Genomic DNA, 55,412 nt, shown 5'->3' on the forward strand with positions numbered 1-55,412 from the left:
CTGGCAGTCATTGGGGTTGGCATCATGGTTCTCTGGGCGGTGCTGTTGTTACTGATGTCCAGTAACAAAAAAGAAATGAAAGCCCGTAAACAGACAAAGGCTAAGGGAAGAGGAAAGCGTGCTGTACGCAGGAAAGGAAGGTGATACCTGTGAAGAAAATAGTTCTATCACTATGCCTGATACTGTGTGGTGTCTCTATACTTTCCGGTTGTACAAAAGATGAAGTTCTCGATCAGTATAATAATATTGTGCAGTCTACTGGTTCCATAGCGCTTACCGGAAATTTGTCCTTACAAGGCACGAAAGAAAAAGGGATTGATGATTATACCGGATGCTATACAGCCGACTATGAGGATTTTTCAGATACAGAGTATTTGTTCGGAGGAACTTCCATAAAGCGTGAAGCGGGTAAGGATTTGTCTATTGACTGCACTCTGGAGGTTTCGGAGGGTACTGCAAAAGTATTTTGGCTTTCTGGAGCTGATGAAGCAGTTACTTTGATTGAAACAACCGGAACATACAGCGATACAATCACACTTCCTGAAGGTGGAAACTATATCGGCATTGAATGTGAAAATTTCACTGGAAGCATTGAATTGAATATTGAATAACATTCTATCGGATAAAAAGAAAAACAAGTCATTATGTATGTTAGATATACGAGGGGGGACATATGGGAAAAATCTTTGTATTGTCGGTAACAGACCATGAAGAATATATACTTAACAGAATTATGGAGATTATTGCAGCCGAGCCAGGATTTGACCATATTGTGTCATTCCACCCTTGTAATACTCTTGTTTTTCCGGGATTGGAGCTTCGCCTGAAGGAGAGAACGGTACACCGAAACGGCGAGTTAATTTCTATGACCCATCGGGAATTTGCGACATTGGTATACTTGGCAAACCACCCGTCCTGGGTATTTTCTGCCGGGCAGATTTATGAAGAAGTGTGGGGTGAGGATGGTGAAAACTGCGGAACAGCCGTTGCCAGCGTCATTGGTCAGATCCGCAGAAAACTGACACCGGATATGCCGAAAGCGGGTTATATCCGTACTGTTTTGGGGAGCGGATACAAATTTGAAGTTCCGCAGGGTATAGCAGAATAGAGGGCTTTTTTAATTCAACTGCACCATACCCATGTAACTACAAAAAGATTTTATACATAGTCAGCACCGCCGCAATCGTATCGTTTGCGGCGGCGTTTTATTGTACAACATAACATTGAAACTATTGTATGTATTCGCATTTTTGCCCTTGTGCTGAAAAGTAGGCTATCCTATAATTAAAAAGAAAAATATCTGATTAGGACATTTCTGCAACATTTAATGTTTAGAATATCAGTATGATTGGAAAATTGGGAAAAGGAAGTGAGGGTCTTGAAGAAGATTTTAATTGTAGAGGACGATCAGCTTTTGAATCGGACCTTGGCATATAATCTGACCTCTGATGGATATGAGGTCATTTCTGTTTTTAATTTTGACAGCGCGGTAAGAAAGCTACGGGAAAATGAATTTGATGTGGCACTGTTGGATATTAACCTCCCCGATGGCAGCGGACTGGATCTGTGTGAAGAAATCCGGAATCGCGGTCAGCATACCTATATCATCTTTATCACAGCCAATGATAAGGAGAGCGATATGCTCAAGGGATATGAAGTCGGCGGTGCGGATTATGTGACCAAACCATTTTCTGTGACGGTGCTTTGCAAAAAAGTAGCGGCGGTTTTTGCAAATCTGGAACTGCGGACACCCCGGCATGATCTGTTTGATGATGGCTTTCTGAAAATCGACTTTTCCGAACAAAGTGCGTCCCTTGCCGGAGAATCCCTGGACTTTACACCGAAGGAATACCGCACCCTGTTCCTGTTCGTAAAGAATCCCCGGATTATTCTGACCAAGCGGCAGATTTTAGAGAAGCTGTGGGACATTGATGGGGACTTTGTGGATGAGCATACGCTGACGACGATCATCAGCCGTATCCGCAAAAAAATCGAAACAGACGAGAGGAAATATATTAAGACAGCTTATGGAATGGGCTATCAGTGGATCGGCGGTGAGCCTCGATGAAGCTGCAAAATTTATCTGTCAGGGCATTTTTGAGAAAAATTGTGGCGGGGACTCTGCTCACTGCCGCTTTGCTGCTGTTGATTTTTTTCCTGTTGACGAAAGATGTGCGTGTTGTCATCTGCGGCATTATTTTGACAGCTGCATTTTACATTTGGGGCATGGTTTTTCTGCACTATTTTCAAAAGAAACTTTCTCTGTTCACCGATGGTTTGTGCCAGACATTGGATCACATGATGGACAGTACAGACCGGCCCCAGGTAGACTATGAAGCGGAAACACTGCTGTCTCGGATCAGCCATCGTCTGGAACGGCTCTATAATGTGATGCAGAAAACCAGACATACGGCAGAGGGAGAAAAGGAAGAACTGCAATCCCTGGTATCGGATATTTCCCACCAGACCAAAACCCCCATCGCAAATTTGAAGCTAATCAACGAAACGATGCTGACAAGGCCATTGACAGAAGAAAAGCGCAAGGAGTTTTTGCAGGCCACAGGCACACAGCTGGATAAACTGGATTTTCTCATTCAGGGAATGGTGAAAACTTCCCGTCTGGAAACGGGGGTCATTACGCTGGAGAAACAAGATGCTGTGATCGGGGATACGCTGGTGAGCGCCATCAATGGTGTTTTGGCTCCGATGGAACAAAAAGAGATCAGCCTGTCGGTGGACTGCCCATCTGATCTGACAATATCCCATGACAGCCGCTGGACTTCCGAAGCATTGTTTAACATTCTGGATAATGCGGTAAAGTACACCTCTGCCGGTGGCAGCATCCAGGTAAGGGTACGGGATTGGGAAATGTATTTGAGGATAGATGTGACGGATACAGGCAGAGGCATCCCGGAACATTCTCAGGGCACGATCTTCAAACGCTTCTATCGGGATGAAGCGGTGCATGATATAGATGGGGTCGGAATCGGCTTATACCTTGCCCGTGAGATCATTACCATGCAGGGCGGCTATATTACCGTCGAGTCTAAAGTTGGGGAAGGATCAACTTTTTCCGTGTTCCTGCCCATAAAATAATTCTGAGGCAGTCTGTTTTGGCAGGCTGCCTTTTTTGAAAAATTTTTAGAGGACAATGGATTTTAGGACAATTCTGCAACATTTGGGATTTATGCTGACAGCAACATCATGAAATTGGAGGTGGCCTTATGGAAATCACAAAGACATTACTCATCAATGCAGCTTGCTTGCTGATCCCGCCGGTCGTTGTTGTTCTGCTGCTCCGGCACTTCTTTCCAAGAAAAATCAGATGGTCGGCTGGTGTGGTGGCTCTGGTAGATCTGGTGATCTTCTGGACAGATATTTCTTATTATGAGAGCGTTTGGCTGACGCTGTTTTTTGTTGTAATTCAGTTAGCAATGGTTTTGCTTATATCTATCCGGCTTTATAAAAAAGACACACGAAAATGAATTGTCCTAAAATTGAAGCAATTCACCCTAAAACTGTTGAGCCTTTGGGATATTTCTGCAACATTTGGGGGTTAGGATAACAGCGAAAGGAGTGAATGGCTATGACGTTACCATTTGAAAATGATACCCGTATCATTGTAAAGAAGTTGGCAAAACGAAACTTAAAAGCAGATAAAAGTCGAAACATCCTCATTATCATTACGATTGCCTTAGCTACCTGCTTGATAATGACAACGACCTTGTATTTTTTTGCTTCTCAGCGAAAATCATTAAATGATGCGGCTGGGCGTTATCAAGCAATTATCAATGAAGTCGATAATGATACAATTACGAAATTAGTAAATGACGATAGGGTTCAAGTGGGGGTAAGTCATTTATTGGGTTTAGTATCTTATGGGGACTACAAATTAACCGTTCGTTCAATAGATGAAATACTAATGAAATTAGCAAAATATCCTGATTTAGAGGGAAAATTGCCCAAATCTACAAATGAAATTGCTATCACAAAGGCGTTTCTTGATAGAGCTGGATTGTCCAAATCCATAGGCGATACTATATCGTTAAATCTGGGAGATGGAGAAAAAGATTATACCTTATGTGGTATTTTGCCTGTCGAAAATTCAAATTATTCCGTATTCGTGTCGCAGTCCTATATTGAAAACAAGATCAGCGAACCGGCATACTCCGCTTATATCCGTTTGAATGAATCTGATGGTTGGTCTAAGGCTGCTATACAAGCTGAATTATCAACATTGTGCAGAGAATTGGAAATACAGCCGGAGCAAATGCAGTTTTCAACATATTATTTTTCTCTCATTGAACAGAGAAGCAGTCAATATATCACTGTAATAGCATTTATCAGTCTTATTATCGCTTTGGCGTGTACCCTTGTTATTTACAGTCTGTTCTATGTGTCCATAGCCAGAAAAACAAAAGAATATGGAAAACTGCGGACAATAGGGGCAACTGGAAAACAGATGAAAAGAATCGTTTTTAGAGAGGGATTTCATCTTTCCAGAATTGCTATTCCGATTGGAATATTAGCCGGTGCAATAGCGGGATATGTCCTTGTCCCGCAAGGCTGGAACACTTTAATGGTATTTGTAATTGCCGCTGTCACAGCTCTGTTTGTGTATCTATGCGTTATGATTGCTGTAATTAAGCCAGCCAAAATTGCTGCTCATGTTACGCCTATTGAAGCAGTCCGTTATATGGCGGGCAATAATGATGTAATGTCAAACAGTACAAAAGTGTTACATCGTTCTCTATCCGCGAAAAATTTAGCGTTCCTTAATTTTGCGAGGAACAGAAAGAAAACCGCTTTAACGATCCTGTCGTTAGGGGTATGTGGAATTTTGCTGATGGCAAGCTCTGCATATTTTAATTCCATTGATCCCTTAGCGATGGCGCGTAGGAGTTTTCCTTACGGAGAAATTCGCCTTGAATTAGGCGATTACGGGCCGCAGGCACATAACAGCGAACAATATTCAGAACTCCAAAAATCGAATCTGCTTACAGAAGATTTTAGAGAATCCATTTTGGACATAGATGGTGTGGAAGAAATAAAAGAATACCAAGGCACCGTTTTGAATGTTCGTATGCCAACGGGAGATATTGAACCGATTGTTTCAGACGCATATACGCCAAGCTCTCAAAAATTGCTTGAACAATATTTGATTGATGGTACAGCGGATTTGCAGGAACTACTTAATAATAATGGCATTATTATTGAAAATGGCCCACAGTGGAAAGAAACTTTTGGGTGGGATGCCGCGATTGGGGACGAACTTCTGATTGAAGTTGGCGGACAAACATTGGAAGTAAAAGTAATGGGAATTGTGGATGCGAATATCCCGTATGGCGGATATGATACGCTATTTATTCCTTTAGAAATGCTGTCAAAGATCGTTCCTATTGATAACCTCAATTATCAATTTATTGTAGATACAGATGACAGTAAATGGGCAGCCGCAAAAGATGAAATACAAAAGATAATTCCACCGACTTCCAGCCTCTATGTTAGTACCTTGAATGATTGGGTAGAGGCATACAACGAAAAACTATTGAACTATCGTATGCCAGTCTACATTTTTATTATGTTTATTGGGGTTTTTGGCATTATCAATCTGCTAAACACACTGATAACAAACATCTTGACACGGAAGCGAGAATTGGGTGTTTTGCAAGCAGTTGGTTTGAGCAGTAAACAGCTTTCAAAAATGTTATTGATAGAGGGCCTGTTCTATACATTAGGGGTGTTGCTTCTTTCCATATCATGCGGAACTCTTATCGGGTATCTTCTCTGCACCGTCTTTAGTGCAATGAGTATTTTTGGAAAAGTAAGCTATCATTTTCCGACAGTTGAAATGTTCAGTTATTTTATACTGATGCTTGCTGTCCAAATGCTTTTCTCGTGTTTCGCAATTCGGCAGATAAAAAAACAATCTCTGGTAGATCAAATACGGGAATTGTCATAAGAATTTTTGAAATGTCCGAGCATTGTAACATTTCGCGGACATTCATGATTTACAATTATGTCCTCACCCCAAATAGGAGGCAAAGACCATGAAAAAAACGATGGTGATTTCATTTATAGCTGCTGCGATGCTATTGATACCATGTACAGCTTGTCATGTAGCAGAGAGCCACAATGAAGTACTGGCACAAGAAAACAAAGAGAACACTGTTAACGGAGGATATACCATTACAGATATTACTGACCCCGTTGAAGTTCAAAGCTACATTGAGCAGCAAGGCGGTGAATATACTGCCGATATTATGGCTGTTCATCAGGTTACATTTACCGATTATACCGCAAACGACATTACAGATCCGGCAGAAATCAAAGCCTATCTGGAAAGTCAGGGGCAAGAATATAACGAGAATATTACCGCTATTCATCAGATTACTTTCATTGACGGGGAAGCGACACCAGAGGGTTCCCTTTGCGAAGTTGAAAAATGAATTGTCCTAAAATTGAAGCAATTCACCATGGATTTTTATAGCGTTTAGGACAATTCTGCAACATTTCTCCTTTACTCTATATGCAACAAATTAAGAAAGGCAGGTAACTGTTATGAAAATTTTGCAGACAACGGATTTGAAAAAATACTACGGCACAGAGCCGAACATTACCCGCGCCCTGGATGGCGTGAACTTCTCTGTGGAGGAGGGCGAATTTGTGGCGGTGGTCGGCACTTCCGGCTCCGGTAAGTCCACCCTGCTTCACATGATGGGCGGTCTGGACACACCCACCTCCGGCAGCGTGATGGTGCGGGATAAGGAGCTGGCGAAGATGAACGATGAGCAGCTTACTATCTTCCGCCGCCGCAATATCGGCTTTATTTTCCAGAACTACAATCTGGTGCCGATCCTAAATGTCCATGAGAACATCGTCCTGCCGGTGGAGCTGGATGGGGATACGGTGGATCAGAAATTCATGGCGGATGTGGTGTCCATGCTGGGACTGGAGGATAAGCTGAAGAATATGCCAAACAACCTCTCCGGTGGCCAGCAGCAGCGTGTGGCTATCGCCCGCGCTCTGGTGTCAAAGCCCGCTATCGTCCTTGCCGATGAACCCACCGGAAACCTGGACAGCAGGACCAGCGCCGATGTGCTGGGGCTTTTGCAGAGAACAAGCCGTGAATTTAACCAGACGCTGGTAATGATCACACATAATGATGCCATTGCCCAGCTTGCAGACCGTATCGTGCGGATTGAGGATGGCAAAATCGTTGGATAAAGGAGGTGGCAGACATGACATTGCCTTTTGAAAATGATACAGGGCCGGTCATTAAAAAATTGGCGTCACGAAGTATTCAGACAGATAAGCGGCGCAACCTGTTTGTGATCGTAACGATTGCTCTGGCGGCAGCTTTGATGGCAGCGATTTTTTGTGCAGGAGCGGGAAGTGACAGAAAACTGGAGGCGGACATTCGGGGACAGTATCAGGCGGTTGTGGTGAATTGTGACCGTGATACGATTGAAAGACTGAAAGACTGCCCGGAAGTGGAACGCTGGGGCCTTTCCCAGAATTACGGTTCTGCCCGCTATGGTGACAGCGTTCTGACTGTGGAGTATGCGGATGCCAACTGGATGGAATTGGGTAAGAAGCCTTCCTTTACTGGGACACTTCCGCAGGCTGCCAATGAAATTCTGGTAGAACGGGCATTTCTTGATTATTTTGAAATCCCGGCAGAAGTCGGGCAGAGCATAGAGGTGGATTTGGGAAACGGAAAGCAGACCTATACCGTCAGCGGTATCATGGATGTGGAGAATGACTCCCGTATGTTCCAGCTTTATGTATCTGAAGCATTTGTGGAGGAGATGGCGCAGGGAGAGCCGCTGTTTGAATTTCGGCTTCGTTATACTGGTGCTGATAGTATGGAGCTGGAGCAGCTCAAGGCGGATATTGCAGCATTCCTTTCTGCCAACGATGTCTCAGAGGATCAGATTTTTTACAGTTCCAACTATTTCGATATGCAGGGCTTTAAGTCCGGCGTGATGAAATATTACATTCCCGTGGCAATCCTTTTGCTGGTTGCCTGTGCCGTGGTCATTTACAGTATCTTTTTCATTTCCGTAAAGGGCAAAATGCGGGAATATGGACGCCTGAAAGTGATTGGCACAACACCAAAACAGATCCGGCGGATCGTGCGGCGGGAGGGATTGCTGTTATCTCTTTGCGGTATCCCGCTGGGGCTTTTGGTTGGAGGGGCCATCGGGTTTGCCATTTTCCCGGCACATTGGAGCTGGATGGGCAATCTGCCTTATCTGGCTGCGACCGCAGCAGCCTGCGCCCTGACGGTATTTCTGTCCATTCATGCGCCTGTCCGCATGGCGGCGAGGGTATCCCCAATCGAAGCGGTCCGCTCCAGTGGTTATGAAACGGCAACAGACCGGAAAGATCAGAAAAACCACCGCATTACGCCGTTCTCTATGGCACAGATGAACTTTAGGCGGAGCAGGAAAAAGACGGTCATCACTCTGGTATCTTTGGGATTGACGGGTGTGTTTTTGGTAACAGCCGCTACGGTACTTAACTCCATCAGTCCCGAAAAGATGGCGATAGAAGCCATGGGAGATCACTGTAACTATGAGGTCAGCTGGATGGATTCGGGAGGCGCGGAAGGATTGCCTGCCATCGCACGGGAAAATCCATTGACAGAAGAACTTCGTCAGGAGCTTCTTGCCATAGATGGTGTGGAATCTATCACCAGCCATGAAGTAACATCCGTAACGGTGAAACTCCCCCAGGAAAGTGTTGCATTAAAGTTCCCTGTGTTTGACAGAGAGCAGATGGAACAGTGGCTGCCGGAGGAAAATCTGGAACAGGGCAGCGCAGATTATGAGGAGCTTGCCGCGAACAACGGTGTGGTCGTGACTGATTCGGAAGATCATCTTTTAAGTATGTTTTATGGCTATACGCCTGCTGTCGGGGATGTGCTGACCTTTGAATCCATGGACGGTAAGACCATAGAAGTAACGGTCATGGGGATTGCGAAACCGTCAGTGACATCGGGCACCGGCGCATGGGGCCTGTTTACCCTTACAGAAGAACTGGCCGATCAGCTCTACCCGGACATTGAGAACAGAGAGGCTGTTTGGAATGTCCATACATCGGAGGACTCGGATGCGCTCAGGGCGTCTATTTTCAGCCTGCTGGAAAATCCGGTGCTGACGGTCTTTTCCAGAGCAGACCATGCGGCATCCCTGGAATCGCAGCTAAAGATGATGACCCGCGGTGTTTATCTGCTGCTGGCGTTCCTGTTTGTGTTCTCCATGGTAAATCTGGTCAACACCCTGATGACCAATCTGCTGGCAAGGCAGCAGGAGCTTGGGATTTTGCAGTCTGTGGGAATGACCGGAAAGCAGGTTTCCCGTATGCTGATTGCAGAATGCCTGTGGTACGCAGGGGTTACGGTATTTTTGTCGGTTGGCATTGGCGGGATACTGGGCTGGATCTTTGACTATGTGATCAGCAGTTTTAATATTTTCGGGGAACTGTCCTATCAATTCCCTTTGATGGAAACGGTTGTTTTTGTTCTGGCACTTTTGGTCGTGACCGGAATCTTCTCTGTGGTTGCTGTCCGTTACTCTAAACGGCTTTCCCTTGTAGAGCGGATCAAGACCATGGACTAACCAGAGGCGGCGGCTTCCGATGTGAAGCCGCCGCTTTGCTGACAGCAGAAATATAAGACTTAAAGGAGATGATCAAAATGACAGTACCATTTGAGAATGATACAGGAAATATTGTCAGGAAACTGGCAAGAAAAAGTTTGAAAAGTGAGAAGCGTCGGAATCTCATGGTGGTGATCGCCGTTGCGCTGGCATCCTGTCTGATTTGTTTTTCGATTGTGATGGCTTTGTCTACCCGGCAGATAGAGAAAAATCATGTGGAGGATACCTATGAGGCGGTCTATACCAGGATTACCGAAGAAGATGTGTCCACCCTGAAGGGGCTGGATGACTTCTCAAGGGTAGGAGAGTATTATATGCTGGCTGTGGAACCTGCGGAGCAGGGATACAATGCCTCCTATATTTATTGTGATGAGGAAACGATGTATATTGCCCGTGACCAGATGAAGTTGCTGGAAGGCCGACTGCCCCAAAAGGAGGATGAGGTGGTGGTGAGCCGTTATTTCCTTTCCAACTATGGTGCAGACGCCGGGATAGGTGAAAAGGTTATGCTAAGCAGCGAGAGCTTTCACGGAGAATACACGGTGACTGGCATTCTGGAAGGCTATAAGGAAAAAGAGGTAAATGGCACCTCCATCCTTCTTTCCAAAGAAGCCCTGAAGGGATGGAGCGGCTACGACCCCGCTGATTATCGTGCCTATGTGCATTTTAAGAATGAGCAGCAGATGGATGAAACAGAATTGACTGCCCGTAGCCGGGAGATTGCCAAGGAATATCAGCTGGAAATGCCGGTCATGAACCTCAGCTATATGAAATTCTATAAGCAGCCGGTGAATGTCAGTATGCTTGCGCTGGTTGCCGGAATCGCAGTCCTGGTCATCATCGGAGGGTATGTTGTGATACAAAGTATCTTCCGAATCTCGATCAATGACAAAATTCAAAGCTATGGACAGCTGCGGACCATCGGCACAACGCCAAAGCAGATCCGGAGTATTGTCAAAAAGGAAGGCCGTTTCTTAGGATGGGCTGGTATCGGAATCGGTATTTTGCTGGGATGTGCAGCCGGGTTTGCGCTGTTTTCCCGTGGGTTTCATTTGCCGTTTTATGCTGCTGCGGTTGTTTTGACTGCGCTGCTTGGCAGGTTTATGGTATCCATTGCGATCCGCAGACCGGTAAAGATTGCCGCTGGTATCTCCCCGATTGAAGCGGTCCGCTTTACCGGCAGTCAGAGCGGAAATGCCCACACCCATAAGAAGAATATGCGGTTAAATCCCCTCTCCATGGGAATTGCAAATTTCAGGCGTGACCGTAAAAAGACCATCAGCATCGTGGCTTCCCTAAGTCTGGGCGGGGTGATCCTTTTGGTGACAGCCTCTATTCTTCTGGTTCGTTCGCCGGAGCGGATCGCAAGGCAGTTTTTCCCGGATGGGGATTATAAAATCTATATGAACTCTGAAAAAACAGAATATGAGGTAATGTCGGAGGGAAATCCTTTGAATGAAGCGCTTCGGCAGGAGGTGCTGGCTGTGGACGGCGTGACAGATGTGATCGAGAATCGTCAGGCGGTTCATGTGCGGTTTGAGAATGAGGAGAGTTCTTCCGGCGGAATGTGCGATCTGTTGAGTGATAGAAACAGGGATCAGATGGAAGCGGCGCTTGTGTCCGGAACTTTACCTCAAGATTCCCATAGTATTGCACTGGATATGGAATATGCAGAAGATATGATTGGTGTAGATGTGGGGTCAGTTATAAAACTTACCATAGGGGATCAAGAGATTCCTGTCACTGTTTCCGGTCTGTTCCTAAACGACGGGCTTAAAAATGGTCATGGTCCTCTGGCATTGGACAGCACCTGCATGGTTGCAACCAAAGAGCTGTTTCAGGAAGCAATGCCCATGATCGATTGCTTTGATTATTCTTGGAGCATTGTCAGTGATCCCCAAAAGGCAGAGCAGATTGAAAACAGTCTGAGCGCGATCATTTCTTCTGATCCCGACCTTGCACTGGACACCATTGGGATACATAAGGATTATGAGGAAATGGAAAACCGGGTCGTTTTTGGAGGGCTTCAGGCACTGTCCTGGCTGGTATTCCTCTTTGGCGTGGTCAACCTCATCAATACCACCCTCTCCAACCAGATGTCCAGAAAGCGGGAAAACAGTGTCTTTCGTGCCATTGGTCTGACCAGAAAACAGCTTTGTCAAATGACCATTTATGAAGGGATCTGCTATGCGTTTTTTGCTGCATTGGCAACCCTGGCAGCGGGCCTCCCGATTGCAGTGATTGCTGCCCGGAAATTCAGTGAAATGACTTTCCATGGAGTCATCATGCCATATTCCTTCCCCTTCCTGCAAATGGGGCTGTTCGTTCTGGTGCTGTTTGGTCTGGAGGTTATTCTGTCCTTCTGGACAATGCGCAGGCAGAAAAATCAATCGCTTGTGGAAGAAATGCGAGCGATGGAATAAGCATATAGGATCGGCGGGGCGGCAGTGCGCTGCCCCGCTTTTTCTATTATCATTTTAATAAATTAAAATCAGGGGTGGATATATGAAAAAGATACTGTTGATTGACGATAGTGATACCTATATATGGAATCTGAGAAAGTATTTACAGCGCCGGGGCTATTCAGTGAAAACGGCTTCCACTTTGAATGAAGCGCGGGCCGCCATCCAAGAGGAAATGCCGCTGGTGGTCTGCTGTGATCTTGACCTGCCGGACAGTTCCGGCATGGACTTTCTAGACGAGGTGCGGGCCGCAGACAAGGAGCTGCCTTTTATTCTGGCGTCCTGCCATGACAAGGACGACTACGAACAAGAGGCTATGCGCCGGGGCGCGACGCTGTGCATGGACAAAATGAAAGGGCAGTTGGTGCAAGATAAGCTGGTGGAATACGCCTACCGGCAGTTATCCGGCGAAAAGGCCCCGACTTTTCACAAGCTGCTCTTTGTCCATGCGGAAGATACCAGTGCCAGAGTGCTGCGGGCGGCTATGCTGCAAAAGGGCTTTGACCTGATTCTGGTTTCCTCGATTGGGGAGGCCAAGCGCCGGATTTTTGAGGATAAGGAAATTGAACTGATCCTGTGCGATCTGGAACTGCCGGACGGCACAGCAATGGAGCTGTTTCATACGCTGCGGCGGGTGGCGGGGATGTTCCAAATGAAGAATCCCCCTGTCCGGCTTCTGCCGTTCTTTATCCTCACCGAGAACAACGACCTTGCCACGGAATATGAATACCGGCATGAGGGCGTGAACGACTATATCACCGCCCCGGTGAATATCCCGGAGCTGATCCGGCGGGTTCTGTTCTTTGTGGAATGAAATCATTATACATATAAAAATATGTCTTTATGTCTTTGTAGTGGACAGGATAGACGCTTTTTTATGAGAAATTGGTCAGGACAGTAAATTTATTGTCCCGACCAATTTTTGCTATTATGAACTTTTCTTAAACTATATTGCTTTTTGAAACTCTGTGTGTTATACTGTTATACACAACAGCATAACAGTTAAAACACACGGAGGATGCAGCAATGAAACTGATTATTTCAAATGTATCTGGCGTCCCCATATACGAGCAGATTAAGCAGCAGATCAAGGCGGCTATTTTATCCGGCGAGCTTCAAGCCGAAGAAACTTTGCCCTCCCTTAGAACACTTGCCAAAGATTTAAAGATCAGCGTCTTAACAGTGACAAAGGCATACACAGAATTAGAGCAAGAGGGTTTTGTTAAAAATGTGCAGGGGCGCGGATGTTTCGTAATGGGTTCTGGTTCAGAACTGATTAAGGAGCAGCTCATTTGCAAAGTAGAAAACAATCTCACCGAAGCAATAAAAGCTGCAAGAATGGCAAATCTATCCACAGAGGAATTACATCGCCTTTTGGACATTTTAACGGAGGTAAAAACAGATGACTAATTATTTAGAGGTAACGAACCTTTCAAAATCTTTTGATTTTTTCCAGCTTCACAATATCAGCTTTACTTTGCCAAAGGGATATATTATGGGCTTGATCGGCCCGAATGGTTCAGGCAAAACCACGACAATCAAACTGATTTTGAATATGCTCAAGCGCACCGGCGGCACAGTCAAAGTGATGGGGCTGGATAATATCGCAGAAGAACAAAAAGTAAAATCAGAGCTTGGCGTTGTTTTCGATACAAATTATTTCAGTGATGATTGGAAAGTGTCGCAGGTTGAAAAATCCATTTCGGTATTTTATCCAAATTGGGACAGCCAGAAATTTGCGGATATGTTACGGAAATTTCACATTGTACCAACCAAAAAGGTAAAAGAACTTTCCAAAGGTATGCAGATGAAGTTAATGCTTGCCTGTGCGTTTTCATACGATGCCAAACTGCTGATCCTCGACGAGCCGACCAGCGGACTTGATCCGGTTTCCAGAGACGAACTTTTGAAAATTCTTTCAGAGTATATTGAAGATGGCGAGCATAGCGTTTTGTTCTCCACCCATATCACAGGCGATTTGGAGCGTGCGGCTGATTATATTACCTACATCAGTTATGGCGAGTTATTCTATACTGGCAGCAAAGATGATTTTGTGGATATGTTCCGCATTGTAAAAGGTGGAATTGAGGAACTGTCCGATGATCTGAAAAATAAGGCGGCTGGTATTCGTACATTCCCTACGGGATTTGAGGCACTGATGAAAACCGAAGATATTAACGGTTTCTCCAACCTGACTATTGAGCCTGCCACCATTGATGAAATTGTAGTGTTTACAAGCAAGAAAGGTGACGATTATGAGTAATATTTTGAAATCCACAAAATTAGATATTGCATTGGTAAAACCATATTTTAAGACAATTTGCTTTACCCTGCTTCTGCCGATTGTGTTTGCCGCAATCAATCGTTCTTTACTGACAGGGGTATCATTTGCCATGTGCTTTATTGCCATGACGACAGGATATACCTTTTCCATCACAGAGAAAAACAGCATGGATCGGCTGTTTGGTATTTTACCTGTTCGTAAAAGCGAGCTTGTGATCGGACGCTATGTTTTCGTCCTTGCCATGGGACTTCTTTCCCTGATTATTTCTTTGATTGCACAGCCGCTTGTCTTGAAAGTGCTGGGTGAAACAGTTGGCGTATTTGACATTGTGACTGCCGCTATTGCAGGAGTATTCTTATTTGCACTCTATACCGTGTTCCAGATTCCAGGATATTACAAGTACGGCTCAATCAAAGGACGGGTATTTATGTATATTCCAGTGGCCGGTTTTTTGGTGACTTTACTTCTTCTCTCGAAAATGCCAGCTATCGGGAACTCAATTATTTCAAGCGTTGAATCTTCTCCGATACTTCCTGTTTTGATTGTGTTTTTTTCTATTGTCGCGATGTATGCGGTTTCTATCATCTTGTCCATTCGGATTATGAAGAAGAAAGAAATGTGAGGTGATTGTATGGATTTCACAATTTTGGCAGTTGTGCTTTTGATTGGTGTTGGCGTTCCTATCCGTAATAAACTCATACGGAAATATCGGGATAAGAAGCAAGATGAAAAGAAAAATATGCCAGAGTAATTTATAAATAGCAGCACCGGAGAGTGGAGTTAGTATTTCCTTTCCGGTGCTGATTTTACATTTAGGACAATTCTGAAACATTTTTTATACTGGAGGTAGCAAGTCGTTATATCATAAAGCTTGGAGTTCTGTTATGTTTTGGATCGTTATTGACTTCTATTACGGTTAGTGATATATTTATTACAGTAACCGTAATAAGGAGGCAGGTGTTATGCGGGACAATGCGAAAGGTGGTGCGCTCACAGAGGTGACATTCTTTATTTTGCTCTCCCTTTATACCCCGAAACATGGATATGCTGTCATGCAATTTATTGAAGATAGTACAAAAGGGCGGCTCACGCTGGGGGCAGGTACTTTATATGGTGCGTTGAACTCGTTGCAGGAAAAAGGCTGGATTGCGCCTTTTGGAGATAGTGCGGGACGAAAAAAAGAATATCTCATTACAACACAAGGAAAAGAAATTGCAGAAAAGGAACTGATAAGGCTCAATGAACTTGTAGGAGTGGCCAATGGAATTATTGGAGGTGCAGTATGAGCAAAAAGTGTTATCGTTTCTTTGGCGGTTTGTTGACTGCCCAGGAACATTGGCTGAATAAAATGTCTGAAAAGGGCTATCGTCTGATTCGGGCGGAAAAAATGTTGTATGAATTTGAGGCGTGTAAACCGGATCAGGTAAAATACTGCGTGGAGTTTATCGCGCAAAAATCGAAAGCCAACGCGTCCGATTATCATGAGTTTTTAGAGGGGATGGGTTACAAAGTATTTTATAAAAACATCAACTTGAACTACTCTGTTGGTAAAGTACGCCTACGGCCATGGGCTGAAAAAGGCGGACGCATAGCAACAAATGCCACCACCTTTAATCGGGAACTGTTGATCGTAGAAAAAGATAATGACGGTAAGCCGTTTGAACTTCATACTTCTTATGAGGACAAGGAAAACTATTACAGAAATCTGCGAAATCCGTGGTTGCTGATATTGCTCATGTTCGCAATATTTGCGGTTGTAAATCGCTCGGTAGTTTTTGGTGTGCTTGCCCTGGTTTCTCTGATTCCTGTTCTCGTATATCAAACCCAGGTGATGCAGAACAAACGCGAAGGTAAGACAAAAGAATGGTGAGGTATTTATATCATGAATGAACGAGAAAAAACGATCCGATTATGGTTTGATATGTGGCTCAATCAGCAGGATATGGGCATTGATGATATTTTTACAGAAGATGTGATCTATACAGAAAGCTGGAGTCCCCAGTATAACAACCGAAAAACAGTAAAGCATTGGTTTCAGGAATGGAATACCCGTGGCAAGGTAGTTATTTGGGAAATCAAGCAATTTTTTCATAAGGGAGATCAAACGATTGTAGAGTGGTATTTCAAAAATGAAATGAACAATGGAAGTATAGAGGAATTTGACGGCATTTCTTTGGTTGAATGGACAGAGGACAATAAAATAAAGGCATTAAAAGAATTTGGGTGTAATCGCAATACCTATAATCCATACAAGGAAGGCGATACCCCTCAATTCAAAGCAGAAAAAGCGAATTGGTTTTGAATTGAGTGCTTATGGAGGTAAAAACATGATGTATCGGACAGAATTAGTAGAAGGAATTACCGTGGAAAATGTAATAGAGAAAATCAATGCAAAAATAGAAGAAATGGAAAAGGAAAGCTATCGACTTGTTACGATGTCTTTTTGGGGAACCGAAAGAGCTGTACTGGTTTTCAAAAAAGGGTTAAAGGGTAGTTTGCTTTAACATATATACTTGACTTATTCGAATGTCAATGGGAGAATGAGCAACTGCATATCGTATTTTTTTTACGGAGGCTGATATGAAAGAAAAAATATTGATAATAGAAGATGATCCGTTGATACGGAATGAATTGAAAACGCTGCTGCAAAGCAACGGCTATAAAACGGTGGCTCCGGAGGATTTTTCCGATGTGATCGATCAGATCAAAGCTGAGCAGCCACACTTGATTATACTGGACATCAAGCTACCGGGGACCAGTGGCTTTTCTCTCTGCACCGAGATTCGCACATTTTCCGAAGTGCCAATCATCTTTGTGACAAGCTGCAACACGGATATGGACGAGCTGAATAGCATCATGCTGGGTGGAGACGCTTTTATCACGAAGCCCTATAACACAGCAATCCTGCTTGCGAAAATTGCTTCTCTGCTGAAGAAAGCCTATCCCGCACAGCAACGGGAGCAGATCGTCTATGGAGATGCGGTGCTGCATCTGGAATCCAGCAGTTTGGACTATAATGGACGGAGCGTAGAACTTACTAAGAACGAATTGAAAATTCTCTATTACCTGTTCAGGAACGGTGGAAAAATCTGTTCTCGTGGAGATATGATTGAGTATTTGTGGGACAATCAGTTATATGTGGATGACAATGCTTTGAGCGTCAATATCAACCGCATCCGGGAAAAACTTGTGGGCATCGGCCTGACGGATTTTATTAAGACAAAGCACCGACAGGGGTACACGATATGAACAGCAGACGATATTGGAAAAACAGGCTGCCATTTCTGCTGACGAACCTTGTTTGTATGGCTGCACTCACTGTATTTCTGCTGGTGTGCGGAAATTCGGTTTCCGCAGTATTATTGATCCTGATCGTATGGGCATTGGTTTTGCTGACAGGACTTATCCTCACTTACTGGAAACGAAAGCGGCAGATGAAAAAACTTCTGGATATGGCGGAGCAGCTCTCCGAGAGATACCTTATTTCCGAAGTGATGGAGCTGCCGGAACAGGCTGAGGATCAGGTTTACTATCAGCTTTTGAAAATGGCTGGAAAATCCATGTTGGAGCAGATCGGGGAGGTCGAGCGGGAACGCCTGGAGTACAAGGAATACATTGAACAATGGATTCACGAAATCAAAACGCCCATTACTGCCATGAAACTTCTATGTGAAAACCATCGGATGGACTGGACAAAAGAACTTCTGCTGGAACTGGAAAAGACCAACCGCTTTACCGAACAGGCTCTTTATTATGCCCGCAGTGAGCATACAGAGAAAGATTATTCTGTCCGGGAAATGGCACTGTCCCAAGTGGTGCATCAGGCGATTGCAGATAATAAATATCTGCTGCTCCAAAGTGGTATGCGTCTGGAAGTGGAGGAAATGCAGGACACGGTTTATTCAGATGAAAAGTGGGTGCGCTTTATTCTGAACCAACTGATTGCCAATGCGGTCAAGTATCGTACGGAACAGCCGGTTCTCCGCATTTCTACTCATAAACGGCAGGATCAGGTTGTTCTTGTCGTGGAGGACAATGGAATCGGGATTGCTGCGTCCGATCTGCCCCGTATCTTTGAAAAGGGATTTACCGGTCAGAATGGTCGTATGGTCCAGCAGTCCACAGGCATTGGCCTGTACCTATGCAAACGGCTTTGTGAAAAGCTGGGCATTGGCATTACGGCGGAGTCGTCGGAACATGGCACAGCAATTTCCCTTTCTTTTCATATTAACTGTTTGATTCATGAAGTGCAGAGCTGAGAACCGTTCTGCACTTCTTACATTTTTGTTAGAACTTTGTAAGAAAACTTGATACAAACGAAGCCGCTCTTATTTTACAATAGAGATCAGAGGTGATAACAATGAAAGAAATTTTGAAACTGGATCATATCCAAAAATATTACGGAAATGGCGGGAATGTTACAAAAGCAATTCAGGACATCAGCTTTTCCGTTCAAGAGGGAGAATTTGTAGGAATCATGGGAGCATCCGGTTCCGGCAAGACCACCCTGCTCAACTGTATTTCCACCATTGATATGGTCAGTGCGGGACATATCTATCTGGATGGAACCGATGTGACGGAAATCAATGAAAAACAGATTGCCCGGTTTCGCCGGGAAAATCTTGGATTTGTGTTCCAGGATTTTAACCTGCTGGACACACTGACCATTTCGGAAAACATAGCCCTGGCGCTGACCATCAACAAGGTTCCCGCAGGCGAGATTGATGGGCGGGTGCGGGAAATGGCCGGAAAGCTGAATATCACGGATATTCTGGATAAGTACCCCTATCAGGTGTCCGGCGGCCAGAAGCAGCGGTGCGCCTGTGCCAGAGCCATTATCAACCAGCCTAAGCTGATTTTGGCGGATGAACCCACCGGTGCGTTAGACAGTCACTCGTCCCAGATGCTGCTTTCTACGATTCAGAGTATCAACGAAGATCTCGGAGCCACGATCCTGATGGTGACACACGACGCTTTCTCGGCAAGCTACGCCAATCGCATTCTCTTTTTGAGGGATGGCGCGATCTTCACAGAAATCCGTAAGGGTGGTGATTCCCGCAGGACTTTCTTTGAAAAAATCCTGGATGTCCTCACCATGATGGGAGGAGGGGTGAGTGATGTACGCTAAATTGGCATTCCGTAATATCCGCAGAAGCCTGCGGGATTATATCATTTACTTTGTGACGCTTACCTTGACTGCGGCATTGATGTACTCATTTTTGGCATTGGGCTTTTCATCAGATGTTCTTGCTATGGCAGAGAATATGTCGATGCTGACTACTGGAATTCTGCTTATGTCAGCTCTGGTTGCTTTTATGTCCTCGTTTGTGATCGGTTATGCGATCCGCTTTATGCTAGGACGACGGAAAAAGGAGTTTGCAACCTACGAATTGATTGGCATGGAAGCAAAGACAGTACGGAATTTGTTCCTTGCTGAAAACAGTATCATCGGCACTGGGGCCTTTCTGCTTGGTTCTTTGGTTGGCACAGGGCTTTCCGGATTGCTGAATCAGGTGGTAAAAAATATCTTTGAGGTGCCGCATACCTATCAGGTTTCCTTTTCTCTCCAGGCATGGGCAGTAACATTTTTGTTTTTTGCCTTGATGTATGGTTTTGGGATGTTTCGGGCGGCAAAGATTATCCGGCATCAGAAAGTAATCGATCTGCTGTATGATAACCGCAAGAATGAAGAATACCGTTTCAAATCATTCTGCCATAGTCTTTTGGTAGTATTGCTTTCAATAGCCGCAATGGTTGCAGGCGTGATTTTGCTTGGGCGGATGCTTCAGACACAAACCAATGAAGCATTTTTGTACCTTGGCGGAGCCTGCTTGCTCATTCTGGTGGGTGTTTACGAGCTGCATCGCCAGATACCTCTTTTGCTGCACCGATTTGCAAAACAAAATTTGCGCCATAAGTACAAAGAAGAAAATCTGTTCTTCCTGGGGCAGATTGGGCGGCGCATCCATTCTGCTGGCCGGACAATGGCTGTGGTGGCAATCCTGTTGACCATATCCCTGGCAACCATGTTTGTGGGGCTTACCATGGGGGCAGGCTACAAAGCCAATATGAAAGCCTATTATCCCTATGATGCAGGCGTAGCGATTGATGCACCTTTGGAAAAATCCAGCATGGATTCCATCGTTTCCTTTACAGAGGAGCATTGTGGAGTCGAGGATTCTGTGAGCTATTATCTGTATGCGGTTCCTGAAAAATCTATCGAAGCCTTGTCCTTGTCCGACTATAACCACCTGCGTGAAATCCTGGGGCTTTCTCCTGTTGTCATGGGCAACAACGAATTTTTGGTTCATTGTGATACATGGAACTATATGGACGGAATCCGGCAGGGCTTGAAGCAGCAGCCGGAGATCACATTAAATGGTCGAACCTTGACTATTGCAGTGACACCAATCCTGACGGAGCCGATGGAGCAGTATCAAATGGCCGGAACGAAGGGATATGTACTTGTTCTGCCGGATGAAGCAGCTTCACAATTAGTCGGAGAAAAAATCCGTCTGGCGATGAAACTGGAAGATGGCGGATACCCGGAATTGAAAAGCGACTTGAAGCAATTCCTGAACAGTGGGAAATGGCAGCCGGAATTGCAGTCAGGTCAACAGCTCCCGGAAAAAGTAACGATGGGTGTTACAGTAAGGGCGTGGGGCGTTGCCAATTCGCTGACTGGATTTACAGCCATTTCGTTCTGCGGATTGTATTTAAGCATTATTTTTATCATTCTATCCTGCTCGGTTCTTGCATTTGAGCAGCTGTCTGCCATAGACAAAAACCAGAAGAATTATGCAGTCATTGACCTTTTGGGTGTACCGGGCCGCAGGCAGGCTTCCCTGATCCGCAGGGAACTGTCCACAGTCTTTTTGATCCCACTGCTATTCCCCCTTTTGCTGACGGTTCTGCTGATTGCAGGGGCACAGTTCTTTTTCGGAGAGGCAATTTTGCAGCAGGGACTTGTACCTCTTTATGGTCTGGTGACGATTCTGCTATTCTGTGCAATCTACCTGACCTATTTTGGTGCAACAATGTTCTTATTCAAACGGGTTATTCTTCGGCCTGAAATGAGATAAAAATTGAATTGCTACAAAAATGAAGCAATTCCGCCTGTTTTCTTGCCGAAAAAGAAAGCGGTTAGGAGATTTCTGCAACATTTGGCCTTTATCATAGAGTAATAAATTAGAAATGCTGATACCTTACACTATGCAAAGGAGTGGATTACTATGGCAAACAAAGAAAAGCGCTTTGAAACAATCTATACACAGGGAACTTCCTTGAGTATTGTTGTAGACACCGAAACAGGTGTAAACTACCTTGTCCATGATACGGGGATTACCCCTTTGCTGGATAAAAACGGAACAGTCGTTATTACTGAAATAAACAAGTAAACTTTATATTGGTTGCAGGGTATCAGCATTCTAATTACGAATAAGGGAGGGACATATGGGAAAAATCTTTGTATTGTCGGTAACAGACCATGAAGAATACATACTTAGCAGAATTATGGAGATTATTGCAGCCGAGCCAGGATTTGACCATATTGTGTCATCTCACCCTTGTAATACTCTTGTTTTTCCGGGATTGGAGCTTCGCCTGAAGGAGAGAACGGTACACCGAAACGGCGAGTTAATTTCTATGACCCATCGGGAATTTGCGACATTGGTATACTTGGCAAACCACCCGTCCTGGGTATTTTCTGCTGGGCAGATTTATGAAGAAGTGTGGGGTGAGGATGGTGAAAACTGCGGAACAGCCGTTGCCAGCGTCATTGGTCAGATCCGCAGAAAACTGACTCCGGATATGCCGAAAGCGGGTTATATCCGTACTGTTTTGGGGAGCGGATACAAATTTGAAGTTCCGCAAGGTATGGCAGAATAGAACAATCAAATATATATTAGCTGCGCACATTATGAAGCAGCCAAAAGCGGGAAACCTTTATGATGGGTCTCCTGCTTTTTGTTTTCATAAAAATAGTGTGTGATTGTTGAGAATAGGCGTCATATAGGCGTAAAGGATATGTATAAAGTAAAAAGGAGGCATTACATATGCTTATTGGCGTTGATCATGGCAACAAACAAATTAAAACGGTTCATTGCAACCCCTTTGTGTCCGGTCTGAAGCAGAGTGTCACCCGTCCCTTTGGACAGAATGTGCTGAGGTATCAGAATACCTACTATACGCTGTCTACTGAGCGGATTCCTTATCGGAAAGATAAAACGGAGGATGATCGCTTCTTTATCCTGACCCTATTTGCTCTGGCTGGTGAGATTGAAGCGAGGGGAGCATATTCCTCAGAGGTTCAGCGTATCCAACTGGCGGTAGGGTTGCCGCCGGCACACTTTGGCGCCCAGGTGGAGCGGTTTACACAATACTTTGGGCAGCGGGGAATGGTAGAATTTGAGGTGCAGGGCAAGCCGTATTCCATCTATATTGAAGATGTGGCCTGCTTTCCACAGGCATATGCAGCGGCGGCCACCATGCTTCACACGCTTGTTGAAGAGCCAAAGGCGGTAATTTTGGATATTGGTGGGTTTACTGCTGATTATCTGCTGATGAAAAACGGAGAGATTGACCTTACCTCCTGTGATTCGTTAGAAAATGGCGTGATCCTGTTGTACAATAAGGTGCGTTCCAAGGTGAATTCGGAGCTGGATCTGTTGTTGGATGAAGGAGATGTGGATGCCATACTGATGGGAAAAAAGACTCAATATCCGGATGCAGCCATACGGCTGACAGAACAGATGGCGCAGGAATTTATCAATGACCTGTTCAGCACGTTGCGGGAGCGAATGTTGGACTTGCAGTATTGCAAGGTAGTATTTGTAGGCGGTGGCGCCATTCTTTTGAAACGGCAGATCGAAACTTCGGGCAAGGTGGGAACGCCATTCTTCGTACCGAAAATCAATGCAAATGCGGATGGCTATGAGTATCTGTACCGGATTGAAACAGCAGGCAGGTGATGGTATGGGCGAGAAAAAAGAACGGGGACGGTTTACACTGCGCTTTAATGAGGGAGATCCTATACACGAGACTGCCATTGGATTACTGGAGCTGCAGAGTCCCCGCACAAAAGCACAGTATGTGGCAAATGCAGTGGTTTACTATAATGAGCACTTTGGGCAGGAGCCGCAGCCGCTAAATGCTTCGGTCATCAGCAAAGAAGCGGTGGTGGCTATCGTCAAAGAGATTTTGCGGCAGGAAGGGATGGGACGGGAAAAGGTAGAAGAGCAGATTCATCCAGTCAGAACAGAGAAGAAGCCAGTAGCGCCTATGGTTGTTTCGGATGCACAGGAGGCGGGGGATGAGACTGAAATGGACGATAGAACACGCAGTCTGATTGCCAGCGCTTTATCTGCATTCCGCAGCAGAGGATAATCAAAAGAGGCATGGGAGCCAGTGATGCTCCTATGCCTCTTCCTGTATGGCCGCGATAAAGCTGTCTAAAATATCTTCAAAATGCCTGTATTGCTTGGGCGTTAGTGTGGAAATCTTCGCCATGAGAAGGGAGGAATCTGTTTCTGTGATGATGCCTCGCAACAAGTACTCGGTGCTGATGTTGAGTGCATCACAGACTTTGAGGATTGTTTCAGGCCGCATAGCCTTTTGTCCCAGTTCTGCGGTGGAGATGGTCTGTGGTGTGACATGAGCCAGCTCTGCCAGAGTTTCCTGGGTCATATTCAGTTGTTTCCTCCGGTCGAAGATCCGTTTACCCATATCTTTTAGTAGATTATCCATGCGTCACCTCCATGCCATAGTTACATTTTATCCGCTATGACATGGATTATTAAGCGGTTATGGTTGATTTATCTCGTCTATGGCAAGTATAATAGACGAAGATGGATGCCGGGAAAGGAGAACCATATGAACAGTTTTTCGTGTGTGATTACAGGCCATAGGCCGACTCGTTTCAAGTTCAAATATAACGAAAAGGACAAGCGCTGCCAGCGGATCAAAAAGTGTCTGCAGGAGCAGCTTATACGGCTTTATAATCAGGGAGTACGATGCTTTTGGGCTGGGGGAGCAATGGGAGCTGATATGTGGGCGTCAGAGATCCTGTTGCACATGAAAGAACAGACGGCGTATCAAGATGTGGAATTGTGTCTGGCTCTCCCCTTTGAGGGATATGATGCAGATTGGGATGACTGGCACAGAAAGAGAATGAAGTTTATTCGTAAATATGCAGCGAAGGTTTTAATCCTGGGTGAAATGCCATCAAGTGAGAATTATAAAAAACGCAATTACTTTATGGTGGATCAGGTCGGCTGTATGGTGGCTGTTTATGATAATGTAAACAATATGCGATCCGGAACTCAGCAGACTGTTAACTATGCCAAAAAGAAAGGACTCCAAATCATTTATATCCATCCGGATACGGCACAGGTAACGACAGAAGATGCAACTTTATGGAAATAATAAAGGAATAGCTCCAAAGCGGAAAAATGCAGTGACCGTTTTAGAGCTTGTTTTGTCATATAATGTCGAATGATTTTCTCTTTCCTCGAAGGATATTCCAATGCTACTCCAAAAGTTTCCGAAAACTGTCAGTTACACTGTAATTATGGCAGTGATCCCAAAAATCAATGAAAATTCGGTAAGCGGAGGTGGGGGTATGAGATCAGTACGATACCCAATGAAAATCGGAAGTACAGGGCGGTCTTTATCCTGATGATGGGGATAAAGGCCGCCTCCTGTTTTCATATAGAATAGCTCTGGAACAGTATTTGAAAAAAGTATTATTTTACAATTTAACAATTATCAGCAGGGCGGCAGCGTTGCGCTGCCATATCGCGAAAGAAAGGGGATGATGCAGGCCGCCTGTGTGCCGTCCGCATAACTGCGGACAGGGAGTAACGATGTTATGGAGAAAGGATTCCACGACATCGAGCAGTTCATTGCTTTCATAACTCCAGGACACACGGCTTTTCATGAACGGCTCTCAATAGGGGTGCATCGTCGAGGCAGGACAAGGGAGTTCTCTCCACATAAGGAAAAACCTCCGCCTGCTCGGACGGTATCTATTGAACTGCTCGATGCAGCAATTCAAGGAACAGCTGGTTTTGTCCATTGGTACAAAGCTGGCTGTTTTTCTCTATCACAGCCAGGTTTTGTCCGGTGCAGGTCACCGCCAGAAGCTCAGGAAATCCATCGGAATTCTTGAGACTTTTGGAGGTAAAGCCATGTGGCAACGGAACAATGGGCAGGCAGAAGATGACCTGCAATTCAGGTTTACAGCATATTTAGTTTCGGCGGTCAAGCGCCGCAGAAAAGATTATTTGATCCAGTTTTATAAGCGCAGCAGTATAGAGAGTACTGTGGAAGTGGTCTATGAGTCTGAACCCAGCTCAGAGGAAGTGGTCTTGGACAGATTACCGCTTATGGATGTCATTGAGAATGGAGCGCTTCTGGAGGCGTTGCAGAAACTCAATGAACGGGAACGCCAGATATTTCTGGCTCGAACGCTGGAGGAAGAAGATTTCGAGACTCTGGGAGCAAAGTTTGGGCTGTCCTACAAAGGGGTGGCTGCACTTTACTACAGGACGATCCAGAAAATCAGAAAGAGCATTGAAGGAGGTGACAAGAGATGAATTTTGAGTGTCTGCTCCTCAGTGCCAAGGACGGAAACGAGGATGCCATTACGGCGATCTTACAGATGTATCGACCATTGCTGCTCAAGTATGCTATTATTGACGGCGTGCTGGATGAGGATCTGTACCAGGAATTGAGCATTATTTTGTTGAAGGCGATCAAATTGTTTAAGATTTAAGTCAATGAGAAAGGCTCCGAGATCATTACGGCCTCGGAGCCTTTCTTACTGACTTAAAAGGGAGAACTGCTAAATTTATATCCACTGCCCAGTATAGTGCGGATATAGCCACCCTTTGGCGTATCCGGCGTCAATTTACGCCGGATCTGACCGATGACACTGGCAACGGCAGTGCCGCAGTTTTCACCGTCTTTGCACCATATAGCTTCATAGATTTGATAGGCAGAAAATACCCAGCCAGGATGGCGAGCCAGATATGCAAGAACTGCAAATTCATGGTAAGTCAGAGTAACAAGTTGACCGTTGCAGGATACAGTTTGCTCCTTTAGCCGAATTTCAAGGTTTGGAAAGGAGAGGCTGGTGTTAGAGGGTGGGAGAGCAATATGGTCAAGCTCTGGTTCGTTTGCAATAGTTTCTATAATTTTATTGAGTATGTGTTCTTCGTGGTCTGCAACGGATAATATTAAAAATTTGCCCATATTGTTCACATCCTTTCTTCTCCTTATGCGCATAAGCAGTGGTTCTGTTTTTGGCAAATCTTAAATGAGATGGGGGATAGTGCCAGAGACTTTTCTATTTGTAAAAGGTTGCTGAATATAGAGACTTCAAAACTCTGGGACTGGGGCTATTTGTTCTAATGCTTAAATATCACCTTACCCAGAATTAAACTTATAACCATAGCCAATTACAGTTTTTATATACTCGCGCCCCTTGCAATATGGTTTTAGCCTTTTGCGTATTTGGAAAATTGTATTTTCTACTGCGTGCAAATGGTTATTTGTAGGCTCATGCCAAATCTTTTCATAAATCTGCTCTTTTGTGAATGTGGTTTGAGGAGATTGTTGCAGCAGATAAAGAACTTCAAATTCGTTTGTTGATAAATAAACTTCCTTCTGTTCTAATATTACACAATGCCGGTTAACATCAATGTGTAAGGTGTGACTTGCTTGCTTCAATCCCCAAAATTTTAGTGCCATTGTCCGGTCGTTTGCAATTTGTGCAAGCAGCAAGGATAATTCGTTAAATTTTCTAACTTCTCTCAATTTCTTATATAGGTTGACAGTTATCGTACTCCCGTATATGTCCTTATCAAAATCAAAAATATGTGTTTCGATTGAAACAGAATCATCATTATCAAGTGTAGGGCGTGCCCCAATATGAGTAACACCATAATATCTCTTGTCACTTAAAAGAATATCTGCCACATATACCCCTGTCTTTGGCAAAAATGTATTTTTTGCTATTTCCATGTTTGCGGTAGGTGTCCCCACATGCTTTCCAATACCCCGGCCGTGTATAACGATTCCCGTTAGTGTGTAAATAGGCGCATTCGTATTTTCTTTCATTTCGATCCTCATATAATTCCATTCATTGATAGGATGATCAAAACACAAGTCACAATGATGAAATTTGCCAGTATAAGTAGACCAGTATGTTGCTGCCTTGTGTCTTTTTCCAAAGTAGAAATATATCCACTTTTTCTTAAAGCGGTAACTATGGGCTTATACAGTAAAAAGGTAATGGATGCATTTAACCCGCCTTTCAACAAGTTAAATGGAAGAAAGGCAGGGAGTAACAATTCCACAACCGCTTCTCTTGGATACCCCATATAAAGTGGTGTTACCAAATAGTTCCACAGCAGCATAACAATAACCGTTATTAGCCACCCCGATGCCAGGCCAATCAGTGCACCAGATAGAGTGTGCTTTTTTTTTGTAAATGATAGACGCCGTACACGCAAAAGATAGTGTTTGTACGATATTCATGATACAACCTAATATTCCGGTATCGCTTACTGTAATCATTTCAAGGGTTGCCACAATGACAGATACGATACAGGAAGTCATCGGTCCCCAAATAAAGCCGCCCAAAGTTACAATAACATCTGATGGGTCATACTTTAAGAATAGAATAATCGGAATCCTGCCAACAACCATGGTGACATAAGTGATTGCACATAGCATCCCAATAGCGGTGATTCTTTTTGTTTTACTGTTCATAATTGCTTTCCTCCGTGACAAAAAATTAACACCCAAAAGAAAAGGTCTTTCAGGTGTTAACATTATAATTAGGCCACAGAAAAGAAAGTAAGCCTCTCAAAATCTGCGGAAATCTAACCATATCTTCTTTCATCCAGACTATACTGTTGGTTTTGGAATTACACCAAATCGTGCGTTTTACGCTCGCGGACTTTACCGCCAATCGGGAATTTCACCCTGCCCCGAAGACACTTTTATTCAGTTGTTTCCTCGCAATTATAACATCAACCACTTTTGGAAGCAATGAGTTGAAGAAAGTTCGGAAGCATTTCGGAAATCATCTTATACTCAGTTACAGTTTTTCATACGAAACTAAGTCGGTGAGTGGAATCCTCAGATGGTCATGTCTTTCTGTATCTGCAGCTTCTTCATTTCCATAACCGATTACTAAAATATTGATTGGCTCTAAATTATCGGGCAAATCAAATTCTTTCCGGATAACATCAGGCTGAAAGTAACATACCCATACGGTACCTAAACCTAATTCTGTTGCCTCCAACATCATATGGTCTGTTAGGATAGCTGCGTCAATGTCTCCGGTTTGCTTTTGGCCAAATGGGCGAACCCATGCTTTGTTATGATCTGCACATACAATAATTGCAAGAGGAGCATTATAAATATTTGCCCCTTTGCTGATTTTTTCCAGTCCCTCTTTGCTTTCTACTGCAATTAAGTGAACCGGCTGTAAGTTTGCTGCTGTTGGTGCAACATGAGCAGCCTGCAGAATTTTATCAAGCTTCTCTTTTTCTACCTTTTTGCTGCTGTAATTGCGTACAGAATACCGTTTTTTTGCAATCTCAATAAAATTCATCATGGTCAATCCTTTCTTGGTGCTGTATAATTTAGTTGACATATTCAACCGTCGTACTAATTTTAACATGGTGCAGTAGAATAACAAGATTGCACTTTTCAGGTAGATACTTCCCTCAAAGAAAGTACCCAAAAAGGAGTGAATTTATAAAAATGAATTATCAAAAAGATCAATTTAGTTGTCCAGTGGAAGCCACACTTTTTCTGATTGGAGGAAAATATAAACCTCTCATTCTTTGGCATTTGATAGAAAAACCTTTGCACTACATGGAATTACAACGCTTAATTCCAAAAGCCACACCTAAAATGCTTTCACAACAACTTCGCGATTTAGAAGAATGTGGCATGATTCACAGAGAAGTAATTCCAGAAAAACCACCTAAAACCTTGTATTCACTTACCGCCTTTGGAAAAAGTATCATTCCGGTATTAGATTCTATGTGTAACTGGGGAATACACTTTCTTGAAGGATTGGATATTACACCGCCTTGTGGTTCAAAACTGTAAATAGTCTATTTGGGGAAGAGTAGACTGCCGTTTGTCGAATTTATATATGTTTTTTTCAAGTAACACAGGAAGCAATACTTGCAGCCTTATTTTATATAAAAAGAAGCGCCGGACAGAGCCAATAAGCCTATGTCCGGCATTTCCTATATCACGGATTCAAATTTATATCCACTGCCCAGTACAGTGCGGATATAGCCACCCTTTGGTGTATCCGGCGTCAACTTGCGCCGGATCTGACTGATGATACTGGCAACGGCAGTGCCGCAGCGTTCACCGTCTCTATCCCATACGGCCTCATAAATCTGGCTGGCTGAGAATACCCAGCCAGGATGACGAGCCAGATATGTAAGGACAGCAAACTCATGGTGAGTCAGAGTAACAAGTTGACCGCTGCAGGACACTGTCTGCTCCTTCAGCCGGATTTCCAGATTTGTAAAAGAAAGAATGTTGCAAGGGAGAGGAGGCGCAATATGGTTAAGCTCCGGCTCGTTTGCGATAGTTTCCATAATTTTATTGAGTATATGTTCTTCGTGGTCAGTGACGGATAATATTAAAATTTTGCCCATATTGTTCGCCTCCTTTGCTTGGGGTAAATGCGGAAAACTGCTGCGCCAGTGGCCGCCAACAGTACCAGAATCAGCACAGCAAATAGACAAAAGCTCCTTTATCCACCTGCTTTCACTGATAAGGTCATTCTAAAACCTAAATGTCCACGAAATATTAGAAAGTTCGGGCATTTCAAAAAATAGTATTCTACTCAACCGTTTCAATCGAATCCACAATACTCATTTTTGAAATTTTCCGTAGTGGAATTGCTGTTGCCAGCAAGCAAGCTCCTACTGCCAAGAGGGTTGCTTCAAGAATGGGCATGACAGGGATTGCAACAAGCTGGATAGTGTCGCTCGTGGCCGCCTCAATGAAGATCGTACAAACATATCCCAGTACGCTTCCGATCACAGAGGCAATGACTCCGTAATATGCACCTTCCCAAAGAAAAGTTTTATAAAGGCTACCGGAGCTCATTCCAATGGCCCGCTGCATACCGATTTCTGTTACTCTGGTGTGAATATTTGTGTAAACGGTATTGATGATATTAAGAATACCGATCAGGCCAACGAAAAGGATCAGCCCCCATGCCAGCATTTGAATCTGTGCAAAGCTCTCTTTCAGTTGCTGGTCGCTTTCTTCATACGACAAGAATGTTGTCCCCGGCGTCCTATCACAAAATGCCTCGATAAATGTATCAAAAATTTCCCTGTCTGCGCCCTCGTTCAGCGTAGGCAAAAACTCTGAATAGGTATCTTTTCCCGTCAGGCGTTCATAGATAGCATCATCAACGATCACCTGAACACCATTTGTGAAACCGCCATTTCCAATACCAAGATAACCGTCATAGCCATCCAAGGTTTTCAAAACATTCAGCTCCATTCCCGCAACACAGATGTTTTCTCCGGCCTCTATATTTGTAAATTCAAGAACATCTTCGCCGTAGCTCATGGGAATAGGATTCCTTACTATACAGGCGTTCCCTGATTTCAGTTGTCCAAGCTGTTCTTCTGGTAATTGATCCCCCATAAAATAATCCCAATATTCATCGTTCAATCCGACAACCTGAAAAGTTTCACCGGGTTTCAGTTGAAATTCAAGACTGATTTCATCGAGCAGCCCATTTTCATTTTGTTCGTAAAGCGAAAATTGTATGGCGGCTACACTTTGCACAGCTTCATTTTTCCGCAAAGTGTTCAGATCATCTGTGGTAAATCCAACACTTTCATTTGTGATCTGATAATCTCCTAAATGGTTATCTTGCAGTGCGCTTGCAGCGTTCAGGAGAGAGGAAAACCCTTGCAGCGCTATAAAAACCGTGATACTCATAACAAGGGACAAAATTGTAATTGCAGTACGGCCTTTATTTCTCTTTAAGTTCAGACGGGCATAGTATGCTTCAAAATTATGGATTTTCTTTGTTTTACGCTTTCTGCGGCGAATTTTCAGATTTGTTCCAGACATCGCCATAATGGGGGATACCCTTGCGGCTGATCTGGCTGCTGGCAATGCTGCAAACAGCGCAAACGCCAAAGTGATTGCTCCGCTTAAAACCAGTAAGGTTCCATTCAAAGAACTGTTCTCTGCTATTAGAGTTTTCAATTCAGAAGCATCCTGAACCAAGAACAATTCAGGGGAAACCAAGCCGGTAGCTGCCTCTAAAATTCCTCTGGCACTCAAGAAGCCAAGAAGCATACCAATAGGAATCCCAATCAGGCACAATAGGATTACTTCAATTACAATGATCTGATAAAGCTGTCCTTTTTCGCCTCCAATAGCCCGAAGTGTTCCATATCCCTTTATCCGTTTTGATACAGATATTTTCAGAATGTTGTAAATCACAAGACCAGCAGCCAGCAAAATCAAAGTACCCACTAATATCCCTGCGACTGTCATAAAAGAGAATCCCTTATCATTAGCACCCTCGGAATTTGCAGTATAGGAAATTCCCAAGGCGTTCAAATATACAATATTGTAGCTGGTATCAAGCTCATGGATGTTCAATTCCTTATTGATGTCATCGACAACTGCTTGAAAATTCTTTTTATCGGCAGTCCGAATATCCACATTGTAATAAATATAAGATTCCGGTAAAAGTTGTTCGGCAGTTCCTTCCCCTACAACTCCCATAACAGTGCCGCTTGTATATCCTAAGTAGTTATTTTTCAATATCCCTGTAAGAACAAATTCCGCTGTATAGGAATAGCAGTCCGCAATGTTGTGGCGAAGATTTTTTTGCAGTGAAAGTGTAATCTTATCTCCAATACTGCCCTCAAAGCCAAGATATTTCAGAATATCTTCCGAAAGCGCTATTTCCATCGGGGCTTCCGGCAGACGACCTCCTTCTACACTGGTACTGGACGGATAGATAGCGGCATTGTCATCCAAATATTCCATCAAACCAAGGGTAAGAGATGGGGAGAGTTCTAAACTTCCCATATAAATAGATTTCCCTACATAGGAAAGACGCTCATCCTGTTCCAGTGCGTGAAGCTGATCTGCATTCATCTGCAAAAAAGTGGCATATCGGTTTCCTCCGATAGCGATGGCCTGCTGTTCCCGCATTGCACTAAGTACGCCAATGGATTGTCCTACAATGGTTGTCATCATAGTAGACAGCACAACGGCAATCAAAATAAGAATAGAAGTGACTTTTTGGGACAGTAGTTCTTTCAATGCTAATGTACGATAAGATTTCATTTCGCTGTCACCTCCGTAAGCACACCATCTACAATCTGAAACTGCCGGTCTGCCATTCGTGCAATACGGCTGTCATGGGTAATGACAACGAGAGCTTTCCCCATCTTTTTCCATACATTTTGAAGCAGTTCCATGACTTCGCCGCCGCTTTTGCTGTCCAGATTTCCCGTAGGCTCATCAGCAAAAATTACATCCGGCTTTGCAATCAAAGCGCGGGCGATAGCTACACGCTGCTGCTGGCCGCCGGATAACTCATGGGGCAGATGTTCCAAGCGGCCCTGAATGCCAAGCAGTTCTGTAAGCTGTTTCAGGTATGCTTCATCCGGTTTTTGTTTATCCAGCAAAAGAGGCATGATAATATTTTCTTTCGCCGTCAGAACCGGAAGCAGATTAAATTGCTGAAAAATAAATCCAATCCGTTTCCGGCGAAATGCCGACAACTCCTTATCGCTGTAACTGTAAATATCTTTACCATCGTAGGTCAGCGAGCCGGAAGATGGCTTATCCAAGCCGGAAAGCAAATGAAGCAAGGTGCTTTTTCCGCTTCCAGATGGTCCCATAATAGAAATAAAATCGCTGGATACAATTTCGAGATTCGCATGATCCAAAGCCACTACTCGGTTTTCACCGTCACCATAAATCTTTGATAAATTCTTTGCCTCAATATTCATAAAAAAACACTCTCCTTATTTGTGGTATAAGGAGAGTGTAAATGATAAATCTCAAAAATCGCTCAAGGATTACACAAAATGAAAAATAGCAGTTGCGGATGCACCGCCCCCAACCCTATTTTCCAAAATCAATCGGCCACCATGTTTTTCACATAAAATTCTGCTGCTGTAAAGCCCCATTCCGAAATGTGAGGAATTACTACTTGTCGTTTCAAAGGGGTTTGGCCCATTCTGCATGAGAGACAGCGGATAACCAGCACCATCATCTTCTATATTCAATGTCATAGAATCATTTTGCAGCGTTATTTGAATAGAGATTGCTTTTTCTGCAAATCGCGCCGCATTTCCAATCAGATTTTCCGCTACGGTAAGAAATAGCCCGTGATCTATACAAACTGTTCCGCCTGATGGTACTAAAACAGAAACTTTTTTGGATAGCGCTAACAGTCGTGCTGTTTCCTGCAATTCACTCTGCAAAACTGATAGTCTGATTTCTTTTGGCTTAACAGAGAGGTGTTCCAACTTTTGAACACTGCTCATAGCTTCTACATACTGCTCGATCCGTAAAGTGTAACTTTCCAGCCGGTCTATGGTCTGTTCGTCCTGAATACCTTGCCGCAAAAGTTTTACACTTCCTTTTAATACCGTAATCGGGTTACGCAGATCATGGGAAAATGCGGCATTGAGCCGTTTGCGTTCCTCGGCCTGTTGCCACAACAGCCGATTCGATTTCAGAAGTTCACTCCGCATTTCTTCAAAGGCAGCACATAGTTGTCCCATTTCATCGTTAGACAAAATCGGCAGCGAAAAATCCAGATCATTATTCTGAATCCGCATAATGCCATTTTGCAGGCAGGAAATAGGCTGTTTCAATTTGAGATAATAAAAAAGAAAGACTGAAACAATCAATCCGCCTACTGGAAAAAGAATACAGGAAACCGTCTGCACAATGTTTAGGGTAGCTAAAATACGCTGTTGTGACACCGTAGGAGACGGCAGAGGTACAACAGAGCCATCCGACAAGATTTCTACACCGCCTAAAGGATAATGGTTTTCAATGCCTCGGCAAAGGAAGATAACTGCCCCAAGCAGGAGAAATGCCGCTGCCAAACAGGAGAGGGATAATAGCAGGAAAGATTTCTTTAGTCCCATATTTTTTAGGCGTTCCACCGATAACCACACCCCCAAACCGTTTCAATGTAATTGTGCAATGTATGTGCTGCAAATTTAGCGCGTATTTTCCGAATGTGCTCCATAATTGTATCGCTGTTTCCGTCCCCATCCAAGCCCCACACAAGCTCATAAATTCGCTCGCGGTCAAAAACCTGTCCTGCATTGAGGGATAAAAGTTCTACAATCTCAAACTCCCTCTTAGATAGCGGGATGTTCAGATTATTGATTGTAACTGTTCGGGCGGAATAATCCAGTATCAATTCACCAAAGAAGCGCACTGCCGAATTATTTTGGCGTCGCTGCTCCCGGCGCAGATGTGCGGCAATACGCGCCCCCAATTCATCCAAATCAAAGGGCTTGACGATATAATCATCCGCCCCGGCCTGAAATCCAATGATCTTATCGCTGGATTCAATACGAGCAGTCAAAAAAAGAATGGGACAGGCAATGTGTTCCCGTATCTGCTGGCATACAGTCAGACCATCCATTCCCGGCATATTGATGTCCAATAAAATTAAATCTGGTTTGCAGGCTACTTTTTTGAGCGCTTCTTGTCCGCTATAAGCAGTCAGAATATCATATTGTGTTTGAAAATAACTCTGTATCATATCAACAATACCGCGTTCATCATCAACGATCAGTAATTTAGGATTCAAAATCATGCACCTCCGTTCTTTATATGATATATGATAAATCTCAAAAAATCCTCAACTTCCTTTGCTTTTGCGGATATTATAACAGGCAAATGTCTGCGAAATATTACAACGGACAGATTTTGAAAAATATATTTCTTCATAATTATATAGCGGGTTGACTTTTGCAACAAGCTTTTATAAGTACATAGCAAAATAAATAACTATTTCATAGAGAAAAACGCACTGGATACAGAGCTGATAGGCATACTGTATCCAGTGCGTTGCAAACTTTTAACCTTTCAGATAGTAATGCACATAGGCATTATAATCTCGATGCCGGGTGACTAGCCGCAGCCAGATATAAAAGTGGGCAGTTTCCGAATACAGATTGAATTCGGTGGGCTCGCTGGTGGGCTGGGCGTACCCTCGACAGAACCGTGTCAGCGTGTCCAAATTCCGAAACTCCGGCAGTTGGAACAGCGCATTCTGAAAAGCATCAATTTCACGGGCAACTTCCAGAACAGGCGTATCCTTTTGGCACTGATGCCAGGTGGTCCACCATTTCCATCCATCATAATCAGAACGGGAATAGGCTATCTCGCTGGCAGGACGGGAGCCTTGCTGAAACAGATATTCAAAGGTGCAGGAAGTAGTCAGCAGCGGATCTTCAAAATCGGTCCGCTGCTGGCTCAAACCGTTTTTGACAGCTGCCCATTCTGTTAGGGGGAGTGGGCAACGGTTGGCATCACGCAGGGCTTCATCCATACCGCACGCCTCGCAGATATGGACATCTGCATAGCGGCTCAGGGCGTTGATGACCAGCCTGCGGTCCAGCGGCTGACCACACCGAAGACACAAGGGTGGTTGCGCTGCCTCTGGGGTAAACAGCAGTTTGTCCTGCTGCCATACGGTTTCCAACAGGGATTGGGGATAGATACGGATCTTCATGATGATGTCCTCCTATTTTACTACCTTTAATATTCGTACCGATTCCTCCGGTCTTCAGACCAGGGAGGGTAGACACGCAATTCCTCCTGAAACATGGTCATCAGTTCGGCAGCCATGTCCTCTTTACGCCGGTAGATGCGCTGCTTTTTCGTACCATCGGCATAGCGGATGGTAGTCTGGAGTGCGGGTCCTTTCTGTGTGAAGATGAATTTGCGGCCATGAGAAGGGTCAGACGCCTCGATCCAGAGGGGCAGGGTGGTGGAAACCCCATCTGGACACCGCCAGCCGCTGTAATCAGTGTAGCTGAACCCATTGATTTCTCGTGCCAGCCGGCGCAGGGCAAGATATAGCCGCTCAAAGCGGCGCCCCAGCTCGCCTTTCTGATGCCGGATGTAGAGGGTGTGCCCCTCATGGTCCAGGGCGTCCAATTCTTTGCCATAAAACAGGTATTCAGGGTAAAGACGGCCATTCGATTCAAGAATTTGTCCGGTAGGTTCCGCAAGGTGATTGTTTGATAGCCAGACCGGAAAAAGTCCGTCTGCGGCTTTTATATTGATGAAAGCGCAGTGGTCGGGGCGGAATCCGGTTAAGTTGGTGGTAAGGGTTTCCCAAAAAATCAGGATGCCGTGATCCTTTTCATAAAGTTTGATGGCGAGATTGCCGTTGGGATATGTACTGATTTTCAAAGTCAGCTGGGCTCGGTGTTCGCCCAGCGTAAATGCGAGAGTATTCATAAGCGTTTTCCTCCAAAGAAGCACCAGACGCCTGCAAAAATGCAGATTGCCGGTGCTTCTTAGTGTGTGTTCCGAACAAGGAAACCGGAGCAGGGAGAGGAATGCAGTTCCTCTCTGGTCATCGTCAGCTACACAGCCAAAGTCTTTGACTCGAACTGATAGCGCAGAACCTGAGCCAGCTTTGTCCTGTTTTCACAAGTAATGCGATAGGTAGGGCCATAGTTACGCCCCTGTTCATCCATCCTTCGAATGGAAATGTTAAATCGGGTGCCCTCCTGGGTGATCCACAGACGCCTGCCCGTGGCAGCATCTTCAGCAATAATCCATAAAGGGCACTGCATGGTCATGTAGGTTTGGGGGTAAGCACGCCAGCCGCTGCGGTCATGGTAACAGAAACCGGGGGTAGTCTGCCTCCTTTCATTCAGTACATCATAAACTGCCTTATATTTCATGCGCTGCACCGCCTTTCAAAGTTTTTCAGGTAGCCTGCATACCCTTCCGGGTCCAGCTCCTGCAGCCGGTTGGCACGAAAACGATATTCAGGATAGGTGCAGAACCCACTCTGCATGGTGCGACCGGTTGGGATAGCCAGACCATGTCGTATGAGCCAGGTGGGAAATTCCGAATCGGCATTGGTGTCGATAAAGGCATGGTCTTTTTGCCGTTGGCCGGGCAGGTTGACGGTGAGAGTCGCCCAGGGTTCCGGGTCACCGCTTTCCCATGTCACCATTTGTATGGCAAGGTTTCCATTCAGGTAGGAAGTCACCTGCAGCTGGATGGGGTGCGTGGCACCAAATTTCTTGTAAGGCAAGGTAACAGGTGCAGCATCGGTATCAGGCTCTCCGTCCTCTACGCCCAGTTCCCAACTAAGGGACAAAATCTGGCTCTGGCTCAGCGTGCGGGTATATTTCTTTGCGTATTTTGGCTTGAAGAGCAGGGCACCGTCCTGCAGGAGCAGCTTTCCTTCTTTTTGGTCCTGAATACAGCGCAGGCCATGCAGACGGGGCTTTGCGCGCTCCACCGCATCGTGGATCTTTGGATGGTCAAACCATATGGAATACTGTACGGCTACATCGAGATTAGGATGCTCCTGAAAGCGTGAGCATAGGAGATCCAGCACCTGTTGACAGACTTTTCTTCGTTTCTCCAGCATCTGACGTTCGTTAAAGGTCAGCGTGAAATATGAGAAATCCCGTTCGGATGCGTTTGCGGCGCCGTTAAAGGGATTACACCAGAAGTACAGATCCCATCGGTCGCTGCCATAGGACACAGGGATATTTTCGTCATACTGGTAGCAGACAAAGTCCTGTGCGATGGCTTCCATGACGGGTTTCATTGCTGCGCTGCTCTCCAAACTTGCCTGACGGATATACTGCTCCCATTCTTCGCGGGTGTGGCTGTCATAAAACTGTTTGTTTGCTGCTGCCTCTGCTTCGGTGCATAGAGACTGCAGGCGTAGGGAGTGGACGTCTTCTTTGGCATAGCCTTTTTCAAACCATCTGGTATCAATATTCATATGAGAACGATCTTCGTGAATTTTCATTTTGCATCCTCCTTGTGTATAGTTGCTGCATTTTTTGACGCAGTGTGGTCATTGGTCTTTCCAGTCATAGAGCCGACCATTCTTTCAGACTGGCGATATACTGCCTCCATGCCTGCTTGGATTCTTCAGCACGCTTCAACTCGGCAAGCTGTTCTTCCGGCGACAGGGCTTCAAACTCGCATTGGCGGCAGTCTCTATCAATATCCTGAAAGATGCGGTTCAGGATGGAGAGAGCCAGCTCTGTAACAGTGGGGCTGTGTTCATCAAGTGCCTTGCGGCCTTGACGGAACAATTCCAGATAGCGTTCATATTGCTGTTCGCTGATAAATTCCCAGCCGTAGGCTTCCTGGATGTCGCTTTCGCTATGGTATTGCATAGCTGCTTCAAATTCTGCCTCGCGGTCTGCGGCTTCCTTTTCGATGTGCCGCTTGAGCTTGGCGCGGATGCGCTCCAAGTCTTTGAGCAAAAGCTTGCAGGCTTTGGCCTCCATGAGATAACCGTGTGCTTCGCTGTTTAGATATTGCTGGGATGTATTTTTCATGCGGCAGCTTCCTCCTTGGATTTGGATTGAACAAAGAGCAGGAACCCTTTGCTGGTATCCTCCAGAAGCTGCCATGTACCATCCCGCCAGACGCAGGCGGTTGCATCATTGTAGACTTCCGGCGTCTTGGGCGGGTCGTCAAAGCATTCCGGCGTCACATAAAGGCACATATGTCCCATATAGAAGGGCTGCAGAGCTGCTTCTATCTCTTTGCGCAAGGCAAGGGCGAGGGATTCGATCTCGTCAATATCCTGACGCTGAAAGGCAGCATCTGAAATCTGTTTGAGCCGCTTGGTTTGCTTCACAGCTGTATCGATATAGGGTACAGCCTCATCAAAGTATTTGTGTTTGATCCGCATACCGTCAAATACCAGAAAGCGGGTATAGGCGGTAGCGGCTTTACAGATGTCTTGCCGCAGGGCATCAAATGGTTTTTTGTACTTGGTTTTCAGCACCTCCATGGATACGACCTGCAGATTGCGCCGCAGGGTTTCCAGATGGTTCACTAAAGTGGTGCGTAGTTCATCTCGTTCCATAGGCATCCTCCGTGGGTAGCTTCCGGGCGGCTATCCGCGCCGGAAGTGGCGGCAGTGCTTATGCACATTGGCGTGGATAAACGCAAAGCTCTTGCAGGCCAGCAATCGGTTCCGTTCTCTGGAAGATTGCCGGGCAACGCTTGCATGATACTTTTTAACAGATGTTTTTATAGGGTTATTCGAGTTCAGGTTCCCAAGGGGTATCTTCCTCATAAGGCGCAGCCTCCTTTTTATTGTCAGCGGACTTGTTGGCAGCCTGTACTGTCAGCAGAAGGGCATCTTCCCCGACATCGCTGCTGTGGGACTTTTTGGCTCGTTTCTTTTTGCATCTTTCCACGGCTTTGTCATAGTCGTAGCCGATACCAGCTTGCAGCTTATCCGCAATTTTACGAAGCTTTTCGGCATGGTACTCATAGGTAGCACGATGGAATCCAGTCAGCTCCCACTGATCGCACACCGATTCCAAAAGCCGGACATAGTCCCGCAGTGCGTTGACTGTTTTGTAGATATCGCCATAGCAGGTAGTAAAGGTATGGACGCCATCAAGATTCCGAAAGCAAAAAATCAGTTCTTCCCCCAAAAACTGTTCCAGTTGGACTGATTGTGCGATCATTGGCCGAAAAGATTCCTGGGGCAGTTCGGGCAGTCTGTTCTCATCCATTGCTATCCTCCTCATGTTCCGGTATTGGCGGCTGTGGGCCTAAGCCTGCCGCAAACATCTGCACAGCGGTACGGTAACCAGAGGCGTATGCCTGCTCCAATACAGCAGAATTGCGGCATTGTACCGCAGTCTGATACTGTTCAAAAGCGATGGACGCCTCGCTGGAGAGCAGCGGAAGCAGAGCTTTTTCTTTCTGTTGTACTGTCTGGTTAAAAGGTGTGAAGCGTTTATCGGGCTTGAACACATCTGCTTCATATTCGCCGTAATAGAGCGAAGTGAGAAAGCGTGGGTCTGCCGGAAAGGATATAGCAGATGGTGCAGGGCGGGAAAGCGCCGCCGCAATGTCTTTGAGTGTGTTAATCAGTGCGGGGAGCTGAACATTAAAAAATCTTTGCCCCATTGCTGTTTCGTGTAAATTCATAAAATAAGGCCCCCTTTCTAAAAGCCATTTGCCTTTTACTGTTCCCCGGCAATCCGGTGCAGGTCTGCTAACAGGTGTCGGTTATTCTGCTCATACTGAGGCTGAAAAGGCTGGTCTAAATCAAAATTGTAATAGCGGTAGTAGAGTACCTTGAATACAATGCCTTGCCGCATGGCAGGGGCAATGGCGCGCATCAGTTTGCCCAGTTCGGTGGCAATCTCATATTCCCGCTTTACATATTCTTTGTCTTCCCTCTTAAAATTCTGATACAACCAGTCCTTGACGGATACCCGGCTGCCGGTAAAGTGGCTCCGGTGCCGGTCCAGACACAGGCAGTATTCAAAATCACGGCCACGCTCCCCTGGACCTACGGTAAGAGGATAGATACGGCAGGTACGGGTACGGGCAGGGTAGACGGAACAGCGCCCATCCATAAGGAAGATACAGGAGCCGTTTGGGGCTTTTGTCTTGAGCATATAGATAGGGAAGCCTTCTTCGGTCAGAGGTTCCGGATCGCAGTAGCGGAACAGGAAATCCTCTATTCCTTCGATGAGCTCACCTTTTGTTCGGAGATAGCGAGCCAGACGGTAGGCATCCAGACTTTCCACCATTACACAGCCTTCAATATTGCGGCAGCATGCCCCGCATTGACGGCAGGAAAAGGGAAACTGGTCTTTGGGGCGGACTGGTTGGATCTCATTCATGATTTCTTCATTCATTTTGTTCCTCCATAAAAAGAGCCGTGACGGAATGGTATCCGCCACGGCCAGAACTTGTGGAATAGTCAGCGGGAGCCGGCTGTTCCAAACCATTTACAGTCCCTTCACGCACATGCGGCCAATCTCACAGGGAGCGGACTGACAGCCGCCAGCGGAAAAGGGGACATGGACAGATGGTAGTGGGAGTTCTGCGTTTCAAAACGGACGCAATCCTCCGACTCCTCCAGAATCGTCACCACACGCGAAGTATGGTAGATGTTTCCTCCGGCGTGCAGAAGCGCACCACGCCCAACAGACAGCGGACGCAGCAGAGAGCCATTCAAAACGATCTGTTTCTTTTCTTTCTTCATTCGGTTTGACCTCCAATCTTTTTGAAAATGTGGATGTAAGGGTATTTCTTATCTGTAATGGGTTCATCCATAGCAAATGTCCAGCAGTACATCGTGGACTTCAGCCAGCAACTCTTTAATGCGCCGCATGGGAACCTTCTGGGTGCGGGCAATCTCACGGAGACCATAGCCGCCCTGTTTCAGATGAACAATATCCATTTGCTGCTTGGAGACTCTGCCGGCCAGCTCGTGGAGCAGAAGATCCATTTCCAACTGCTGCATGATTGGGTCATGGGCAGGAATGGTATCTTCTAAAGGTGCACCATCGGGATATAATCCGACGTGAATACTGAGAACCTCCATATTGCGCTTGCGGCGCTCCTGGGTGCGGAAGTAATCATAGAGCCGGAATTTCATTTGTCGTGTGGCGATTGTGCTAAAAGAGAATTTTTGTGCAGATGGAGAGTTGAAGTAATCTTTTACTGCCTTTAAATATGCGAAAACAACCACATCATAAAATTCATCTTCCGGCAGATGGTTTTCATTCAGGAACTTGTAGACCAGTCCGTGATGATCAGTGGCAAATGCCTGTTGTTCTTTGGTTAATGGTACTTCACATAACATTGTGTTTTCCTCCTTAAATAAAAAAAGAGGGATACCTCCGGTGTGTTAAACCGAAGGCATCCCTTTGTTCATGTGTCATGTGGCGCAGGCCACATCAGAATACTTATGCGGGCAGCTGCTCGCAGTCACCATTGATCTGGCTGACAGTATAGTGACCGTCTGCCGGCTCGTTGGTCATGGCGCCAGGCTCGATTACATAATCGCAGCCGGTGTCGCGCTGCTCCTCAGTGATCTCGGCACGCTGCTGGAGCAGGAGTTTGATCTGCTCCTTAAAACTGTTGGCGTAAGCCCGGATCTGAGCCAGCTCCTCGCCCTGGAAATCCTGCAGCAGTTTGAAGGTAGCAACACTGTAGTCATTGGTGCCGTTGTTCTCACGCTTGAGACCAATCTGCACGATACTGCCGCAAGTGGCGCGGCGGCGGAGCATGAAGGCCCGGTTCAGAAATTCCTTGAAGGGCTTGATGCTGGTAGGAGGCAGATTTACCTGCAGAGGCATGTACTCACCACTGCGAAGCAGGTAGAGCACACGCATATTTTTACAGGCTTTTCCTTTGCTGCCATCAGGTGCAGAACCAAAGCGGTTCATCACGCAGGCAGCACAGGCGCCTCCGGGAGTGCCGATGCCAACCTTGCCATCCACAGAAGAACAAAGCGGCGTGGTATCGTCGTCATATTCGCTGCCAGCCGGCCAGTAGGCGCAGGTGGCGTGGTTATGTAGAATGACGCCTACCAGATTCTTTTCATAGTCGGGATTGTCCGGATCATCGGACGGCATCTCAAATTGGAGTGTGCCGCCGGCGGGAATCTTGACACGCTGAAAGCTCATCTGCAGACCATCGGCGTCCTCAGCCAGTTCCTCGGCGCTGAAATCGCCTTCGATCATAGTGGGGAGCATGAATTTTTCCTGTTTCATCAAATCGCTGTTCTGATTATACATAGTGGTTCCTCCTTAAAAATTGTGATGGTTGCAGATGGTCAGGCGGCCATCTGATTGATACGGTTCCACTGCTGTCGGGGCATGGACAGGATATTGTATCCGATCCCCTCCAGGGCAGTGGCGCGGTCATAGCTGTCCACATCCTGACTAAAGCGTGTTACGGCATTGGATAGCCCATAGAGGGTCAGATCTTTGCCTTCAATCAGACGCTGCAGAACGCCGGTGCTTTCTTCCTCGGTGATATTGAAATCCTTGCTTGCCAGACGGACAACGCCGGGAATATCAGTGGTATTCATCTGAACGGTTGTGGCTTCACGCATCATGCCAACTACCCGTGTAAACCGCGTTTCATCCACGGCGGCCATCACGGTATCTTTGATCTTCATGGCAAATGTGTGGTCATCAGCGGCCAACGTCTCCTGTGAGAACAGTTGGAAGTTTTCATCTGCCTCATTGACCCGGCCGATGTGAGTGCGGCGAGTCTGGGCATCGTTGACGACCATGCCGTTACTGCATACCAGCCGATAGACCAAAGGCTGGATGTTGACGGAACCCAGTCCAACTTCACTATTGCTGATGATAACGCCGGACTGTACGATGTCACCGGGTACAACTTCGGCTTCAAGCCGCTTGTTGACTACCTTGATGTACATACGGCTGTCCGTGATCTGGCAGCTTTCAAAATAGGCGTCCTCCATTTGCTGAATGACAGGAAGGACGATTTCTGCAATGTCCAGATTGTCAATGCGGCGATAGCGGTTGCTCAAAAACGCCCGTACAGTGCCATCCAGGGTGCGGACCATACGCTGGGTCGGTTCCCGCTGGAACCAGGAATTCACATTCTCTGCCAGCAGTTCCGGATAATCGGAAAGCATACGGTCATAGTAAGCAGCCGGAATCTTCAGATGTGTGCCGATCTGCCGATGGGCAATCTGGTTGATCTCCAATGGCTCCACCAGTGGGTCATCGTGGTCATCAAAGGTGTGGAGATAAAGTTGAGAACCAAAAGGTTCTACTTGAAGTCGCCTGGTATCAAGCAAATAGTCTTGCTTGAGTTTGGATTGGCGTTCAATCTGCTGTGCCATTTCCACGATGGTAAGTCCTGATTTCATTCGTCAAGTTCACTCCTTTCTCTGTGTTCCTTGGCATCAGAAGCATTACCAGGATACCTGAATACCCTGGGCAGTGACTTCAGCCGCCAGACCATTGCTTTCCAGTACCTCTGCCAGACGGGGCCAGTAGACCTTCTGGGGAAAGTTGTTCAGATGCTCCTGAGAAACAGCATCTTCGCCCTGCTCAATGCAGATATCACCGTCTTCCCGAAGCGTCAGTTTGCTGTGTCCACGGGAATTAAGGTCGGAGATCAGTGCTTCCAGTACAGAGCGTCCCTGCGTTTCATACCAGATACGGGGATCAACAGGCTGCCTGTTCGGAGGTGTTGCATCATCCTCGTTTGTTTCTCCGCCGACCTTGGATAGCGGAACGATCTTGACCATATCGCATTTGATATTGGCGTTCTGATCCAGTGTCACATCAGCGTGATCAAACTCGTCAATGCCAAACACACGGATGCGGCCGGTACCGCCATTGCGGATCAGCTGCTCCGGCTGCTTTTCACACCACTCGAAGGTGGCTTGCGGATAAGCGGAGCGCAGATATGCCAGAATACGATGGTTGGTGTGGCGAACCAGCAGTTCATCGGAGCTGGTGCTGCCCAGGTCAGGGATCTCAAAACTTCTTGTTTGGATGCCTTCTGCATGGAGCCGTCTGGTGCGCTGCTGACGCTGGCGATGCCGTTTAGCCTGCTGCATATAGGGGAGAAGCAAGATCAAAACTACCCACAGTCCCCAGAGAGTGAAAACGCCCAGAAGTAGCCAAACCTGCCAGGGCCCACGTACCAGAGCCATAATTGCGATGACCGCACCAATCAGGATCGTGATGCTGCCGCTCAAAAATCCTTTGTCATTATTCATGTTTGATACCATCCTTTTTTCTGAATTTGTTGGAAAACAAAAAAAGAGGGACCGCACCAAGCTTTCAGTTTCATTCTGAAAAACTTGATACGGTCCCTCTTGGGCGCCGAAGTAAACTACTCCGGCAGGGATTCACGGTCGCCGTCCAATACCTCTGTGAGAGGTGGTGCGGGTTCCGCAGTAATGTCCGGGTCATTCTCCTGTCTGTTCGCTGCGGCGGGCTGTTTGGGGAGGAAACCAAAGTCATTTAGACTGACCTTCAGCTTCTTTTCCAATTTACCGTCCTTCATGCGAACATCTACCAGCCGCTGTGAGCCGGCAAGCCAGATCATACTGCCTTTTTTGACCTTGAATTGCATGAGCCGGGTGACATCTGCATCCCAGGCCCATACCTGATAGAACTGCGTCCAGTTTTTGGTGCGTTCCATCAGATCAAAGCATACATAGCTTTGTTTGGACTGGCTTTCTTTGGGTACAAGGTCGTTCATGACGCGCCCGAACACAAAAATCTGTGCCATAACACTCCTTTCTGCCATTGGCATTATTATCTATATAAAAAAGTGCCAGCAGTTTTTCGGCCCTTAAAGGGCGCAAAAAATCACTGACACTTGCATACAAACTTAACAGCGTGTGCAATGCAGGCTTTTGGCCTACGGTACAGATCAAAAAGATCTGTATTCCCAAATGGGATACGCACAAAAATCAATTACAAGTTCAGTATAGCACTGTATCTTGTGCCTGTCAAGATGTAAAACGCTATATATAGATTTATAGCCAGCGACAAGTACGATATGTAGTAGTTGAAAAGGTCTTACTCTGTAAGATGGTTCATAATACGGTAGTAGTCGTCCAATAGGTAGAACTGCGTTTTTGTTGGAGATGCAGTTTGGTAGTCAAAGATCAGACCATATAGGCTGCCGGTGCCATCCACTCCCAGGGAACCAAACCAGCAGGACATCGTATGGCCGTTGAAATACCATAGCTGCAGGTCGTTATATTCCGATTCAGTAACGAGTCCTTTGCGTGCCAGCCGAAGGGCGTCATCTTCATTGATCAGAGGATGAGACAGAAAATCGCGGTAAAGAATATCGGACATACCAAGCGCCTGCTGGTAGGTAAGCGGGTTGGGATTGTCCAGCCACCAGCGGGTCAGCGCTTCAAAGTCATGGATGACTGGGCGGGGCGTAAGGCTGCGGAATTGTTTTAAAAAAGCGATTACTGTTTTCGGAGCAGCTGGAGCCGGTACAGGTATTTCCTGCACACAGTCATTGAGAAAGGCAAACGCGATTTTTTCACCGGTTTTGTCCTCCAGCATCAGTCCGAAGCGTGACAAAGGAGCGAGCAGGAAATGCTCTAGCGCAAAGTTTTCTTCCAGAAAGCGATAGACTTTATATTGTTCGATGGTGTGGGGCTTATACATAGGAAACCCTCCTTTCCTTGATCTACCCAATAAATAGGGACAGAAGGAATGTATTCTGCAAAATATAAGGAAATCAGGCGTTTGTCATTGTGATTTGCAAAATGCCCTTTAAGAAAGCGAGGTGGCTCAAAACCACCTCGCATTTTTAGGATTCAGAGGACGGATCGGGATGCTCCTCCGGCTCGCTGATTGCTTCATAGCCCAAAAAGCTGTTCGTTGAAAGTGCTGCGTCCAGATAGTCATTTCCAACGACAGGCCGTGACCCTTTCTGAAAGTAAAATCGGTAGGGCTCGCCTATTTTAAGCAGGGCCGATTTACTGAGAAGCAGTGTGATCTCTATGCCATGGCTGTCTATCAGATGTACTTTGCGGTAGCGGCGGAGCATAGGTGTACTGATACCGGCGCAGATGCCTTCCACCACCTCGTAGTTCTTATGTGTGGCAGTCGCCCAGATCCCTCGACAGGATATAAGACAGGCGCAGAGTACGATAATCCCCAATGACAGCAGGATATGATCTTTTGTCGCCACGCAGATGATGGCGCTGATTCCCGCACTGGCGATTCCGGCCAGCAGGGTAAGCAGAAACTTTCGTTGCAATACGGTGGGAAAAAGAATCCATTGTTCCATCATGCTCAGACCCTCTCAAAGATAATCTGCTGCCGCAGATACAGATTGGCAACGGCTAATGTCACCGGTTTGCTGCTCTGGCTGACTTTGACCATGCTGGCAATGTTGTCACTGGTGGTTGTTTCATCTCCGTAGAGGGAATCCAAAAGCGCACATTCATTGGGGAGGCGGGAAATATTTTTATCTATGCACTTGATGATCTCTGCAGTGGAGAGCAGGGCTTGTCCGGCAAGGCGCATGACCAGAGCTTCGTATTTGGTGCGTTTATCTTTCTGGAACAGTTTCCGCGTAGCGGATACCGGAACATGTGCCAGCAGCGTCAGCTTGACAAAAGAGGCGAGCCGGAGGAAGAACGGTCCGCTGGTTGGGATAATGCTGAGCGAACCAAGCAGGTCATACAAAGCATCGTATTCTGTTTCACCACTGCCGGATACCAGAAGACCGCGGGTAAGCAGTCGGTTTGTACAGTCTTCCCAAGAACGCTCGGTACAGTAACCGGATGCGGTGGCTAGCTTTTCGTATTCTTGTGCGATGTCATCCCAGCGCAGGATTCTCCAGTTGAGCATGCTCCAAATCACCATTTCCTGCATATCGGCCATGTACTCCTGACCGCCTAACAGGATGATTGGACAACTGCGGTTGCAGCCGTTTGTCCTTCGTTCAAACCGGCCGACCGCAGTGTATAGGGTTTTGATTGCCATATTTCGATACCTCCTTCTTATACATATCCCTTACTGTTGCTGATGCTGATTTTCAACAGATCAAAGCAGGCAGGTTAAAAAGTCAGGGTCATTGCGAAGTTTTTCCAGGGAGCGGGAGATCCAGGCGCCCACATGGGAAGGAGGGACTTGATAGAGGGCGGCGATGTCTGTAATGCGCATTCCCTGAACCTTCAGCGCCAGTGCTTCGATGCCAAGTCTGGCAACGCCCTGATAGTTCTGTTTGCTGGCTTCCAGCAGATCAAGGGTCTCCAGACGAGAAAGGTGGGAGTCAAAATGGTCATCCGGCTGGTCTACCTGCTCTCCATCTGCGGCCAGCTCGCCCTGTTCTCCGATGATCAGTCGACTGATGTGCCGCCCCTGACTACAGATTTTTCGGCAGTAGGAGAGGAGTCCATTTTTCACAACCTTTTTGGCGTAGGTTGAAAACTGCGCCTGTCCGGCATTGTAGGTAAAAGCGGCCTTGCAGAGCCACAGGCATCCTTCCTGAAACAGATCTCCATACTCCAGACCACAGATGCCGGGATTTACATGGATGTTGTTGACAATGACCCAGTGAACGATGGATAGGTTTTTTTCTACCAGTGTCTGCTGGTCTTTGGTAAGCTTAAAGTTTTGCTTCATCAGGCTTCACCTCCGTTCAGGCAGCACGCCCGGATGTGTACGCCGGAGCCTGCTGACAGAGGGAAATGACTTGCTCGCACATATATTCGGAAAACTGGCCGATGTGGGTCTGGTGTGCATCCAGCCCCAGTTTGGCTTGCAGCCAGATATAGACCTCCCATTTTTCCATATGGCAGTCCTGCTGCAGTTTTTTTAGGGCACGATGGGCCAGAATGCGTTTGTGGCGCAGATCGCCATTCGCCAGTGTCCCCATGGGGAGCAATGTGCGCTCATGAGCACTGACATAGGCATTGCAGGCCGGCCATCTGTCGCAGACATACAGAAATTTTCCTCTGGTCTGTGGAGTAGATCCATACACAAGGCTTGCAGGCCGAAGAGAAGCGTGAGCATGACAATAAGGACATTTGATTTGCTTTTGTTTCAATAAAATCACCTCCATTACGCGCCGATGACGGCGGCATTGCGTCTTAACAGGCAGAATCATCCGAAGTAGGTATCCCGGTCTGGGCATAGCTGTAAAAACGGACATACATGGTCCGAAGAGGTATGCCATTCCAGAAACTTGGTATAAGCAGTCCGGAACGAGCGGCACTCCAGAATTGCAGAGCATTCTTCGGGGTCCACTGCTTCTCCACTCAGCTTCCGCACTGTCTGGACGGACAGAAAGATCGGCTGACAGCTTGCGTCTGCTGCCATCAGGAACCCCTCACAGGATGCCTGCCGGATCATTGGACAAAGTGAACCGCTGCAGCGGATGAACAGGGCGTTGCGCCAGTTACCCCGGACTGCTTGCAGAAAGGAATAGAACTGACACGGTTTTTGATTCATGCTTTCACCTCCGTTATTCGTTATCTGCAAATAAAAAAGGGGGCCAGCTGCAGAAGTTCTGCAAACTGGCCCCTGATTTGGTGCTTAGGAGAACAGACTTTCAATCTCCTCAGTGATGCGGGGGATGACCGTATCGTTGAAGATGAGGGTCAGAGCCGCCAGGAGCAGCGCACCCAAAACTACGGCGATAATGATCTTGACGGCGTCCGAAATGTAAAAATCGCCGCGCTGATTGGACAATGCCATACGGCCGCGGTTGAGCAGATAGTTGGCTTTGGTATAGATACGGGTCGTGAATTTTCTCATGGGTAACCTCCTGTTATATGTTTGATTGATGGTTGAGTGGATGGGTATATCAAGTCCACCGCCTGTTAAGCGCGGCGGATAGGCTTGATCAGGTTGTTTTTGTTGGAACGGGGCCGGTTCGGATATGCTTTAGGTCGCTGGAACAGCAAGCAGCGGAAGCGGCGCTTTTTGGTGCCGGTATCATTCGGCGGATAAAATTTCTTTTTGGGCATAGGCATTCTCCTGTAAAAAATGGAGCCGGGCTGATGAAGCAGCTCGGCTCAGTTCAGATGAAAAGAAATGATGTGCCTGCCGCTATGGAAAATCGCTTGGGTACAAATGCTCACCTCCCTATGTATCTGTCTTCCATATGAGGAGCAGGTATGAAAACGCCCGGAAGTACCATGGCAGATACCAATTAGCCAAAGAACGCCCCGAGCGAACTCATAACCTCGGTACAGAGCACCACCAGGTAGATGATCATAATGCAAATCAGCATCATCATAGAGTAACGCTGGATCTTTTTGGGACGTTTGGCAGCTTCCTTTTTCAGATTGTTCTGCTCGATCTGACGCATATCGAAGGTAATCATTTTGAAGTACATCCGCTGGTCATCGCCGCGCAGGACACCAATCAGACCACGGATCACATCGGACAGCATGGGGCTGCCAATGCGGGTTTCAAATCGAATGAGGGCATTTTCATAATTGCCGGTCTTCATATCAGCAATGGTCTGATCCAGTTCAGCGCCGAAGTCTTTCCCAGCCACACGGCGGTAGGAAGTCAGAATTTTAAGTACATCCCTGTCATTTTCAAGGCTCTGGCCAACAGTCAAAGCAAACCGGGGAATCTCGCCCTCAATCAGTTTGCGGCGCTTTTTAACAAAATCAAAGGCGGCATAGTAGGTTGAAAACCACAGTGCCACCGCAAGGCCAATCAAAATAGGTACCAGCAGCGGAATAAGAAATGCCATGGGGATGGCACACAGGCCGACTGCCCCTGCAGTTACCCAGGCTCTGGCCGTATAGACCTCTGGGGTAAGCTGCAGACCTGCAATGTCCAGAGCACGTTGTACCTTATTGCGCTTGAGCCGGTCCAGCCGTAAATAAGGGGCGATCCAACCGGCGATTTTTGTCACATAGACATCAAGCAGCTTTTCGTTTTTGGTGCCCTGCTGTTTGCGGGAGAGCATCATCATTTGTGAGGTCTTCTTGGTCGGGATGTCCACAAAGGCGCAGGTCAGGTTGTAAACGGCAAAACCGAAGAAGATGATGGCGATGAGCGCCAGAAAGGTCATACGCTGTCACCTCCATATTCGATGGGCTTGCTCAGTTTCATGATCTGGGTCAGCGCAAACAGGATGATGGCTGCGCAGATCGCCAGTGCAATTTTGCCCGGTGTGGTGAAGATAAGGGTGTGGAACCAATCCTCATTCAAGAAATAGAGCAGCGGCACATTGGCGATAACCAGAAATATCATAGTGATGGCTTCACGTCGCGGCCCTTGCATCATTGCCTCCAGTTCCGACTGCACCACACGCACATCGGAGAATTTCTGGTTGATGGTAGGAAGGGTATTCTTCATACTGCGGTCGGACTGACACTGGATGAGGGTGCCGCACCATTCATGGAAGACCCGGTTGGGAATCTTCATCTTCAGGCTGTTGATAGCGCTGGTAATATTGGCGTTGATCAATTCCGCTTCATAAACGAAGGCTTCAAAGTTGGCTTTTACCGGCTCATTGATATAGGGCAGGTTTTCCTTGACAGAACGGATCAGATCCTCGGTGCGTAGGTAAGAAGTCGTGATGATGGAAATAGCGGTTTCCAGTTCTTCGTTCAGGTGCTTTTTATAGCTGGCGGCAGTGCTGCGCAGATACCAGATCGGTATAAGAGAAAAACCGATACCCAGAATGGGCACCATGTACACATTCCCAATCAAAAGGGCAAGTACAGCCCCCACAGCGAACAGGATCAGGGACAGCCGTTTTATTGCCTCATAGCGATCCGCCCGTCCGGTGCCCTTCAAAATCTGTTTCAGTTCGTAATCCTGATTAAAAAAGCCCTTGGCTGGCGTACCCAGAAGAACATTCAGTTCATCCGACAAGGTGGCGGATTTTCGCTGGGAGCGGAAGAGGGCGTCAATAAAATCACCCGGCTTCACACCAAACAGAGCCAAAAGCCCAGCACTGAGCAGGATAAAACAGATAAGATAGATCCATTGCAATTAACCCACCTCCTTTGGCGGCCCCATGAATTCGTCCAATTCCTTGTTGGAAATGCCATTGTCCAACAGCCTTTTTTTTAAGGAATCGGAGATCAAGCCGATTTTTTTATGGTGCCCCACCACACGGGTTTCACCACGGTCATCAGTTACATTGTCCTCCACTTCATATTTGTATAGGGAATGGGCGATCAACCGCCCGTCCTGGTAGTCCTCGCCCTCGATGATTTCCATGATCTTACGGGAACGGTCCTCCAACTGCTTGGTAAAGACGATGATGGGATAGGCCTCTACCATGATTTGCATGAGGATGGAGTCATCCATGTTATACTTGCGTTTGGCAAGGGTCATCATCCTGCGGTAAGTACTGTTGCAGGAGTTGGAGTGGATGGTGGTACATACAGTATGGCCAGTACGGGAACTTTCGGCTGCGGACAGGCTTTCTGCCGCTGACCGCATTTCACCTACACCGATGACATCCGGATGCTTACGCAGCACCCGCTCCAGAAGAAAATCCTGATTGATGTTCAACGCAGGGTTCTCGCTGGGGCGGGTCAGCAGATGTACTACGGAATTAAGGATATTGCCCTGCGCATCCCGCTTGACCAGATCAAATTCGCGGCTGCCTTCTTCAATGGTGATCAGGCGCCGGTTATTGGGTACATTGGACAGCAGCCAGGCCATGATCGTGGTCTTGCCGGAGCCGGTAGAGCCTGCAATACAGACGGACACCCCATAGCGGATACATGCAGTCAGAAAGTGAAGCATTTCAGCGGTGGCACTGCCGGAGTTCAGCAGTTTTTCTTCACTGACGGTCTGCTGGTTGACAATACGGATGGAGGCATTGACGCCTACATCTGCATCCACAATGGGAGTTTTGTCCACCGAAATGCGGATGTTCTTGTCCAGAAATCCCACAATGCTGGGCATGGTGTCATCAATGACCATGCCGCAGGCGTTGAGCATCCTGCGGATCACATCGATGGCGTGCTGGGGCGAACTGAATTTATCAGGGATCTTGATGCTGCGCCCACTGGATTCGATTACTTCAATGTCGTTGTAGGCGTTGATGTTGACCTCCTCAACACCGGGCTTATAGATCCATTTCTTCAAAAAGGAGTAGCCGGCCATATCCTCATAGAGTTTGGAACACAGTTCTTTTGTAGAGAGCCCGTCAAGGGCATACTTTCGCTTGACAATGTAGTGTTCCATCAGTTCTTTGAGCAGGCTTGTGGCACGCTCTGCATTGCCTTCCCCGGCTTCGGCAATGGTGGAAGCATGGTTTTCGGCAAAATACCGCTGCACATCCTCCAGTACCTGGTCATAGGTCAGCTCCTGATTGGCGGCCGGTGTGAAGAATATATCATTCAAATTACTCATCGGCATCCTCCTCACATTCATATGCTGCATCATCTTCTGACTGCTCGGCCAGTTCCATTTGCTCCAGGATTTCCAGTACCTTGTTCAGTGAAGCAGTGTATTTGGGGTTGCAGTAGGTGATAGCCTTGAACATACCGCCTTCGGTAGCACAGCGGTCGATCTCCTTACTGTATGGAAGCAGGCCGTCAAACCCGCCGATGATATAGCCCATTTCATCCAAGGCGTGGAAGGGACGGGCCAGACCGGCGAATGTCATATGCTCAGAAAACCGGAAGCGCTCATCCACAAGCAGAGGCTGATGAGCTTTCAGGTAGTTGATGCCCTTTAGGTCCGGGGTGAGGATGCGGATGACCACATCGCCGGCTTCAATGGCAGCGGGAGTGAACACATTGGTCATGCTGGTGCTGCAATCCAGGATGACGAAATCTACCAGCTTGGCAGCAGCATGAATGAGCTGCAGTACCATGGCATATTTGACCTCCGGGTAGCTCAGCGGGTTTTCTCCTGCCGCATATCCCATCATCCCGATGAAGGGATAGTTTTTCAGCACTGTCACATGACTGGCGACCAGAGATGTATCAATCTCCACACTGCTCAAAACCTGACCGATAGAGGTATTGGTCTGGATGATCTGCTCCGGCAGCCAGACCGGCAGCATAGGGACATTCATATCGGCATTGATAATGATGGCTTTCCGTTTGTCCCGGGTCAGGGCTTTTGCCAGAATACAGCAGAACATGGATTTGCCGCTGCCGGGGCTTCCCCAGACGGTGATAACTTTACCCATAACGAAGATCCTCCTTCCTTGATTTGATTATTCTGCCGAGGGTGCAGTTTCATTAGTGGATTGTGCAGACTCTGCAGTTTCCGTTTTCTGGGGTTCACTTTCAGCGTCAGAATTTTCCGCATCTGCAGCTTCTTCCTCAATCAAAGTTTCGGGGAAGTAGATTTCCTGCAGAGTCTTATCCTGCTCGGCAAGCAGCTCATCTGCCAGTTTGTCATTGTTGCGGGAGATAAGAGCCACATGAGCTACGCCGTCATTTTCAAGACCGGTAATGATCTTCGCCTGTTCAGGGCTTGCCAGCACAGTGATGGTGGCCGACTGCTGCTTTTCTTCATCCTCCGTGGGCTCCTTGGCATTATCCACATTGATGCCGTCTGAGTCGGTGACGGACAATACTTTGACAAAACGCAGTTCCGGTACTTCGGCCGCTGTATCAAGAAAATGGTAAATACGGATGATGTCACCGGGCTGGAGCTTGTCAGAGAGGCCGGAAGCAAGTGTTTTAACGGTCAGCGAGATAGCAACCTTACCGGAAGGGATGCTGTTGAGTGCCACATCGGACGAAACCGGTACAGAGCTGATCTTGCTGGTAAGGATATAGTCACCCACAGCCAAGTCGGCGGTAGCGTAAAGACCATTTACATCGGAGAGCTGATGGGCGATGTTGGAGGGGAGGTTATAGCCGCCTACTTCAACCACCTCGGCATTTTCTGACGAGATTTGCTCGCCTTTCAATACCGGCTGGGTGATACGGACAATTTCCTCTTTTCCATTGGTCTGACGGGCGATGGTTGGAAGTGCCACAAAGGCGATAACTGCCGCCAACAGCAGAGAGAGGATACCGAAGATGAATCGGTTATTCAGTTTCATAAGCGTTGTCTCCTATCTTAAAAATAGTTGGGCCAGGGTCGCTGTACAGCAGCCACAGGCGAGAAATGGCAGGAACGGGATAGCAAGGGGCTGCCCAGTTCGATAAAGCCGCCTGAGAAGAAAGATCACAGGAATTGCGGTAACAGCGGCAGTCAGAAAGACCAGCGCCATGCCGGAAGGGCCATAGACCAGCCCTAATATCCCGCAGAACTTGATATCCCCGCCGCCCAGACCGGTGCCGTTTGTTGCCAGTGCAGCTGCCAATGGAATACAAAAGCCGAGCAGGGCGCCTACTAGGGCATGGGTAGCGACCGGCCAGAGAAAGAGCGGCGGGAGCCCATGATTTAACAGGAAACACCCCTGCAGGACCGGCGCCAGGGCAGCTAAGGGGATAAAAAAGACGAGTGCCTGGTCAGGCAC

69 protein-coding genes and 1 riboswitch (1 of these 70 running past the window's edge) are annotated in these 55,412 nt (G+C 46.5%); of the genes, 30 read left to right on the forward strand and 39 right to left on the reverse strand.

Features of this window, described 5'->3' with window-relative positions:
- Positions 1 to 149 precede the first annotated feature (149 nt).
- From GKG34_RS07450 to GKG34_RS07570, 26 genes are all read left to right on the forward strand, one after another.
- Entirely contained in the window at positions 150 to 611 is a 462-nt protein-coding gene (locus GKG34_RS07450) for a hypothetical protein (protein WP_215692174.1), read from the forward strand.
- 62 nt (positions 612 to 673) lie between these two features.
- Positions 674 to 1,108, forward strand: coding sequence for a winged helix-turn-helix domain-containing protein (locus GKG34_RS07455; RefSeq protein WP_154255912.1), 435 nt, complete (start codon positions 674 to 676; stop codon positions 1,106 to 1,108).
- Positions 1,109 to 1,378: 270 nt separating this feature from the next.
- Complete coding sequence (locus GKG34_RS07460) at positions 1,379 to 2,068, forward strand: response regulator transcription factor (protein WP_039959333.1); 690 nt, start codon at positions 1,379 to 1,381, stop codon at positions 2,066 to 2,068.
- The gene (locus GKG34_RS07465; protein WP_154255913.1) at positions 2,065 to 3,096 is read left to right on the forward strand and encodes a HAMP domain-containing sensor histidine kinase; all 1,032 of its coding nucleotides are present in this window, start codon (positions 2,065 to 2,067) and stop codon (positions 3,094 to 3,096) included. The genes GKG34_RS07460 and GKG34_RS07465 overlap by 4 nt, the downstream gene beginning before the upstream one ends.
- A 128-nt stretch (positions 3,097 to 3,224) precedes the next feature.
- Entirely contained in the window at positions 3,225 to 3,485 is a 261-nt protein-coding gene (locus GKG34_RS07470) for a hypothetical protein (protein WP_025532026.1), read from the forward strand.
- A 101-nt stretch (positions 3,486 to 3,586) separates the two neighbouring features.
- On the forward strand, positions 3,587 to 5,962 hold the full coding sequence (locus tag GKG34_RS07475) for an ABC transporter permease (RefSeq protein ID WP_158580898.1): 2,376 nt from the start codon (positions 3,587 to 3,589) through the stop codon (positions 5,960 to 5,962).
- An 88-nt stretch (positions 5,963 to 6,050) separates the two neighbouring features.
- Positions 6,051 to 6,449 (forward strand): hypothetical protein, encoded by a 399-nt coding sequence (locus GKG34_RS07480; RefSeq protein ID WP_118646858.1) that lies wholly within the window; start codon positions 6,051 to 6,053, stop codon positions 6,447 to 6,449.
- A 112-nt stretch (positions 6,450 to 6,561) separates the two neighbouring features.
- Positions 6,562 to 7,227: an ABC transporter ATP-binding protein gene (locus GKG34_RS07485; RefSeq protein ID WP_003501940.1), complete on the forward strand. Its 666-nt coding sequence runs from the start codon at positions 6,562 to 6,564 to the stop codon at positions 7,225 to 7,227.
- Between the two features lie 14 nt (positions 7,228 to 7,241).
- Positions 7,242 to 9,626 carry an ABC transporter permease gene (locus tag GKG34_RS07490; RefSeq protein WP_154255914.1) on the forward strand — a complete coding sequence of 795 codons (2,385 nt, stop codon included), beginning with the start codon at positions 7,242 to 7,244 and terminating at the stop codon, positions 9,624 to 9,626.
- A 77-nt stretch (positions 9,627 to 9,703) separates the two neighbouring features.
- A complete protein-coding gene (locus tag GKG34_RS07495; RefSeq protein ID WP_154255915.1) occupies positions 9,704 to 12,088 on the forward strand; it encodes an ABC transporter permease in 2,385 nt (794 codons plus the stop codon).
- Between the two features lie 82 nt (positions 12,089 to 12,170).
- Positions 12,171 to 12,941, forward strand: a complete 771-nt coding sequence (locus GKG34_RS07500; protein WP_154255916.1) for a response regulator — start codon at positions 12,171 to 12,173, stop codon at positions 12,939 to 12,941.
- A 212-nt stretch (positions 12,942 to 13,153) separates the two neighbouring features.
- Positions 13,154 to 13,537 carry a GntR family transcriptional regulator gene (locus GKG34_RS07505; protein ID WP_002578893.1) on the forward strand — a complete coding sequence of 128 codons (384 nt, stop codon included), beginning with the start codon at positions 13,154 to 13,156 and terminating at the stop codon, positions 13,535 to 13,537.
- Positions 13,530 to 14,390: an ABC transporter ATP-binding protein gene (locus GKG34_RS07510; protein WP_025532019.1), complete on the forward strand. Its 861-nt coding sequence runs from the start codon at positions 13,530 to 13,532 to the stop codon at positions 14,388 to 14,390. Before GKG34_RS07505 ends, GKG34_RS07510 begins: the two co-directional genes overlap by 8 nt.
- Entirely contained in the window at positions 14,383 to 15,033 is a 651-nt protein-coding gene (locus GKG34_RS07515) for an ABC-2 transporter permease (protein ID WP_025532018.1), read from the forward strand. Before GKG34_RS07510 ends, GKG34_RS07515 begins: the two co-directional genes overlap by 8 nt.
- 340 nt (positions 15,034 to 15,373) lie before the next feature.
- Complete coding sequence (locus GKG34_RS07520) at positions 15,374 to 15,697, forward strand: PadR family transcriptional regulator (protein ID WP_004841007.1); 324 nt, start codon at positions 15,374 to 15,376, stop codon at positions 15,695 to 15,697.
- Complete coding sequence (locus GKG34_RS07525; RefSeq protein ID WP_154255917.1) at positions 15,694 to 16,281, forward strand: DUF2812 domain-containing protein; 588 nt, start codon at positions 15,694 to 15,696, stop codon at positions 16,279 to 16,281. Before GKG34_RS07520 ends, GKG34_RS07525 begins: the two co-directional genes overlap by 4 nt.
- 12 nt (positions 16,282 to 16,293) lie before the next feature.
- Positions 16,294 to 16,713, forward strand: coding sequence for a nuclear transport factor 2 family protein (locus GKG34_RS07530; protein ID WP_154255918.1), 420 nt, complete (start codon positions 16,294 to 16,296; stop codon positions 16,711 to 16,713).
- Positions 16,714 to 16,738: 25 nt separating this feature from the next.
- On the forward strand, positions 16,739 to 16,915 hold the full coding sequence (locus GKG34_RS15665) for a hypothetical protein (RefSeq protein WP_173015232.1): 177 nt from the start codon (positions 16,739 to 16,741) through the stop codon (positions 16,913 to 16,915).
- Between the two features lie 76 nt (positions 16,916 to 16,991).
- Complete coding sequence (locus tag GKG34_RS07535) at positions 16,992 to 17,660, forward strand: response regulator transcription factor (protein ID WP_154255919.1); 669 nt, start codon at positions 16,992 to 16,994, stop codon at positions 17,658 to 17,660.
- Positions 17,657 to 18,670, forward strand: coding sequence for a sensor histidine kinase (locus tag GKG34_RS07540; protein ID WP_118555911.1), 1,014 nt, complete (start codon positions 17,657 to 17,659; stop codon positions 18,668 to 18,670). Before GKG34_RS07535 ends, GKG34_RS07540 begins: the two co-directional genes overlap by 4 nt.
- Before the next feature lie 101 nt (positions 18,671 to 18,771).
- Positions 18,772 to 19,539, forward strand: coding sequence for an ABC transporter ATP-binding protein (locus GKG34_RS07545; RefSeq protein WP_154255920.1), 768 nt, complete (start codon positions 18,772 to 18,774; stop codon positions 19,537 to 19,539).
- Positions 19,529 to 21,493, forward strand: a complete 1,965-nt coding sequence (locus tag GKG34_RS07550) for an ABC transporter permease (protein WP_154255921.1) — start codon at positions 19,529 to 19,531, stop codon at positions 21,491 to 21,493. The genes GKG34_RS07545 and GKG34_RS07550 overlap by 11 nt, the downstream gene beginning before the upstream one ends.
- A gap of 150 nt (positions 21,494 to 21,643) precedes the next feature.
- A complete protein-coding gene (locus GKG34_RS07555; protein WP_117497604.1) occupies positions 21,644 to 21,808 on the forward strand; it encodes a DUF6440 family protein in 165 nt (54 codons plus the stop codon).
- Between the two features lie 55 nt (positions 21,809 to 21,863).
- On the forward strand, positions 21,864 to 22,298 hold the full coding sequence (locus GKG34_RS07560) for a winged helix-turn-helix domain-containing protein (protein WP_029465871.1): 435 nt from the start codon (positions 21,864 to 21,866) through the stop codon (positions 22,296 to 22,298).
- A gap of 167 nt (positions 22,299 to 22,465) precedes the next feature.
- Complete coding sequence (locus tag GKG34_RS07565; protein WP_118638070.1) at positions 22,466 to 23,380, forward strand: ParM/StbA family protein; 915 nt, start codon at positions 22,466 to 22,468, stop codon at positions 23,378 to 23,380.
- Between the two features lie 4 nt (positions 23,381 to 23,384).
- Complete coding sequence (locus tag GKG34_RS07570) at positions 23,385 to 23,795, forward strand: hypothetical protein (protein ID WP_154255922.1); 411 nt, start codon at positions 23,385 to 23,387, stop codon at positions 23,793 to 23,795.
- Positions 23,796 to 23,825: 30 nt separating this feature from the next.
- On the opposite strand, the gene GKG34_RS07575 is transcribed toward GKG34_RS07570, so the two are convergent.
- Complete coding sequence (locus tag GKG34_RS07575) at positions 23,826 to 24,155, reverse strand: helix-turn-helix transcriptional regulator (RefSeq protein WP_154255923.1); 330 nt, start codon at positions 24,153 to 24,155, stop codon at positions 23,826 to 23,828.
- Positions 24,156 to 24,281: 126 nt separating this feature from the next.
- Between GKG34_RS07575 and GKG34_RS07580 the strand changes: the two genes are divergently transcribed.
- From GKG34_RS07580 to GKG34_RS07590, 3 genes are all read left to right on the forward strand, one after another.
- Entirely contained in the window at positions 24,282 to 24,833 is a 552-nt protein-coding gene (locus GKG34_RS07580) for an SLOG family protein (protein ID WP_243139226.1), read from the forward strand.
- A gap of 617 nt (positions 24,834 to 25,450) precedes the next feature.
- On the forward strand, positions 25,451 to 26,005 hold the full coding sequence (locus tag GKG34_RS07585; protein WP_118479268.1) for a sigma-70 family RNA polymerase sigma factor: 555 nt from the start codon (positions 25,451 to 25,453) through the stop codon (positions 26,003 to 26,005).
- Positions 26,002 to 26,184, forward strand: coding sequence for a helix-turn-helix domain-containing protein (locus GKG34_RS07590; RefSeq protein ID WP_118479242.1), 183 nt, complete (start codon positions 26,002 to 26,004; stop codon positions 26,182 to 26,184). The genes GKG34_RS07585 and GKG34_RS07590 overlap by 4 nt, the downstream gene beginning before the upstream one ends.
- A 53-nt stretch (positions 26,185 to 26,237) precedes the next feature.
- On the opposite strand, the gene GKG34_RS07595 is transcribed toward GKG34_RS07590, so the two are convergent.
- The 4 genes from GKG34_RS07595 to GKG34_RS07610 all read right to left on the reverse strand — a co-directional run bounded on the left by GKG34_RS07595 (position 26,238) and on the right by GKG34_RS07610 (position 29,034).
- A complete protein-coding gene (locus GKG34_RS07595) occupies positions 26,238 to 26,663 on the reverse strand; it encodes a winged helix-turn-helix domain-containing protein (RefSeq protein WP_118731265.1) in 426 nt (141 codons plus the stop codon).
- Between the two features lie 174 nt (positions 26,664 to 26,837).
- Positions 26,838 to 27,530 (reverse strand): riboflavin kinase, encoded by a 693-nt coding sequence (locus tag GKG34_RS07600; RefSeq protein ID WP_173015233.1) that lies wholly within the window; start codon positions 27,528 to 27,530, stop codon positions 26,838 to 26,840.
- Between the two features lie 204 nt (positions 27,531 to 27,734).
- Positions 27,735 to 28,184, reverse strand: coding sequence for an ECF transporter S component (locus GKG34_RS07605; protein ID WP_347563438.1), 450 nt, complete (start codon positions 28,182 to 28,184; stop codon positions 27,735 to 27,737).
- 117 nt (positions 28,185 to 28,301) lie between these two features.
- Positions 28,302 to 28,417: riboswitch (FMN riboswitch) on the reverse strand.
- A 98-nt stretch (positions 28,418 to 28,515) separates the two neighbouring features.
- Positions 28,516 to 29,034, reverse strand: coding sequence for a nitroreductase family protein (locus GKG34_RS07610; RefSeq protein WP_154255959.1), 519 nt, complete (start codon positions 29,032 to 29,034; stop codon positions 28,516 to 28,518).
- A 152-nt stretch (positions 29,035 to 29,186) separates the two neighbouring features.
- Here GKG34_RS07610 and GKG34_RS07615 point away from each other — a divergent pair, with 152 nt between their 5' ends.
- Entirely contained in the window at positions 29,187 to 29,540 is a 354-nt protein-coding gene (locus GKG34_RS07615; protein WP_118024187.1) for a helix-turn-helix domain-containing protein, read from the forward strand.
- A gap of 143 nt (positions 29,541 to 29,683) precedes the next feature.
- Here GKG34_RS07615 and GKG34_RS07620 read toward each other — a convergent pair whose 3' ends face one another.
- The 34 genes from GKG34_RS07620 to GKG34_RS07780 form a co-directional block, all read right to left on the reverse strand.
- Positions 29,684 to 30,106 carry a response regulator transcription factor gene (locus GKG34_RS07620; RefSeq protein ID WP_118501999.1) on the reverse strand — a complete coding sequence of 141 codons (423 nt, stop codon included), beginning with the start codon at positions 30,104 to 30,106 and terminating at the stop codon, positions 29,684 to 29,686.
- 187 nt (positions 30,107 to 30,293) lie between these two features.
- Positions 30,294 to 32,786, reverse strand: a complete 2,493-nt coding sequence (locus GKG34_RS07625; RefSeq protein WP_154255925.1) for an ABC transporter permease — start codon at positions 32,784 to 32,786, stop codon at positions 30,294 to 30,296.
- On the reverse strand, positions 32,783 to 33,457 hold the full coding sequence (locus tag GKG34_RS07630; protein WP_069423998.1) for an ABC transporter ATP-binding protein: 675 nt from the start codon (positions 33,455 to 33,457) through the stop codon (positions 32,783 to 32,785). The genes GKG34_RS07625 and GKG34_RS07630 overlap by 4 nt, the downstream gene beginning before the upstream one ends.
- Before the next feature lie 69 nt (positions 33,458 to 33,526).
- Entirely contained in the window at positions 33,527 to 34,627 is a 1,101-nt protein-coding gene (locus GKG34_RS07635; RefSeq protein ID WP_347563439.1) for a HAMP domain-containing sensor histidine kinase, read from the reverse strand.
- A complete protein-coding gene (locus GKG34_RS07640; RefSeq protein ID WP_004611621.1) occupies positions 34,615 to 35,292 on the reverse strand; it encodes a response regulator transcription factor in 678 nt (225 codons plus the stop codon). The genes GKG34_RS07635 and GKG34_RS07640 overlap by 13 nt, the downstream gene beginning before the upstream one ends.
- Before the next feature lie 264 nt (positions 35,293 to 35,556).
- On the reverse strand, positions 35,557 to 36,213 hold the full coding sequence (locus GKG34_RS07645) for a hypothetical protein (RefSeq protein WP_243008676.1): 657 nt from the start codon (positions 36,211 to 36,213) through the stop codon (positions 35,557 to 35,559).
- A 26-nt stretch (positions 36,214 to 36,239) separates the two neighbouring features.
- Complete coding sequence (locus tag GKG34_RS07650; protein ID WP_118731260.1) at positions 36,240 to 36,947, reverse strand: DUF4313 domain-containing protein; 708 nt, start codon at positions 36,945 to 36,947, stop codon at positions 36,240 to 36,242.
- Between the two features lie 128 nt (positions 36,948 to 37,075).
- Positions 37,076 to 37,399, reverse strand: coding sequence for a hypothetical protein (locus GKG34_RS07655; RefSeq protein WP_118480292.1), 324 nt, complete (start codon positions 37,397 to 37,399; stop codon positions 37,076 to 37,078).
- Entirely contained in the window at positions 37,396 to 38,490 is a 1,095-nt protein-coding gene (locus GKG34_RS07660) for a DUF4313 domain-containing protein (protein ID WP_118731259.1), read from the reverse strand. The genes GKG34_RS07655 and GKG34_RS07660 overlap by 4 nt, the downstream gene beginning before the upstream one ends.
- Before the next feature lie 64 nt (positions 38,491 to 38,554).
- The gene (locus GKG34_RS07665) at positions 38,555 to 39,031 is read right to left on the reverse strand and encodes a hypothetical protein (protein ID WP_050624179.1); all 477 of its coding nucleotides are present in this window, start codon (positions 39,029 to 39,031) and stop codon (positions 38,555 to 38,557) included.
- Positions 39,028 to 39,567 carry a hypothetical protein gene (locus GKG34_RS07670; protein WP_050624180.1) on the reverse strand — a complete coding sequence of 180 codons (540 nt, stop codon included), beginning with the start codon at positions 39,565 to 39,567 and terminating at the stop codon, positions 39,028 to 39,030. The genes GKG34_RS07665 and GKG34_RS07670 overlap by 4 nt, the downstream gene beginning before the upstream one ends.
- A gap of 175 nt (positions 39,568 to 39,742) precedes the next feature.
- Positions 39,743 to 40,228: a hypothetical protein gene (locus tag GKG34_RS07675; protein WP_118731258.1), complete on the reverse strand. Its 486-nt coding sequence runs from the start codon at positions 40,226 to 40,228 to the stop codon at positions 39,743 to 39,745.
- The gene (locus GKG34_RS07680; protein ID WP_118731257.1) at positions 40,221 to 40,649 is read right to left on the reverse strand and encodes a DUF6809 family protein; all 429 of its coding nucleotides are present in this window, start codon (positions 40,647 to 40,649) and stop codon (positions 40,221 to 40,223) included. The genes GKG34_RS07675 and GKG34_RS07680 overlap by 8 nt, the downstream gene beginning before the upstream one ends.
- 35 nt (positions 40,650 to 40,684) lie before the next feature.
- Positions 40,685 to 41,368 (reverse strand): YkgJ family cysteine cluster protein, encoded by a 684-nt coding sequence (locus GKG34_RS07685; RefSeq protein WP_243139227.1) that lies wholly within the window; start codon positions 41,366 to 41,368, stop codon positions 40,685 to 40,687.
- A gap of 104 nt (positions 41,369 to 41,472) precedes the next feature.
- Complete coding sequence (locus GKG34_RS07690; protein WP_117497642.1) at positions 41,473 to 41,718, reverse strand: hypothetical protein; 246 nt, start codon at positions 41,716 to 41,718, stop codon at positions 41,473 to 41,475.
- A gap of 63 nt (positions 41,719 to 41,781) precedes the next feature.
- A complete protein-coding gene (locus GKG34_RS07695) occupies positions 41,782 to 42,321 on the reverse strand; it encodes a sigma-70 family RNA polymerase sigma factor (RefSeq protein ID WP_117497644.1) in 540 nt (179 codons plus the stop codon).
- Positions 42,322 to 42,424: 103 nt separating this feature from the next.
- Positions 42,425 to 43,258: a hypothetical protein gene (locus GKG34_RS07700; protein WP_117497646.1), complete on the reverse strand. Its 834-nt coding sequence runs from the start codon at positions 43,256 to 43,258 to the stop codon at positions 42,425 to 42,427.
- Between the two features lie 38 nt (positions 43,259 to 43,296).
- On the reverse strand, positions 43,297 to 44,370 hold the full coding sequence (locus GKG34_RS07705; RefSeq protein WP_154255927.1) for a DUF932 domain-containing protein: 1,074 nt from the start codon (positions 44,368 to 44,370) through the stop codon (positions 43,297 to 43,299).
- Between the two features lie 45 nt (positions 44,371 to 44,415).
- Complete coding sequence (locus GKG34_RS07710) at positions 44,416 to 45,231, reverse strand: hypothetical protein (protein ID WP_050624185.1); 816 nt, start codon at positions 45,229 to 45,231, stop codon at positions 44,416 to 44,418.
- Between the two features lie 116 nt (positions 45,232 to 45,347).
- On the reverse strand, positions 45,348 to 45,749 hold the full coding sequence (locus GKG34_RS07715; protein WP_050624186.1) for a single-stranded DNA-binding protein: 402 nt from the start codon (positions 45,747 to 45,749) through the stop codon (positions 45,348 to 45,350).
- Between the two features lie 293 nt (positions 45,750 to 46,042).
- Positions 46,043 to 46,651, reverse strand: a complete 609-nt coding sequence (locus GKG34_RS07720; protein WP_117497648.1) for a hypothetical protein — start codon at positions 46,649 to 46,651, stop codon at positions 46,043 to 46,045.
- Positions 46,652 to 46,796: 145 nt separating this feature from the next.
- Positions 46,797 to 47,282, reverse strand: coding sequence for a hypothetical protein (locus tag GKG34_RS07725; RefSeq protein WP_347563440.1), 486 nt, complete (start codon positions 47,280 to 47,282; stop codon positions 46,797 to 46,799).
- A 2-nt stretch (positions 47,283 to 47,284) separates the two neighbouring features.
- Positions 47,285 to 47,980 (reverse strand): hypothetical protein, encoded by a 696-nt coding sequence (locus tag GKG34_RS07730; protein ID WP_154255929.1) that lies wholly within the window; start codon positions 47,978 to 47,980, stop codon positions 47,285 to 47,287.
- Between the two features lie 60 nt (positions 47,981 to 48,040).
- Positions 48,041 to 48,622 (reverse strand): sigma-70 family RNA polymerase sigma factor, encoded by a 582-nt coding sequence (locus GKG34_RS07735; RefSeq protein ID WP_050624190.1) that lies wholly within the window; start codon positions 48,620 to 48,622, stop codon positions 48,041 to 48,043.
- Positions 48,623 to 48,638: 16 nt separating this feature from the next.
- Positions 48,639 to 49,061, reverse strand: coding sequence for a zinc-finger-containing protein (locus tag GKG34_RS07740; protein WP_003499641.1), 423 nt, complete (start codon positions 49,059 to 49,061; stop codon positions 48,639 to 48,641).
- A gap of 41 nt (positions 49,062 to 49,102) precedes the next feature.
- Complete coding sequence (locus GKG34_RS07745; protein ID WP_080908595.1) at positions 49,103 to 49,450, reverse strand: hypothetical protein; 348 nt, start codon at positions 49,448 to 49,450, stop codon at positions 49,103 to 49,105.
- 84 nt (positions 49,451 to 49,534) lie between these two features.
- Entirely contained in the window at positions 49,535 to 49,756 is a 222-nt protein-coding gene (locus GKG34_RS07750) for a DUF6133 family protein (protein ID WP_003499639.1), read from the reverse strand.
- A 65-nt stretch (positions 49,757 to 49,821) separates the two neighbouring features.
- Positions 49,822 to 49,968, reverse strand: coding sequence for a hypothetical protein (locus GKG34_RS15670; protein ID WP_006873413.1), 147 nt, complete (start codon positions 49,966 to 49,968; stop codon positions 49,822 to 49,824).
- A 185-nt stretch (positions 49,969 to 50,153) separates the two neighbouring features.
- Positions 50,154 to 51,032: a hypothetical protein gene (locus tag GKG34_RS07755; RefSeq protein WP_050624192.1), complete on the reverse strand. Its 879-nt coding sequence runs from the start codon at positions 51,030 to 51,032 to the stop codon at positions 50,154 to 50,156.
- On the reverse strand, positions 51,029 to 51,961 hold the full coding sequence (locus GKG34_RS07760; protein WP_006873411.1) for a hypothetical protein: 933 nt from the start codon (positions 51,959 to 51,961) through the stop codon (positions 51,029 to 51,031). The genes GKG34_RS07755 and GKG34_RS07760 overlap by 4 nt, the downstream gene beginning before the upstream one ends.
- On the reverse strand, positions 51,962 to 53,338 hold the full coding sequence (locus tag GKG34_RS07765) for a CpaF/VirB11 family protein (RefSeq protein WP_154255930.1): 1,377 nt from the start codon (positions 53,336 to 53,338) through the stop codon (positions 51,962 to 51,964). It lies immediately after the preceding gene.
- Positions 53,331 to 54,125 (reverse strand): hypothetical protein, encoded by a 795-nt coding sequence (locus GKG34_RS07770; protein WP_154255931.1) that lies wholly within the window; start codon positions 54,123 to 54,125, stop codon positions 53,331 to 53,333. The genes GKG34_RS07765 and GKG34_RS07770 overlap by 8 nt, the downstream gene beginning before the upstream one ends.
- Positions 54,126 to 54,152: 27 nt before the next feature.
- Positions 54,153 to 54,992 carry an RcpC/CpaB family pilus assembly protein gene (locus GKG34_RS07775; RefSeq protein ID WP_154255932.1) on the reverse strand — a complete coding sequence of 280 codons (840 nt, stop codon included), beginning with the start codon at positions 54,990 to 54,992 and terminating at the stop codon, positions 54,153 to 54,155.
- Between the two features lie 12 nt (positions 54,993 to 55,004).
- Positions 55,005 to 55,412: the 3' portion of a prepilin peptidase gene (locus GKG34_RS07780; protein ID WP_154255933.1), read on the reverse strand. 105 nt of this gene lie beyond the right edge of the window; only the last 408 of its 513 coding nucleotides appear in the window; its start codon lies off the right edge, out of view; it ends in the stop codon at positions 55,005 to 55,007.

This window comes from Faecalibacterium sp. BIOML-A4, from assembly GCF_009679665.1.
GTDB lineage: Bacteria > Bacillota > Clostridia > Oscillospirales > Ruminococcaceae > Faecalibacterium > Faecalibacterium taiwanense.

Bases quoted from the DNA above. Each gene is read 5' to 3' on its own strand.
- GKG34_RS07575 (WP_154255923.1), bottom strand. From the start codon at position 24,155: ATGGATAATCTACTAAAAGATATGGGTAAACGGATCTTCGACCGGAGG.
- GKG34_RS07650 (WP_118731260.1), bottom strand. From the start codon at position 36,947: ATGAATACTCTCGCATTTACGCTGGGCGAACACCGAGCCCAGCTGACT.
- GKG34_RS07700 (WP_117497646.1), bottom strand. From the start codon at position 43,258: ATGTATAATCAGAACAGCGATTTGATGAAACAGGAAAAATTCATGCTC.
- GKG34_RS07615 (WP_118024187.1), top strand. From the start codon at position 29,187: ATGAATTATCAAAAAGATCAATTTAGTTGTCCAGTGGAAGCCACACTT.
- GKG34_RS07610 (WP_154255959.1), bottom strand. From the start codon at position 29,034: ATGAATTTTATTGAGATTGCAAAAAAACGGTATTCTGTACGCAATTAC.
- GKG34_RS07645 (WP_243008676.1), bottom strand. From the start codon at position 36,213: ATGAAGATCCGTATCTATCCCCAATCCCTGTTGGAAACCGTATGGCAG.
- GKG34_RS07655 (WP_118480292.1), bottom strand. From the start codon at position 37,399: ATGAAATATAAGGCAGTTTATGATGTACTGAATGAAAGGAGGCAGACT.
- GKG34_RS07580 (WP_243139226.1), top strand. From the start codon at position 24,282: ATGAACAGTTTTTCGTGTGTGATTACAGGCCATAGGCCGACTCGTTTC.
- GKG34_RS07535 (WP_154255919.1), top strand. From the start codon at position 16,992: ATGAAAGAAAAAATATTGATAATAGAAGATGATCCGTTGATACGGAAT.
- GKG34_RS07690 (WP_117497642.1), bottom strand. From the start codon at position 41,718: ATGAAGAAAGAAAAGAAACAGATCGTTTTGAATGGCTCTCTGCTGCGT.
- GKG34_RS07595 (WP_118731265.1), bottom strand. From the start codon at position 26,663: ATGGGCAAATTTTTAATATTATCCGTTGCAGACCACGAAGAACACATA.
- GKG34_RS07735 (WP_050624190.1), bottom strand. From the start codon at position 48,622: ATGAAGCAAAACTTTAAGCTTACCAAAGACCAGCAGACACTGGTAGAA.
- GKG34_RS07660 (WP_118731259.1), bottom strand. From the start codon at position 38,490: ATGAAAATTCACGAAGATCGTTCTCATATGAATATTGATACCAGATGG.
- GKG34_RS07600 (WP_173015233.1), bottom strand. From the start codon at position 27,530: ATGAAAGAAAATACGAATGCGCCTATTTACACACTAACGGGAATCGTT.
- GKG34_RS07670 (WP_050624180.1), bottom strand. From the start codon at position 39,567: ATGGAACGAGATGAACTACGCACCACTTTAGTGAACCATCTGGAAACC.
- GKG34_RS07465 (WP_154255913.1), top strand. From the start codon at position 2,065: ATGAAGCTGCAAAATTTATCTGTCAGGGCATTTTTGAGAAAAATTGTG.
- GKG34_RS07495 (WP_154255915.1), top strand. From the start codon at position 9,704: ATGACAGTACCATTTGAGAATGATACAGGAAATATTGTCAGGAAACTG.
- GKG34_RS07555 (WP_117497604.1), top strand. From the start codon at position 21,644: ATGGCAAACAAAGAAAAGCGCTTTGAAACAATCTATACACAGGGAACT.
- GKG34_RS15670 (WP_006873413.1), bottom strand. From the start codon at position 49,968: ATGCCCAAAAAGAAATTTTATCCGCCGAATGATACCGGCACCAAAAAG.
- GKG34_RS07510 (WP_025532019.1), top strand. From the start codon at position 13,530: ATGACTAATTATTTAGAGGTAACGAACCTTTCAAAATCTTTTGATTTT.
- GKG34_RS07625 (WP_154255925.1), bottom strand. From the start codon at position 32,786: ATGAAATCTTATCGTACATTAGCATTGAAAGAACTACTGTCCCAAAAA.
- GKG34_RS07455 (WP_154255912.1), top strand. From the start codon at position 674: ATGGGAAAAATCTTTGTATTGTCGGTAACAGACCATGAAGAATATATA.
- GKG34_RS07475 (WP_158580898.1), top strand. From the start codon at position 3,587: ATGACGTTACCATTTGAAAATGATACCCGTATCATTGTAAAGAAGTTG.
- GKG34_RS07750 (WP_003499639.1), bottom strand. From the start codon at position 49,756: ATGAGAAAATTCACGACCCGTATCTATACCAAAGCCAACTATCTGCTC.
- GKG34_RS07560 (WP_029465871.1), top strand. From the start codon at position 21,864: ATGGGAAAAATCTTTGTATTGTCGGTAACAGACCATGAAGAATACATA.
- GKG34_RS07565 (WP_118638070.1), top strand. From the start codon at position 22,466: ATGCTTATTGGCGTTGATCATGGCAACAAACAAATTAAAACGGTTCAT.
- GKG34_RS07480 (WP_118646858.1), top strand. From the start codon at position 6,051: ATGAAAAAAACGATGGTGATTTCATTTATAGCTGCTGCGATGCTATTG.
- GKG34_RS15665 (WP_173015232.1), top strand. From the start codon at position 16,739: ATGATGTATCGGACAGAATTAGTAGAAGGAATTACCGTGGAAAATGTA.
- GKG34_RS07730 (WP_154255929.1), bottom strand. From the start codon at position 47,980: ATGGCAATCAAAACCCTATACACTGCGGTCGGCCGGTTTGAACGAAGG.
- GKG34_RS07725 (WP_347563440.1), bottom strand. From the start codon at position 47,282: ATGATGGAACAATGGATTCTTTTTCCCACCGTATTGCAACGAAAGTTT.
- GKG34_RS07745 (WP_080908595.1), bottom strand. From the start codon at position 49,450: ATGAATCAAAAACCGTGTCAGTTCTATTCCTTTCTGCAAGCAGTCCGG.
- GKG34_RS07640 (WP_004611621.1), bottom strand. From the start codon at position 35,292: ATGATTTTGAATCCTAAATTACTGATCGTTGATGATGAACGCGGTATT.
- GKG34_RS07590 (WP_118479242.1), top strand. From the start codon at position 26,002: ATGAATTTTGAGTGTCTGCTCCTCAGTGCCAAGGACGGAAACGAGGAT.
- GKG34_RS07490 (WP_154255914.1), top strand. From the start codon at position 7,242: ATGACATTGCCTTTTGAAAATGATACAGGGCCGGTCATTAAAAAATTG.
- GKG34_RS07520 (WP_004841007.1), top strand. From the start codon at position 15,374: ATGCGGGACAATGCGAAAGGTGGTGCGCTCACAGAGGTGACATTCTTT.
- GKG34_RS07485 (WP_003501940.1), top strand. From the start codon at position 6,562: ATGAAAATTTTGCAGACAACGGATTTGAAAAAATACTACGGCACAGAG.
- GKG34_RS07710 (WP_050624185.1), bottom strand. From the start codon at position 45,231: ATGAATAATGACAAAGGATTTTTGAGCGGCAGCATCACGATCCTGATT.
- GKG34_RS07545 (WP_154255920.1), top strand. From the start codon at position 18,772: ATGAAAGAAATTTTGAAACTGGATCATATCCAAAAATATTACGGAAAT.
- GKG34_RS07720 (WP_117497648.1), bottom strand. From the start codon at position 46,651: ATGTATAAGCCCCACACCATCGAACAATATAAAGTCTATCGCTTTCTG.
- GKG34_RS07605 (WP_347563438.1), bottom strand. From the start codon at position 28,184: ATGAACAGTAAAACAAAAAGAATCACCGCTATTGGGATGCTATGTGCA.
- GKG34_RS07680 (WP_118731257.1), bottom strand. From the start codon at position 40,649: ATGAATTTACACGAAACAGCAATGGGGCAAAGATTTTTTAATGTTCAG.
- GKG34_RS07685 (WP_243139227.1), bottom strand. From the start codon at position 41,368: ATGAATGAAGAAATCATGAATGAGATCCAACCAGTCCGCCCCAAAGAC.
- GKG34_RS07620 (WP_118501999.1), bottom strand. From the start codon at position 30,106: ATGGGCAAAATTTTAATATTATCCGTCACTGACCACGAAGAACATATA.
- GKG34_RS07765 (WP_154255930.1), bottom strand. From the start codon at position 53,338: ATGAGTAATTTGAATGATATATTCTTCACACCGGCCGCCAATCAGGAG.
- GKG34_RS07505 (WP_002578893.1), top strand. From the start codon at position 13,154: ATGAAACTGATTATTTCAAATGTATCTGGCGTCCCCATATACGAGCAG.
- GKG34_RS07770 (WP_154255931.1), bottom strand. From the start codon at position 54,125: ATGGGTAAAGTTATCACCGTCTGGGGAAGCCCCGGCAGCGGCAAATCC.
- GKG34_RS07585 (WP_118479268.1), top strand. From the start codon at position 25,451: ATGCAGCAATTCAAGGAACAGCTGGTTTTGTCCATTGGTACAAAGCTG.
- GKG34_RS07550 (WP_154255921.1), top strand. From the start codon at position 19,529: ATGTACGCTAAATTGGCATTCCGTAATATCCGCAGAAGCCTGCGGGAT.
- GKG34_RS07470 (WP_025532026.1), top strand. From the start codon at position 3,225: ATGGAAATCACAAAGACATTACTCATCAATGCAGCTTGCTTGCTGATC.
- GKG34_RS07740 (WP_003499641.1), bottom strand. From the start codon at position 49,061: ATGGAGGTGATTTTATTGAAACAAAAGCAAATCAAATGTCCTTATTGT.
- GKG34_RS07775 (WP_154255932.1), bottom strand. From the start codon at position 54,992: ATGAAACTGAATAACCGATTCATCTTCGGTATCCTCTCTCTGCTGTTG.
- GKG34_RS07570 (WP_154255922.1), top strand. From the start codon at position 23,385: ATGGGCGAGAAAAAAGAACGGGGACGGTTTACACTGCGCTTTAATGAG.
- GKG34_RS07675 (WP_118731258.1), bottom strand. From the start codon at position 40,228: ATGGATGAGAACAGACTGCCCGAACTGCCCCAGGAATCTTTTCGGCCA.
- GKG34_RS07715 (WP_050624186.1), bottom strand. From the start codon at position 45,749: ATGGCACAGATTTTTGTGTTCGGGCGCGTCATGAACGACCTTGTACCC.
- GKG34_RS07665 (WP_050624179.1), bottom strand. From the start codon at position 39,031: ATGAAAAATACATCCCAGCAATATCTAAACAGCGAAGCACACGGTTAT.
- GKG34_RS07705 (WP_154255927.1), bottom strand. From the start codon at position 44,370: ATGAAATCAGGACTTACCATCGTGGAAATGGCACAGCAGATTGAACGC.
- GKG34_RS07540 (WP_118555911.1), top strand. From the start codon at position 17,657: ATGAACAGCAGACGATATTGGAAAAACAGGCTGCCATTTCTGCTGACG.
- GKG34_RS07515 (WP_025532018.1), top strand. From the start codon at position 14,383: ATGAGTAATATTTTGAAATCCACAAAATTAGATATTGCATTGGTAAAA.
- GKG34_RS07630 (WP_069423998.1), bottom strand. From the start codon at position 33,457: ATGAATATTGAGGCAAAGAATTTATCAAAGATTTATGGTGACGGTGAA.
- GKG34_RS07695 (WP_117497644.1), bottom strand. From the start codon at position 42,321: ATGTTATGTGAAGTACCATTAACCAAAGAACAACAGGCATTTGCCACT.
- GKG34_RS07525 (WP_154255917.1), top strand. From the start codon at position 15,694: ATGAGCAAAAAGTGTTATCGTTTCTTTGGCGGTTTGTTGACTGCCCAG.
- GKG34_RS07500 (WP_154255916.1), top strand. From the start codon at position 12,171: ATGAAAAAGATACTGTTGATTGACGATAGTGATACCTATATATGGAAT.
- GKG34_RS07755 (WP_050624192.1), bottom strand. From the start codon at position 51,032: ATGACCTTTCTGGCGCTCATCGCCATCATCTTCTTCGGTTTTGCCGTT.
- GKG34_RS07530 (WP_154255918.1), top strand. From the start codon at position 16,294: ATGAATGAACGAGAAAAAACGATCCGATTATGGTTTGATATGTGGCTC.